Source organism: Zobellia uliginosa (genome assembly GCF_018860745.1).
GTDB classification, from domain to species: domain Bacteria; phylum Bacteroidota; class Bacteroidia; order Flavobacteriales; family Flavobacteriaceae; genus Zobellia; species Zobellia uliginosa_B.
Window position 1 is genome coordinate 461,373 of sequence record NZ_JAHKPY010000002.1, and the last position, 57,671, is coordinate 519,043.

Below are 57,671 nucleotides of genomic sequence, written 5' to 3' on the forward strand. Positions count from 1 at the left end.
CCCGGGGTAATGAAATTTCCTAGGGCATCAACAATTTTAGTGGATTCACTTTTAAATTTCATAACTTCTTTTAATGAACCAATAGCTAAAATAGAATCACCTTTAACAGCAATAGCTTCAGCCTTGGGGTTGTCAATATCTCCGGTCCAAATGTTAGCATTCGTAACTAAAAGGTCCGCAGAAGGCTTCTCTGTTGTACAGGAAGTTAATACAATGGTGATGAGAAATAATAAAAATTTATTCATTATGTTGAAGTTTAATATCCTTGGAGATTTTTTAGGTAGTTACTCTTTTTCATGTCCGTTTACGAATGTGGGTATAAAAATATCGTTCATTATTGCAAAAGCTAAATTAGCATCTTTTGAGTTGTATGCGCCTCCTGTGAATACAGCAACTAAATCCATTTCTGGAAGAATTATAATATACTGTCCTCCATTTCCGCTTGCAGTTTTAGAAGTTGTAAGCCTTTCACCTAATTTGAAAGGTATATTCCACCATAAATAGGCATAATCGTTTCCTGAAAGCTGTGTTTTGGTTGTAGTCGATTCTGTGACCCATTTCTCTGATATGATTTGCTTCCCGTTCCATGCTCCGTTATTTAGTATCAACTGGCCAATTTTAGCCATGTCGCGAGGTGTCATATATAATCTTTTGGCTGAGGGAATAACCTCTTTTTTTGATGTATGACCCCATCTTTTATTAGTGATTTTTAAAGGAACAAATAGGTATTTGTCAGCAAATTCATCAATTGTCATTCCTGATGCTTGACTAATTATTTCCGCTACCATGACCGTACCGATTGAACAGTAGTTTGATACCGTACCTGGCTCATAAACCATAGGTAAATCGATTGCATATTGCAGCCAGTCTTTTTGCCTGTATATTTTATCTTCTTGCCCTTCTGATTTTTTATCCCAGTCATTGCAATCAAGTCCACTAGACATGGTTAAAAGATTTTTTATGGTAATTCTCTTCTTCTTTAGGTCGAGGTTCTTTTGTGGGATAGGAGCTTTAAGGTATTTTGATATGGGGTCGTCAATGCTTTCAATAAAACCTTTATCAATAGCAATACCCATTAAAATAGACCTAATGCTTTTTGTTGAAGACCGAAGGTCATGAGGTTCATTTACAGAATATCCTTTAAAGTACTCCTCTATAATAAGTTCATTGTTCTTGATTAATAGAACGCTATGAATCTTGTTTTTTCTAGTTTTTATTTGATTGAATAATTTGTAAATCAATGTGGTGTCAACCTCTTGCGATTTAAGATTGATAGTTTTCCATCCATCACCTAAGACCTCTGGTTGGGAGTAGAGATAGCTTTCTTGAGCATAGCAAAGTGGACTTGCAAAAAGTACCAAAAGGATAAAAATCGCTATGTTTTTCATTATCAGGTATACATATTAAAATATGAAGGTACAGCGGATAAATTGGATGTTCAATTTCTATCTTAGATATTATCCATGTCTTTTTTGAGTAGCAGGTCTTATTCTTGTACTATATCCTTATTCTTAAAATTTAACCCGGAAGTCCTCTTAGTCTTATAAGTAAAGCGTAATAGTAAAATGTGCCAGTGGTTAAATGATTTATAAGTTGAGCTAAACCAGTACATCCCAATCAACTTATGTATCAATAGATTACCTTCAAACTTGTCTAAACAGCAAGGGGGGGGCATTTTATAGAATACTTGTTTTGGTTCCGAGGTAAATTCTACGCTATAATAACATACGTAGAAATATTATTGATTATTCCTCCTCATCGGCTTCTGCTTCACTTGCAGCTTCTTCTGCATCGTGCGCTCTTATAATGTCATTTTTAAGGATATTAAGTTTCTTTAATTTTGCCTTCCAGGTTTCAAGAGTTTCTTTATGGCTTTCAACACGTTTAATAACATCACGTACTAAAGGGTTGTCCTCTGAAGCATTAGAAAAGAATTGAAGGTTTGTTTCTAACTGGCGAATCTCTCCTTTGCTTTCTTCTATTTTCTTGCGTATAAAACTACGTTCGTTTTGAATAGCACGCTCATTATCGGCATTTGCCAGCTCCTGGATTTTATTGCCGTATTTTAGTAATTCTGACTCTTGCCTATCAATATCTAATTTCTTGAATATTCCATCAAGAATTTTATTGAATTTCTGGTCTATATTCTTCTTCTTAAATGGAACCCTGCCGTATGATTTCCACTCCGCAATAAATGCTTTTATCGTTTTTAAGTCATCATCTCGCTTACTGGATAATTTAAAAGCTGATAATTTTTCAAGGCAAGCGCTCTTCTTTTCAAAATTTTCTTGTTCTTCTTTAAGGCCTTCATTTTTTAAGGCATGTAGACGGTCAAAATAGTGGTTGCATGCAGTTTTGAACTCCTTCCATATCTTATCTGAGTATTTTCTAGGCACATGACCAATTTGCTTCCATTCGTTTTGGATGCGTTTCATTTCCGGAGTTGCAATGTCCCATTCTTCACTGTCCTTTAAGGAAACGGCACGATCTAATAAAGCTCTCTTTTTATCAAGATTTTCCTGCTGTTCCTTTTTTAAATTTTTATAGTAAGCATTTTTACTTCTATTAAATTTACGTACCGCCGTTTTAAAGGCGTCCCACGTTTTTTCATTTTGGTTTCTGGGTACTTTTCCAGCACTAAAAAAAGCATTTCTTTGTTCTTCTAATTTTTTAATTTGTTGCTGAAGGGCTTTATGGCTGGTGGCAACATTTTCGGACATAGCCTCAATTACTGAGATTATCTCGTTTTTTTTAACCAGATTCTTTTCATATTGAGCATCCAATTCCTTGTAATGATCTTGTCTTCTCTGGTGTAATACCTTTGTAGCATTGCTAAACCGTTCCCAGATTTCCTCCCGATGTTCCTGACCAACCGGACCAATATCTTCTTTCCAGATTTTGTGCAACGTTTGTAAATCTCTAAAAGCTATGGTTAAATCGGGTTCTTTTGCTAATGTTTCTGCCTGTACAACCAATTTTTCTTTCTCTTCTAAATTGTGCTTAAAGTCCAAATCCCGCAACTCACGGTTTAGGTGAAGAAAATCATAGAAAATTTCAATGTGGTGTTGGTATGTGCGCCAAACATTATTATACTCTGTTCTTGGTATAGGGCCTGCATTGCGCCAGTTTTCCTGTAGTTCCTTAAATGCCTTGTAGGTGGTATTCATGTCCTCATCAACATTTACCAAGCTTTTAAGTTCTTCAATGATTTCTAGTCGCCTACTTAAATTTTCTTTAAGATTTTTTTCGAGGGATTTATAGTATTGATTACGCTTTTCACGATAATCTCCGTATACCTCGTTAAATTGTCTTTTGGTAACAGAATTATACCTAAAGTCTATCTCGTTTCCGCCACTGGCAATAAAGTCTTCCTTTTTACTTTCTATAAACTCTTGGAATTTTAGATCAAATTCTGATTTAATTCCATCCACGTGTTTCTTAATGGCCTGTACTTTTTCTGTACGTACAAGTTTCTGCAATTCGCCAACCAAATTTTCCATAGACATAGAGTGGTAGTCCAAAAGTGGAATCGTATGCCGTTCTTGGTTATCTGTGTCTTCGGCATCTTCGGCGTTGTTCTCGTCTATCTCGTCAAGAACATCTTCTGCTTCATTAACTGTTTTATCACCTTTCTTAGGCGCAACAGCAGTAGGTTCTTCCATTGTAACTGCTTCAGACGAAATATCTTCTTGAGGTGTGCCCAATTTTTGTGCATCAGGCGTTTCTTTTACTACGTTCTCATTTTCGGAGCCGCTTTCCTCTAATATTCCGGATGGTTCATTTTTAGGAATTTCCACTGTTTCCGAAGTTTCCGTAGGAGTAGTGACCTCAGTGTTTTCAGTGATTTCTTGTTTGTTCTCTTCCCCTACGTTATGTTGTAGTTCCCGTTCCTTATCTTCCATCGTATATAAGATATTGATTTTGCAAATTGCTAGGGTAAGATACTAACAACCGCTCTAATGACAAAGAGGATAGGGGTATTTTAGCTTTTGATTAAAACCAAGGGAATACAGAAGAACCCTTTAAATACCAGTAAAGGTGGAAGTTGCTTTGGTTTAGGTAGTTACTGTTGGAAATTATAGAGGGTTACTATATTAACTTTCTTGCCATATCTCCCATGAACGGTCCGCCTGAAGTTCTAACATTCGCAAACCGTTGGAAATCTGAGCTCCTTTGGTCTCTCCAGCAGTCAGAAATGCAGATTTTTCAGGGTTGTAGATCAAATCGAATAGAAAATGTCGGTCACTTATAAATTCATAGGGTAGGGCAGGTCGTTCCTTTATATTAGGGTGTGTACCTAATGGAGTGCAGTTTACTAAAATGGTATGATCTTTTAAAATACCTTCTGTAACCTGTTCATAGCTAATTTTGTTATCCCCTACATTTCTTGAAACGAAAATATAAGAAATGCCTAGTTCTTCCAATACGTAAGCTACAGCCTTTGAAGCACCTCCAGTACCTAATATCAATGCTTTTTTATGATGAGGTTTTAGAAAAGGGGCCATTGCATTTTTAAAGCCGTATGCATCTGTATTGTAGCCTTTTAGTCCATTTTTGGTAAACTGTATGGTGTTTACGGCACCAATCTTTTCAGCTTCTGTATCAATTTCACTCAAATAAGGTATCACCTCTTGTTTGTAAGGTATGGTGACGTTCATTCCCTTAATGTCTGTGTTATTTTTTAGAACATCCGAAATTTCCTCAATAGCTTGAAAGTCAAAATTCTCGTAGGAATAGCTTTCTAAACCCAAATCTGCAAATTTTTTTGTAAAATATCCTCTGGAGAATGAATATGAAATATCTTTTCCTACTAATCCGAACCTTGTTCTTTTCATGTGTTTTTTTATTAAAAATCGAAAGCGTATTACATTGTTAGTTCCGTCTCTTTTCTAATCTTGCCATACCAATCCAATAATAGTAGAATAGCAATGCCCACTACCACAAAAAATAGGGCCCACCATGTTTCAGAACTTGTTAAATCAGGAAAAAATCGTTCGTAATTACTAATGATTTCTTTTCCGTTGCTATCCAGAAGCAGCTCACCTGAGGAATTAGTTTTAAAAATAGTACGTTTCCAAGGCCAAACCACGCCCAAGGAACCTGTAATAAAACCAATGATAACTGCTGTGGTAATGTGCTTGAAGTTTTTAAGAACGTATGTCAATAAATGAGACAAACTAACCAGGCCTGTTGCGGAACCTGCTGTAAATACTGCTAATATAGTTAATGTTCTTAAACGTTCTGGGTTGTCGGTAAAGCTATAATCACCTATTAGAACTTCGGCAAATGTATCGTATAATGCGTTTACGGAGTCTACCAATAATAATACGTAATTACCCAGCAGAATAAGGATGAACGAACCTGAAAGGCCGGGTAAGGTCATACCGGAAACACTAATAATACCACAGATAAAAATAAAAAACAAATTATCGTTTTCCTTCGCAGGATTTAAAAAGCTTATGGATATGCCTACAACAAATCCAATTAAACCAGCAATTATGGTCTTTTTGTTCCAATGTTCAAAATCTTTGGATATGTAGTAGATAGAGCCTAAGATCATACCAAAAAAAGCCGCCCAAACATAAAGTTCTTTCTGCTCTAAAAAATAGTCCAACAGTTTTGAAATACTAAAATAGCTAACAAGCATGCCAAAGATAAGGAGGGAAAGAAAGGTTCCATTAATATATCTATAAAAGCTGCTGAATCGTCCTCCTAGGAGAAGTTTAAAAGCTTTGCCGTTTACTTTTTGCAGGGAGTAGATAAATTCTTCGTAAAACCCGGCAACGAACGCAACGATACCGCCAGATACACCGGGTACTTTATTAGCAGCACCCATGCACAGACCTTTTATGACCAAAAAGAATTTGTCACTAAATGTTCTGGTGTTGTACATGAAAATGAACTTATTTTTTTGAAGCTGTTCTTTCAAGTATAAAAATAACCAAGAAGCCGGCTAATGCCGCTATAATCGCAACCATAAGTTGATTATCGCCATCAAAGTTAAATGGACTTACATTTTCATCTATGGTAATGATTTTTTCGCCTATCTGCTTCGTGTCCAAAACTCTTTTCCATGGCCAAATTTTATTCAGGGAGCCTACAATAAAGCCAGTAAGTAGGGCAAGGGTTAAGTTTTTCTGATGGTTGAACATCCATTTTAAAAGCTTAGCAAAGCTTAATAGACCAAAAATTGCACCAACACCTACAACGCCAATAATCTTCAAATCAAGATTATGAACGGCATCAATTATGGTTTTATACGACCCCAGAAGGACTAAAATAAAAGCTCCCGAGATACCTGGTAAGATCATGGCACAAATGGCCAATGCTCCGGACAAGAACAAATAGGGTAGGCTATCCGCACTTTCAGATGGCGGTAGTGTTGTAATGTAATAGGCAATAGCAGCTCCAAGAACAAGGGCTATTATAGACTTGGCCTCCCACTTTTGTACTTCTTTGCCCACAAGTAGGATACTGGCTATAACAAGACCAAAAAAGAAAGACCAGATAAGTATAGGTTTGTTTTCCAACAACCAGCTCACTAATTTAGCCAAGGAGAGTACACTAATGCCTATTCCTAAAAACAAGGCTAGTAAGAAATTTCCATTCAATTTTGTCCATGCAGCTTTAAGTCCATTTTCCTTTAGTTCTTTAAAGAGAGAAAGGTCTACATTATTAATAGAGGAGATAAGCTCTTCGTAAATTCCGGATATAAAAGCGATAGTACCGCCAGAGACACCTGGTACAACATCTGCGGCGCCCATGGCCATACCTTTTAAAGTAATAAAAGTATAGTCTAAAAAATTTCTATTTTCCATGTGGTTTGTTCGTTGAAAAGCAAAAATAGCTTTTAAAATTTGAACGTAGGAAAAAATGAATCAAGCGCTTATATTTTTTATAGATTAAAAATACAAGGACTTGATATTTAGTTGTTTATTTTGCAGATTTTTCTGCCTTTTCTACAGCTTTCAATACCCATTCTGATTTGGTGTATTGTGGAAACTCCTCAAAGAAAAGAGATAGTTTTTGAAGGTCTAGCTTTAAAGCATCCATTAAACTAATACGTCCATTGATTACATCTTTATTGCTTAAATGAAATCCTGCGGCCTTATATTTAAGTTCGGCACTTTCTGGATAGAATTCTTGACCTTGTGCTAAAATTTGTAATGCGCTTGCGGCATCTTCATTATTCAAAACAACATCTGCCCAATTTAGCCATGTTTTTAACTCGTAATTACCAAGGTCTACGGCTTGTTTAAAAGCAAAATCAGCTTGATCATACTTTTTCAAAGCTGCATTTATATAAGCACATTTTTTCCAGTATAGAGGATTTTCGCCATCTATGTTCAAGGCTTTGTTTACGTAGTAAAGTGCTTTTGTATAATTTTCTCTACGGAAATAAAAATCAGTAATCGCCAACCAACCCTTATCCAGTAAAGGGTCTTCATGAACGGTATGATAGTAATAATACTTGGCCATATCATCATTCTGAAGTTTTTCATGACATTTTCCAATTCGCAAATAGGCATGAGAAGTAGGGTCTTCCATTTTAATGGTAGTCTCATAGTTCTCTATTGCTTCATTGTATTTACCCATTTTTTCAAGGACTTTTCCTTTCTCGAAATAGGCGCCTATAAAAGTGTCATCGGAAATTATAGCAAAATCGTAAGCCGCTAGTGCTTCGGTATGCATCTTCTTGAACATGTACTGCTTTCCTAGTTGATGCCAAGCTACCTCGCAATAAGGATTTCGCTCTAAATAGTCGTTTAAGTAAACAATAGCACCATCATGGTCTTCTAAGAACTCAAAGCAATAAATGACATTATAGAGTGAGGAATAGTCTTGTTCATCAAAGGAAACACAACGCATAAAGCTCTCCTTGGCTAACTTAAAATCATCCATAAAGAGATATTCCATTCCCAATAAGGAATGAATATCAAAGCTATTCTCTGCCAAACTTAGTGCTTTGTTCAATAAAGCTACTGCTGCTTCGTGGTTGTCTTTTTTTGAATATATGTTGGCGCGCTGAATATAGATTTCTTCATTGGTAGCGTCTAGTATTTGAAGCTCATCTAAATATTGCTCAGCAACATCCAGTTGGTTTTCAAAAACTAAAACTTCTATATTCAACAACTTTAATTCTGTTGAATCAGGATGTTGCTGAAGACCAATTTTGATGGCTTTTTTTGCAAGTGCTATTTTACCATTGTTCAAATAGTGATGTATAATATCCTCAAAATCTTCCGCGTCAAAGAAGTAGACATCGTCAGTTTTAAGCATTGATTCAAACTTGGCAATTGGCCTGTTCGGCCTTTCGTTGGATTCTAACGCCATAGGAACGTTTTGGTTAAACTATGTTATTAAAAGTAGCGTTTTGAAGGGCTCTTTTGAACGAGATCCACCTATATTATTAACAAATTAGTTAACATCTTATTGCTCGTAACCTTCTAAAACTTCAAGTATTATGCCACAACCGCTTTCAATTTCATCTGTGGAAATGGTTAATGGAGGAGAAATACGAACTGCTTTTGGTTCAAAAAGCAGCCAAAACAATACCAAACTTTTCTTGGCACATGTCAGCACCAGGTAATTGGCAATCTCGGCATTTTCTAGAATTAAAGCTAACATAAGCCCTTTTCCCCTAATTTCCTTGATTAGTCGGTGTTGAAGCAGTTTTCTAACAAGAGCTTCTTTCAAAAGGGTTTCTGGAATAAGTTGTGTCTCGCTAATTTCTTTTAAAGTAGCCATACAAGCAGCGGCAATGACAGGATTCCCCCCAAAAGTAGTAATGTGGCCCAATTTAGGATTATCCTGCAAAGTGGCCATAAGTTTGTTTGAAGCGGTAAATGCTCCAACGGGCAGTCCGGAAGCCATTCCTTTCCCAATGACTAAAATATCCGGAATACAATCATAATGCTCAAAAGCGAATAATTTGCCGGTACGCCCAAAACCAGGCTGAATCTCGTCTAAAATTAACAATGTACCAGTTTCATTACAGCGCTGGCGTACCTTTTTTAGGTAATCATTGCTGGGCTCTATAAAGCCAGCGCCCCCTTGGATGGTCTCTAAAATAACTCCGGCGGTCTTTTCTGTAATGTTCCTTAAATCGTCCTCATTATTAAAACCTATAAAACCTACATCTGGTAAAAGTGGTCTAAAGGCGCCTTTTCTTTCTTCATACCCCATAAGGCTCAAACTACCCATAGTATTGCCATGATAGGCATTGCGTGCGGCTAAAAGCTGACTTCTGCCTGTGGCTCTTCGTGCTAATTTAAGTGCGCCTTCAACAGCTTCTGTACCACTGTTTACCAGGTAAGTAGTTTCTAAGGATGGGGGTAGAAGGGAGGCGAGTAATTTTGTATAGGCTACGGCAGGTTCTTGAATGTATTCACCATATACCATTACATGCATATAGGTTTCTGCTTGCTTTTGAACTGCGGCTACAACTTTAGGGTGACAATGACCAAGGCTACAAGCGGAAACACCGGCAACAAAATCTAAATGGGTATTTCCATTTGAATCATATATATAACTGCCCTTGGCATGCGAAACTTCTAAGGCCAATGGGTATGGCGAAGTTTGCGCTTGGTATTTTATAAAATCTTGTTTCATTGAACGGAACTGGAAGTCACTTTTTTAAGCTTAGGTCTAAGTATAGGACTAGAGGCTTTATCATTTGCGGGTGGAATCTTGTTTACAGGGTCACTGGAGTTTCCCGTTCGTTCAGCTTCCTCAGCATCAATATCAATAGGGTTTTCTATACCTCTAATTATGGGAAGGACAATGTTATTGTCATCATCATCAAAAATATCTTCCTTGGTCACAATACGTTCATCACCACGCCAAATAAATCCTTTCAATTTCCTACTTTCTATGGGAAGTTCCGTTTCGGGGAAAATGTCGCCATCTGGCTCTATAAAGAACGAGAGGTCTTCAACATCATTATTGGCCATTACAATATTAATTTTACTGCAGATGGTTTTATCAATTCCTATGAGTTCATCATCATCATTGTACATGTAATATATAACCTCGGTATTTTTGACCAAGTCTATGTATTTTAACTCATTTTCAATAAATTTTCCAAACAGGTCTTTTCCCTTGGCTTGGTTGTAACCGGTCATGCTAATACTATCCAGAGAAATAATGAAGGCATTTTCCAATACTTTTAGCGAATCTAGCTTTTCTGTTATAAGGTTGGAGATAAGGTGAATGCTATCTCCCGTCATTTGATTATCGCCGTTCCACAATACGGGGTTACGTATTAATTGAGTGATTCCTGACTTTTCAGATGAATGAATGGAATCGCACTTTCCGCTTAAGTCAGTTTTGTAGAATTTAGCGTTTCTAAAAGCTCGTAGCACTCGGTTTTCAGGTTTTCCGGTAATCATCAAAGTATCACCATGCATATATAATGAATCCTGTTCAACAAGACTGATGGATACTGCTCTCTTAGTAGCGAAAACGGAATCTTTGGCTTTAAAGACTTCCGCATAATGTGCACGTATAATACCATTGTTGACCGTATCTGTAACTATGATATTATTAGTTGCGGATGCAAACTCAGAGGCTTTATCAAAATATACGCTATCACCCTCTATAATACGGTTGTTGTAGTCAATACGGGTGTTTTTTATGCCGTATCCACTTTCAATCTTAGTATCGTAAAAACCGCGTTCGCAGTAAATTTTGTATGCATCTCCAGTAATAGTTGAAGGTCCGTACATATAAGCGTTTTTAGACGTGGTGTAATAATCAAGTTGTTCAGAATCAAGTATGTATTGCGGGTTGTCTATATGAACGCTGTCTAGGAATTGATATTTGTCTAGCTCCATAAAATAACGCCCAATTTCACTGGTCAGTGTATTTGTTGAATCTATTATAGTACCTGAACTGTTGTAATAGGATTCCTGTTTTTCCCTATCAAAATATAACGTATCTGTTCGCAATGTCATCTTTCCACTCTGCTGATCTGTTTCTAAGAGTACGCTCTCAAAAGCTTTGGCCAGTTTTGTTTCGCCATCATAATTGATTTTACCACTTGTCATCTCTATGGAGTCCCCTTGTTGTAAACGAACATTTCCCAAAGCGCGTAACCTATTCTCCTTTTGATAATATATGGCGATGTCACACCAGAGGTCTGCTCCTTGGTGTTCAAATTGAACTTGTTTATCGTCTTTACTAAAAATGGAAGCTCCTGGAAACTTAACTTCGTTCTTAGTAAAGTTGGCACCGTAAACAATGTTGATTTGTTTGCTTTGGGTAGTATCCTTAGAGGAAGTCTTTTCTTCTTGTGCGTGACCAATGGTAATAGCGCCAAGGAAAAACAAAAAAATGCGGAGTAGATTCAATGCTATCTGAATTTTGGCCAAAAATAGGTTTTTTTCAAGGAAGCAATATAGTTTAGGATAGATTTAGGAGGATTATAGATTGCCCTGAAATCTGATGTATTCCGCACTATCCTAAACTACATATCGGAATTTGTATTCCGAAGTTCTTTAGTAGCTTTACTATTACCTGTGTATGGTTTGTGTACGGTCAGGCCCTACAGAAACTATTTTAATTGGCACTTCAAGTTCTTTTTCCAAGAAATCAATGTATGCCTGTAGCGTATCAGGTAACTGGTCTGCGCTGCTCATTTTTGTAAGGTCTTCTTTCCAACCTTTCATTTCTGAATATATAGGCGTTACGTTTTCTGCTTCAATATTAAAAGGAAGGTGTTCTATTTTATCACCTTTGTAATTGTAAGCTGTACAGATTTTTAAGGTGTCAAATCCACTTAATACATCGGCTTTCATCATCATCAATTCGGTTACCCCGTTAATGATAACGGCATATTTTAAAGCAACAAGGTCTAACCAACCACATCTTCTGGGACGGCCGGTAGTAGCACCAAACTCATTACCAACACGAGCCATAGTTTCACCATCTTCATCAAAAAGTTCTGTTGGGAAAGGACCGCTACCTACTCTAGTTGTGTAAGCTTTAAAAATACCTTTTACGTCACCTATTTGGTTTGGGGCAACCCCAAGACCTGTACAGGCTCCTGCAGCAGTAGTATTACTAGAGGTAACAAAAGGGTAGGTTCCAAAATCAATATCCAATAAAGAACCTTGTGCACCTTCTGCCAATATTTTCTTTCCGCTTTTTTGAGCTTGGTAAAGATATTCCTCGCTGTCAATAAAGCTTAATTGTTTTAATTCTTCAATAGATTCAAAGAAATCTTTTTCCAACTCCGCTAAATCATACTGAATATCTACATTATAATAAGCAATCATGGCTTCGTGCTTATTGGCCAAGTTGCGGTATTTTTCTTTCCAATCAGACATTTCAAGGTCACCTATACGCATTCCGTTGCGCCCTGTTTTGTCCATATAGGTTGGTCCAATACCTTTAAGGGTAGAACCGATCTTAGCCTTGCCTTTGCTGGCCTCGGATGCGGCATCTAACAAACGGTGCGTAGGCAGGATAAGATGTGCCTTTCTTGATATGAGCAATTTAGACTTTACGTCTAAATTGAATTTTTTTAATGCGTCTAACTCTTTTTTGAAGATTACCGGATCTATTACCACTCCGTTACCAACAATGTTTAAAGCGTTTTTGTGGAAAATGCCCGAAGGTATGGTGTGCAATACATGTTTAATACCGTCAAATTCCAAGGTGTGTCCTGCATTTGGACCCCCTTGAAATCTTGCAATGATGTCATAACCTGTTGTAAGTACATCAACGATTTTTCCTTTTCCTTCGTCTCCCCACTGTAATCCTAACAATAAATCTACTGCCATTTAAAATTTTGGTTAGCTGTTCGTGTTTTCTTTTTTATTTCGAGTACCATAAAAATAAAGGGAGTGTGTATTGATTTTAATATCAAAAACTTCCTCAATGGTTTTCTTTATAGATTGAATACGAGGGTCGCAGAACTCCATAACCTCACCTGTATCGGTTAAAATAACATGGTCATGTTGACGGTCAAAATATGATTTCTCGTATTGAGCCTGATTTTTACCAAATTGATGCTTGCGAACCAGTTTACACTCTAATAAAAGTTCAATGGTGTTGTAGAGTGTAGCGCGACTAACCCTGTAATTCTTATTCTTCATATTTATGTACAGCGACTCAATGTCAAAATGCTCTTCGCTGTCATAAATTTCTTGAAGTATGGCATAGCGTTCGGGTGTTTTTCTATGCCCGTTCTCTTCTAAAAAAGTAGTGAAAACGTTTTTTACGATTTCTTGATTTTTGTTGGCTGCCATCACTAGGGTTATATTCGTCAATCCGCAAAGGTACGGTTATATTTTAATTAGAATTCTAAATTCTTGTGACTTTATCTATTCCGTTTATTTTCTTGAGATTCGCCATCAATTTTTTCAGAATACCATTGTTCTTGACAACCACGGTAATCGCGCCTTTAAAAGTTCCCCCATCCGTACTAAAGTTAAGGTTCCTTATGTTTACATGCATATCATCTGAAATAACTTCTGTAATCTCACTTACCAGACCAAGATTATCTATACCCGTTAAACGAATTTCAGACAAGAACTCTTCTTGGCTGGAATCAATCCACTTGGCACTAATGATACGATACGCGTAATTGGACTGAAGCTGTATGGCATTGGGGCAATTTTTCTTATGGACTTTAATTCCTTCGTTTACACTAACAAAACCAAAAACAGGATCTCCGGGAATAGGGTTACAGCAAGGGGCAAGTTTATATTCCAACTTTTCTTCTTCCTTACCAAAAACAAGTACATCGTATTTAGCCGTAATCTCCTCTTTTTGAATCTCTAAAGGATTGGGATTTCTTCGTATTTTATTCTTGAAGAAACTAATGAAAGCGTTGGAGTAAGACGATGAAAAGTCTTTTAGCATCTGGTTGTCAATAGAACCAATACCCACTCTATAAAAAAGGTCTAAGCTGGTTTTTAATTTAAAGTAAGTGACCATCTTATTAATGGAATCTTCATTAAGTGCAACCTTCTGAGATTTTAATTTTCTTCTCAAAATTTCTTTGCCTTCTTCGGCAACCGACTTTTTCTCTTCTCTTAAAGAGGATTTTATTTTGGCTCTTGCTCTAGCCGTAGTGGCATAATCCAACCAGTTTTGATTAGGTTTGGCCTGAGCGGAAGTTATGATTTCTACTTGGTCTCCGCTATTTAAAGTTGTATTTAAAGGTACTAGTTTACCGTTTACCTTTGAGCCTCTGGTTCGCATACCTACTTCTGTGTGTATGTTGAAGGCAAAGTCTAAAGGCGTGGCACCTTTGGGTAAGGATTTAAGTTCCCCCTTGGGTGTAAATACAAAAATTTCTTTGGCGTAAAGGTTCAGTTTAAACTCTTCAACAAAATCTACTGCATTGGTATTGGCATTTTCAAGCGCTTCTTGTAATCGATTGAGCCATACCTCAATACCTTGTTCTTTTTGGTCGCCATGTTTATACTTAAAGTGCGCAGCATATCCTTTTTCAGCAATTTCATGCATACGCTCACTACGTATCTGTACTTCAACCCATCTGCCTTTTGGCCCCATTACCGTAATGTGCAATGCTTCGTAGCCCGTGGATTTAGGCGACGATATCCAGTCACGAAGCCTTACAGGATTAGGAGTAAAGTGATCGGTTACAATAGAATAGATTTTCCAAGCCAAGAATTTTTCATTCTGCCGATCTGACTTATAAATTATGCGAATGGCAAATTTGTCATATATCTCATCAAAAGAAACATGCTGTGCCTTCATCTTTTTTCGGATAGAGAAAATAGATTTCATCCGTCCTTTTATGTAATAATTTAAACCCTCTTCTTTGAGTGATCTATCGATTACGCCAGAAAAAGCATCTATGTACGCCTGTTGGTCTTCTTTTGAATCTTCAATTTTACTCTTAATACCATTGTAGACATGGGGTTCTGTATACTTTAAACTAAGGTCTTCTAGCTCGGTCTTTATATTGTAAAGACCGATGCGGTGAGCTAATGGAGCATAGATATACAGAGTTTCTGACGCCATTTGTACCTGCTTGTGCTCGGGCATGGCATCCATGGTAAGCATGTTATGATAACGGTCTGCAATTTTAATGATTATAACCCTAACATCATCATGTAGGGTGAGTAGCATTTTTCGGAAGTTTTCTGCTTGTTGAGAGGTGCTGGTGTCCTTTTTAAGATGAGCAATTTTGGTAAGTCCGTCTACAATGCGGGCTATAGTCTCACCAAACATACGTTCTATGTCATCTAGCGTATATTCAGAGTCCTCTACAACATCGTGAAGCAAGGCAGAGGCTATGGATGTAGCATCCAAACCAATTTCCGAAGCTACTATCGTTGCAACGGCAATAGGATGAAAAATATAGGCTTCACCTGATTTTCTACGTTGGGTTTTGTGTGCATCAACCGCAATCTCAAATGCAGAACGTATAAGCACTTTGTCATCATCAGAAAGATGTTGATAGCTAATACGCAGCAATTCTTTGTATTGCCTTGCAATCTCTTTGTTTTCCTTTTCTATAGCTTCCTGCGTCATATTCAAATAAAAATAGAACAATCTTAGCAGTCGTACAACAAAAATTATTCCTCTTTTTAGGCTATGACAGAAGTGTCCCTAATTCAAAATAAGTAGGTTGTCGCTATCTTTTTAAATTTTGAATCCTGTCTAGAAGAGTGGGGTGAGAGTAGTGCATGAAAACAAACGCCGGATGTGGCGTAAGATTACTTAAGCTGTTCTTTGATAATTTTTTCAACGAAGTTATTAGTGGTAATGCGGCGTAAGTATCTTTTGCATAGTCATCTGCTTGGTATTCGAACTTTCTTGAAAAATGATTCATAATCAGCCCCGTGATTTCAGAGATAGGGCTGTACAGAATACCAAAACCAATTAGTGCTGCATGAAAACTGGGTTGGGATACCCCAATTGCCGTAGATACTGCAGGATTATTTATGAAAAGTGACAGGACAAATAAAGTAATACCAGTTAACACTAAGGAAGCTATGAGGTTAAAGATGATATGTTTCTTTTTGTAATGCCCTACTTCATGGGCCAAAACAGCAACAATTTCTTCTTCATCTAAATCATTGATAAGGGTATCGTAAAGCGTTACACGTTTTTCTTTACCAAAACCTGAGAAATAGGCATTCGCCTTAGTTGATCGTTTAGAGCCATCTATTACGAAAATATTGTCCAGCTCAAAACCAACGTTTTTGGCAAAGGCTTTAATTTTGGTTTTAAGACTTCCGTTTTCAAGCGGAGTTTGTTTATTAAAAAGTGGCACGATTAATTTGCTGTAAAAAAGATTCATGAAAATTGTAAAAACCGCTACAAGTCCCCAGGCATAAATCCAGAAAAAGGAACCTGCAAATTGAAAGAACCAAATTATCAAAGACAATATAATCCCGCCAATTACCACCATCATAAGCCATCCTTTTATTTTGTCTAAAAAGAAAGTACTTTTTGTAGTCTTGTTAAAACCATATTTTTCTTCCACAACAAAAGTTGAGTAGTATGAGAATGGAAGGATTGCAATATCACTTCCTATCATTATGATACCAAAAAACAGCAAGGCCATGGGAATGGGGGCTGTAGTAACACTGCGTACCATTTGGTCTACCCATTCAAAACCACCAAAAATTAGAAAACCTAAAGTAAGAATTAGCGAAAAGGAAGATGTTAGCAATCCAAAACGATAGTTGGTTTTCTTGTAAGCTTGGGATTTCTTGTACTCCGCTTCGTCAAAAACATCGTTAAGTTCTTCTGGTATAGGGGCATTATAACGTTGGGCGTTCAGATAATCAAGAACAGTTTCCAATATAAATTGCAGCAAAAGAATTGCAATAATGATATAAAAAAGCTGGCTCATTAGATAACTGTTTTAGAAATGTTGGGGTTGGTATGGTGAAAAAAACAAAATTTATTGGAAATTCCTTTGTCTTTTAGCCTCAAAGATAAGAATAGCTGCTGACACAGATACGTTCATGGAATCTATCTCACCTTGCATAGGTATGATTAGATTTTGTTTTGAGTTATTGAGCCAATCTTCTGAAAGTCCGTCTGCTTCTGTTCCAACCACGATAGCAGAGCCGGGGTTGAAATCGGTTTTAATATAACTCTCGGAAGCAGAAAGGGCTGCACAATAGATATTTATATTCTTTCTTTTTAGGAACTGAATAACTTCAGAGGTGCTGCCCATGGCTATATTATTGGTAAAAACACAACCCACACTAGACCGTATAATATTAGGGTTGTATAGGTCTGTTTTAGGGTTAGCTATGATAACCGCATCAAGATTTGCAGCATCAGCCGTGCGTAGAAGAGCGCCAATGTTACCCGGTTTTTCTGGGGCCTCAGCCACTAGTATAAGCGGATTGTTGGTTCTTAAAGATAATTCGCTCAACAATGTGGGTTTCTCTTTTGCAATGGCCAAAACACCTTCCGTAGTTTGTCTGTATGCTAGTTTTTGATAAATATCCTTGGTTATTTCTATATAATCGGGAGCGGATTTGCTGTTTTGTAAAAGAGAAAAGATGGCATCTTCATTGATTAACTCTGAATAAAAAAAAACCATTTCAAAATTATAACCTCCTTTTATGGCCAATTGAATTTCTCGGATACCTTCAATAATGAAAAGTCCGGTTTTCTTACGTTCTCTGGATTTCTCCTTTAAAAGTAGTACTTTCTTTACCAGTGAATTTTGTAAGCTAGAGATTTGCTTGGTGCTGTGCATATCGCAAATGTAAATAAAAGTGGAATTGTTCGACCCATGTACCTAAAACTAAAAACAAACGCATGAAATTATTTATTACGATTTTATTGGCCTTGGCATTAACGAAATGTAAAGAAGCACCAAAGCAAAGTGCATCTCTAAAAAACGAATCAGAAACAGAAATTATTAAAGAAAGCAGCCCGTACCCTGAAGCACTGAATAAAATTTTTGATGCACATGGAGGCCTAAAGAACTGGAGAACAAAAAGAACTTTAAGTTTTGATTTGGTAAAGCCAAAGGGAAATGAAATACATACGGTAGATTTATATTCAAGAAAAGATAAAATCAAAATAGCACCTGCCACCATTGGCTTTGATGGAAATAATGTTTGGCTATTGGATGAGCAAAAGGCTTATAAAGGGAATGCTTCATTGTACCATAACCTAATGTTTTACTTTTATGCTATGCCATTTGTTTTAGCAGATTCGGGAATAAACTATACCACTACGGAAGACTTAGAGTATGAAGGTAAAGGCTACCCAGGAGTTAAAATATCCTATAATAACGGGGTTGGGGCATCATCTAAGGATGACTACTATTTATACTATGACCCAAAAACCTACGAAATGGCATGGTTGGCCTATACATTTACGTATGGATCGAATGAGAAATCAGACAAACTGAGCTTTATTCGTTATAATGATTGGGAAGATGTTAATGGCGTAAAGTTGCCAAAATCCATTACTTGGTACGTAAATGACGGTAAATCAATAAAAGAGGTGAAAAATACCGCTAATTTTGAGAATAGTACACTAGTGGAAACCTCAAAACCGGCGAGTTTTTATGCTGTTCCTAAAAATGCAAAAGTCATCATAAACCCATAAAGGTTCCTAATTTTTTAAGTACCTTGTATCTTTAAATTTTATTTGAATATGGAGATTTTATTATTTGGTATAGCTAAAGATATAGTAGGTAGGTCATCCTTTCGTTTTGAGGAAGGTGATGAGGTACCCAAATCGGTTTTGGAATTAAAGCAAAAACTAAATAATAGCTTTCCGGATTTCGGGAAGCTTTCTTCTTTAGCAATAGCTGTAAACAGTGAGTATGCTCAAGATGGTAAAAGCTTGCAAAGAGGTGACGAAATAGCTGTCATTCCCCCAGTTAGCGGTGGGTAATATAAACAAGAAATTAGTTGTATAAATATACAAAATAGAGTTAGCCAGGATGTTCTGGATAAATAGAAGTCGAGAAAAAAATAATAGTGTTTTCGCCAAATCAAATACTTCAATTGTAGTATAAATTCATGGAAAAAAAGCTCTCACATATAGATGCCTCTGGAAACGCGGCAATGGTAGATGTGTCCGATAAGAAAGTAACAGCTAGAACAGCTAGGGCTTTTGGCCGGGTTGAATTTCCTAAGGACGTTTTTGAAACGTTGGCTGGTCAAGATTTTTTGGGTAAAAAAGGAAGTATAATTCAAACGGCGGTTATTGCGGGTATTCAAGCGGTAAAAAAAACATCGGAACTTATTCCGCTTTGCCATCAAATAAATCTGTCAAAAGTACATGTTAATATAGAACCTAAAGGTCAGGCTCTGGAGATTAGTTGCACCGTTAAATGTACTGAAAAAACAGGGGTTGAGATGGAAGCACTAACAGGGGTGTCCGTTAGCGCATTAACTATCTATGACATGTGCAAGGCACTTTCCCATGATATAAAGATTACGAATATTCAGTTAAAGGAAAAAACAGGAGGAAAGAATGATTATAGGTCCTAAAATATATGGCTTAGTGCTTGCTGGTGGTAAAAGCACTCGCATGGGAAAAGATAAAGGGTTGATTCCGTATCACGGTATGCCACAACGGGATTATTTATATAATCTATTAGGTCGTGTATGTGATAAAACATTTATGAGCATTAGACCAGAGCAGCAGAATGAAATTGAAGATAATATAGAGGTGATTATAGATGAGGATAAATTTAGAGGACCCTACAACGGACTTTTATCTGCACACGCAAAACATCCTGATGCTGCGTGGTTGGTTTTGGCCTGTGACCTGCCTCTAATGGACCTATTAGCTTTGCAAGAGTTAATAGCTGCTCGAGACCCAAATAAGGTAGCAACTTCATTTGCCCAAAAGGAAGATCCATTACCTGAACCTCTTTGTGCTATATGGGAGCCAAAGGCTTTTGAAGAAAGCCTTTCTTATCTGGCAAACGGGAACGGTACCTGTCCTAGAAAATATTTAATAAATAGTGAAGTGAAATTAGTTTTCCCTACGAATCCTAACGTGCTTTTGAATGCCAATTCCGAAGAGGAATATAAAGAAGCCGTATTGAAACTAGCTGTGGAATGAATATAGAACGCTACGACCGACAAACGATTCTTAAAGAATTTGGTATGGAGGCGCAACTAAAATTGCAGGCCGCCAAGGTACTCGTTGTAGGTGCTGGCGGACTTGGAGTTCCCGTGCTAACGTATCTTAACGCCATGGGTGTGGGAACCTTGGGTATTGTAGATAATGATATGGTTTCCTTATCTAACCTGCACCGGCAGGTATTGTATTCTGAAACCGATGTAAATAAATCAAAAGTAGTTACCGCAGCTCAAAAATTAAAAGAACAGAATTCGGAAACGGATATCATTTCTTTAGAAACGTATCTGACTCCAGAAAATGCCCTTCGTATTATAGCGGATTATGACATGGTTATTGATGCATCCGATAATTTTCCTACACGGTATTTGGTAAACGATGCTTGTGTAATTTTAAACAAACCTTTTGTTTATGGGGCTTTACACAGTTTTGAGGGTCAGGTAAGTGTTTTTAATTTTGAAGGAGGGCCAACCTATCGCTGTCTTTTTCCAGAAATGCCAAAGGCTGATGAGGTACCTAATTGCAATGAGAACGGGGTTCTGGGAATCGTACCTGGGATTATAGGTAATTTCCAAGCTTTGGAAGCTGTTAAGATGATTACGGGAATAGGAGAGGTACTCAATGGAAAATTATTGCTTTTTGATGGCTTGTTCAATAGTTTTCAGAAAATCAGATTTTCTTTGAACCCGGAAAACTCAAAAATAAAAGCGCTTCAGGATAGTTACGATTTTAATTGCGAAGTGTCTGTGAATTCTATTACATCAGATGATTTTCTTCAGCTTTTAGCAGAAAATGAAATACAATTGATTGATGTTCGCACGCCTAAAGAATTCGAAAAAAACAGTATGTCATTTGCCAAGAACATACCCCTTTCGCAGCTTGAGGAACGACAAGATGAGATTATATTTGAAGTTCCGGTATACCTGGTATGCCAGTCAGGAGTGCGCAGCAAAAAAGCTGTTAATAAGTTGAAAGAGGCACGGGCTAATGCTGAGTTGATTAATGTTGATGGGGGGATGAACGAAATTTTAAAACATGCTATTAAGTACTGAGAACCTGGTGCTATTGTGTTTGGGTTTCTTTATTGTGGCCACTTTGTATTCTTCCGTAGGTTTTGGTGGCGGTTCTAGTTATTTGGCGTTATTGACTCTTTTTTTAGGAGGTTTTTTTGCTATTCGTTCTATTGCTTTGATATGTAATTTGGTGGTAGTTTCGGGCAGTACATTTTTATATTTCAGGAACGGACATGCCAAGTTAAAGGATTTTCTACCCTTTGTACTAACAAGTATACCATTGGCTTTTCTAGGAGCCTCGTTTCGGTTGGAAGAATATGTTTTCTTCCTGTTATTGGGTATGTCATTGGTAACTTCCTCTATTTTTTTGGCATCGCAAACGGTGACAAAAATAGATGTATCTGAAAAAGTGGCTACTTACCCTAGATTCTTAACCTATGTGTTAGGAGGGGGCATTGGCCTTTTGTCAGGACTGGTAGGTATTGGTGGAGGTATCTTCTTAGCACCTATCTTAAATCATTTAAAATGGGATAAATCTATTAAAATAGCGGCATTGGCCAGTTTTTTCATATTAGTAAACTCCGTTTCCGGTCTAGCTGGATTAATCCAAGGAGGAATGTTGGATTTACCTTGGAAAGAGACACTGGCCCTGGTTGTTTCCGTATTAATTGGTGGCCAGTTGGGAATACGCATCAGCTTAAAAAGATTTACACCCAAAGGAATCAAAAGGGTCACGGCCTTATTGGTTTTTGTGGTTGGGGTTCGTATTTTGGTAAAATATATCCCAGAATTATTTTAAAGAACAGTTTTAAAACCATAACATTGAAAACTCTTTTAAACCCGGCCTATGTACCGGATATAGCAACATTCTCTGTAATAGCCCAACATGAAGTTTGTTGGGAGGTACAAGATAATTTCCAAAAACAAACATATCGCAATAGAGCTTATGTCTGTAATGACCGTGGTAGACATATGCTAAGTATACCTATTCAACATGTAGGTAATAAGCAAGGTAGGCTTAATAAGGATGTAAAACTGGAGAATTCGTATGAATGGCAACGTCAGCATTGGCGGACCTTAAAAACGGCTTATAGAACCTCACCTTTTTTTGAATTTTATGAAGATGAGATAGCTCCGCTTTATGAGAAACGATATGATTTTTTATTAGATTACAACTTGCTGACGATTCATACGATTTGCGATTGTCTTCAGATAGATATGCCATTAGAAAAGACTATAATTTATGAGAAAAATCCTAGTAATATTTATGACGGTAGGTTTCTTGTGAATCCTAAAGGTAAACTAGCATTTGATCAGCAAGAGTATAATCAAGTTTTTTCCGATAGAAATGAGTTCTCTCAAAATACCAGTATATTGGATTTGCTTTTTAATGAAGGAACTAACGCGCTAAGTTATTTAAAGAATCAAAAACTAGATTTCTTGAATGCTTAGATTTATCATGCATTATGGTATTCATTTTCTAGTACCCATATTTGTGGGCTGGTATTGCTATAAAGAATATCGTCTAAAGGCGATACTCATATTATTGCTGGGTATTGTAATTGATATAGACCACTTGCTTGCGAATCCTGTTTTTGACCCAGACCGTTGTAGTATAGGCTTTCACCCGTTACATAGCTACTGGGCCATTGCAATTTATTTTGGACTGTTCTTTTACAAAAAAACTAGGATTTACGGGTTGGCTCTGTTGATCCATATTTTAGCGGATGTTACGGATTGTTTCTTTCTATTTCAATCTAAATGATGCCATTACGGGAAAATGGTCTGAATACTTTTCATCGTAGTTTTTATGTGTCATTACTTCAAAATTAGAATCGGCCATAATGAAGTCTATCCGAATTGGAATTTTCAGGAAGTTGTAAGAACGCCCGTAACCTGAGCCTTTTTCAATAAAAGTATCTTGCATATCTCCTTTAATGGTGTGGTAGACCGAGGAAAATTGAGTATTGTTGAAATCACCGCAAACCAGATTTTTATAAGGGCTACTAGCTTTGTGTTCCTCTATAATTTGAGCTTGTTCTTGCTGCTTTTTAAATTTATTGGTCATTCGTCTCAGAAGCCTTTCCGAAGACTGTGACCGCAGAACTCCCGTGCCAGGAGTAATTCCAAGCGATTGCATATGTAGATTGTATAGTCGTAACGTATCGCCTTTATACAGAATATCGGCATAAGAACCATTGTTTATGCTGCTGGGAAAGTCTATGATTTCCGCATGTACAATTGGATATTTAGAGAAAATACCCAGATGCACCTTATCTCCGGTAGGTATTTTTTTTAAAAAGTGATATGGGAAATCCAAGTAGTCTTCCTGCATATCGTAACCAACTTCTTGCAAACAGAGTATATCAGGATTCTCCTTTCTGATTAAGCGTTCAATTTGCTGAGGAATACTATCATTGTCTAAGAACTTATACCTGTTAAAACCACGCACATTAAAGGTCATCAACTTTAATTCATCCTTTTGAAAGTCAATAGATTTTGGTGTGAACTTTAAAAAAGTACCTAGAATAAAATAGCCTAATATTAGAACAAATAAAGAAGTGAATGCTTGTTTTTTAAGCCCTAATAACCAATAGAGAAAAAATAGGGTATTTGCTAAAACTAACGCAGGGACACCTAAGCTTAAAATGGAAAGAAAAGGAAAGGTTTCTAGGGAAAGATAGGGTACGGCACAGGCTATAAGGAGCACTGCGGCAAAGATAATATTAAAGAAAAAAATAATTTTATTAAAAAACGACAATTCTCTCATACGCTAGTCCTCCTTGCCCGCCTTAAACAAAAAGTCTTTTTCCGCTTTGGAGAGACTTTCATATCCGGATTTGCTGATTTTATCTAGAATAGCATCTATCTTTTTCTGGTGTGTTTGCTTGTCGTAGGTGGCTTGTTTTGCAGCAGTTTTTTTCTGGTTTTTATAAACTGTTTTCATTGGAGCTTTCTTTTCGGTTCTCTTGAATAGATTCAAAATACCATCAACAAAATTTGAAAATCCTTCCCCAATATCACGTCCGTTATACAGTTGTCTAACATACATATATCCTAAAAGGGCACCTCCTAAGTGCGCAATTCTACCTCCTATATTTCCTCCTAACGGGATTTGAACTAAATCCATCAAAACAACAAAAAGTCCTATTTGCCAAAGCTTCACATTAAAAAAGAAAAGGCGTACTTCTTGATTTGGAATGTAAGTACATACAAAAATAAGCACAGCCATAACTCCTGCTGAAGCACCTATGAGGGAGGCATTTACGCCAATCAAGGTTGGAAAAATATTATAGCTCAAAAGGAATAACAATCCGCCTAAAATAACACCTAGAAAATAGATATTCAAAAATCTTCTGCCATCAAAAAGGTTTAACAGAATACGTCCTGCCACATAAAGTACATACATATTCCAAAGAATATGGAATATGCCCCCATGTAAAAAGGAGTAGGTTATGATGGACCAAGGTTGCATTAAAAAATCGAAAAAATCTTTGGGCAAGGCAAACCAATTTTCAACGCTTGGACTAATAAGTGCCGTAATGAGGCCCATGACGATAAAAACGATAACGTTAATGGCTATGAGCTTTTCTGAAACGCTCAATCGTGCATATTGATATTTTAAGTCTCCGTTTGCCATATTAGTTCCAGCGGTTGTTGTTAAACTGATTTTTTTTCCAATACCACATCATCAAAAAGCCAAATAATGCACCGCCAATATGAGCAAAATGAGCAATACCTTGACCGAAAATAGCATAACCTGTTACCCCTGAAAATAAATCCAATCCTATCAGAACAGGAATGAAATATTTTGCTTTTATGGGAATAGGAAGGAAAATTAAGAATAATTCGCTATTAGGGAACATCATGCCAAAAGCTACTAGAACTCCATAAATAGCCCCTGATGCTCCTACTGCCGGAGTATTGTAAGCGGACAGGAAGTTGTCTATGGTGCTCTTAGATGCGATATTATACCAATCCGGACTGTATTGCCCAGAAGATATTATTTCCATAACATTACTCTCGGTCATTCCACTACTTACCAAAGCTTGCATTCCTTCATTAAAGTAGTAGTAGTTAACGCCCGTATGGAGTAGTGCCGAACCTAGGCCTGCTGAGAAGTAGAAAAACAAAAATTTATTTCTACCCCACATTTGTTCTAATGGTGTTCCAAATGCCCATAGTGCATACATGTTAAAAGCAATATGCATAAAGCCACCATGCATGAACATATGCGTTATAATCTGATAGAAAGCAAAATTTTCATTTTTGGGAAACCATAAAGAAAACCATTCATACATCTGATCACCGTACAAGGACGTAGCCACAAAGAACAGAATATTGATTATGAGCAGGTGTTTTATGGCTTCGGTCAGTTTTCCCATCTAAATAAATTTTTTATCAATGTCATTTTCGGTAATGGTGATGTATACCGGTTTATTAAACGGACTTACCATTGCTTCCTTACAAGCAAACAAATCGTTTACAAGGGCGATTTGAGAAACATTGTCCAGTGTTTCTCCAGTTTTGACCGCCAGAGTCTTGGCTAACGTTTTCGAAAGGATATCTGTATGCGAAAAGCTTTCTTCTGTGAGTTCTTGCTGGTAGTCTGATATTAATTGATCTAATATCATGCCAACTTCGCTTTCTGCCACTAATAAGGGAACACCGGTAACTGTAATAGACTCGCCTTTTATTTCTTCGAATATAAATCCAATAGAAACTAAAATATCTTCGATTTCCTGAAGCGCATTGATTTCCGATTTTGAAAAAGATAAATTCAAAGGAAATAACAGTTGTTGGCTAACTGCTTGTTTTACCGTGCTGTTCTTTAAGAATTTTTCATAAAGTACCCTTTGGTGCGCTCGGCTTTGGTCTATGACGACCATGCCGGACTTAATAGTGGTTACAATATATTTTCTTCTGATCTGAAAGGTGGTAGTTACGGCTTCTGTTGTTTCTTTTTCACCTTCAAAAATAGAGCCTGTAATAATATCGGATTCAAAACTAATGCTTTCAGAATCGTCATTAGCACCCATTTTAGATTCCATGCCCACATAAAGACTCTCCCAACTTTTTGTATTTGGCTTTTGATAGCTACGCGAAGGGGAAGGTCTGGTTTTGGCCTCCTGAAAAGGATTGAATCCAGAATCTACCGTTACCTTAGGCTGAACGACTGATTTATTTTTGAACTCATAAGGTGTCTGTAAATTAGGGTCGTGCTCAAAATCTAGTGCAGGAGCAACGTTAAACTGCCCCAAACTATGTTTTACGGTAGACCTTAAAATAGCATACAGACTATGCTCATCATCAAACTTAACCTCTGTTTTGGTAGGGTGAATGTTAATATCAATAGATGCTGGGTCTACTTCCAAGTAAAGAAAATAACCAGGATAACTATCAGATTTTATTAGTCCCTCAAACGCAGCAACTATGGCATGGTGTAAATACGGACTTTTTATAAATCGATTATTGATAAAGAAAAACTGTTCTCCACGGCTTTTCTTTGCAAATTCAGGTTTGGTAATAAAACCCTTTATGCCCACAATAGGTGTTTCTTCTTCTACGGGAACCAGTTTTTGATTGGTTCTGGCGCCAAAAATGTTTACGATCCGCTTACGGTAATTGTCAGATGGCAGGTTAAAAAGCTCATTTCCGTTGTTGTAAAAGTGAAAAGTAATAGCCGGGTGTGCCAAAGCTACCCTATGAAATTCATCTGTAATATGTCTAAGTTCAACTTGATTGCTTTTTAGGAAATTACGGCGTGCAGGAATATTAAAGAATAAATTCTTTACCGCCATAGAGGTTCCTTTTGGCGTGACAGTGGCTTCTTGAAATATAACTTTACTGCCCTCAATTTTTAAATGAGTACCCAACTCTTCCTTTTCGGGTTTGGTTTGCATCTCTACGTGGGCAATGGCTGCAATAGACGCCAAAGCTTCGCCACGGAAACCTTTTGTGTTTAAATTAAAAAGGTCTTCCGCCTTTTGAATTTTAGATGTTGCATGGCGCTCAAAACTTAATCTGGCATCTGTAGCACTCATGCCAAGACCGTCATCAACAACTTGGATAAGAACTTTACCACCGTCTTTGATAATTAGTTTTATGGTTGTAGCACCTGCATCTATAGCGTTCTCGAGCAATTCCTTTACAACAGAGGCAGGACGTTGAACCACTTCACCAGCTGCAATTTGGTTTGCAACATGGTCCGGTAAAAGTTTTATGATATCTGCCATTAGTTAGGGAAGAATATAGAGATGTCAAAATCGATGATAAAAAGTACAATCAATATTAAAATAGCCAAAATGATTGCCATTCGTTTTTTAATGTTGGTGTCACCTTGCCGCTTCATATCGGACATGGCGCTACCCACTTTACCTTTTAAACCTCTTGCGGGATTTAACGTGGTTCTGTACTGATCGAATTTTGGTTCAATTTTGAACGGATTGCCTTTGCCCTTATCGTCATAATAACGAGGGGTGTATTCAAACTTCTTACTACGCTTTAAGCGTGTGAATTTACTTAGCATTCCCATGAACGTCAAAGTTACTTAAAATCGAAAAATATGGCGTGTTACTGCTGCTAAAATTTGTTAACACTACCTAAGAAGTGAAAATGTAGGAGTGAAAATCGCAGGCTATTCTGTATAATAACAGGCTAAGAATTGTTTTGCGTAATAAATTTGAAATACGCCTTATCTAATTCGTAAGATTTTTAAATGTAGTTTGTGGGCGTTTAAAGCAATTATTTGCCTAAACATGCCATTTGAATAGCGGCAATAGCTGCTTCTGTACCTTTGTTGCCATGTTTACCACCACTGCGCTCTCGAGATTGCTGAATGTTATTATCAGTTAATACACAAAAAATGATAGGTGTATCCAACAATACATTAAGGTCTTTTATTCCTTGTGCCGTAGCGCTACAGACAAAATCAAAATGTTTGGTTTCACCTTGTATCACACTGCCAATGGCAATAATGGCATCCACCTCTTGTGTAGTTGCTAATTTTTTGCAACCGTAAGTTAGTTCAAAACTCCCGGGAACATCCCAGCGTAAAATATTGGATTCTAACGCTCCACAGTCTAAAAGTGCCTCAATAGCACCTGAATATAGGCCTTCGGTAATTTCCGTGTTCCATTCAGAAACAACAATCCCAAACCGAAGATTCTTCGCATTTGGGATTGTTGTTTTATCGTAAACCGATAGATTTTTATTTGCCGTAGCCATTAATTGCTGGTTTTAGCCATTCCAATAAAAGCATCTACTGTGCGCGCTTCATCAGAAGATGAGTATTCATCTTTTATTTTCTGAAAATACGTTAGTGCTTTATCGTTTTGATTTAATTCTAGTGCCGTAACACCTGCTTTATATAAAAACTTTGGAGCTGTGTAATTGTTGCTACTGTGAGCAATTGCTTTGTCATAATACCCTAATGCATCTTCTGGTTGACCTAGTTGCATGAAAGCATCTCCAAGACCACCTTTGGCCAATGCGCCAAGAATATCATCTTCTGAACTAAAATTTTCAAGATGTGAAATCGCTTCTTGATATTTTTGCATGTTCAAATATGCCATACCAGCAGAGTAATTCGCTAGGTTAGCTGCTTTGGTACCACTGTATTCGTCTATGATATCCAGAAAACCATATTTTCCTTCAGCACCGTTCAAAGCAAGGTTGTATAAAGAATCTTTTGCAGTTGTACTATTAAGTGCTTGGTCAAAATACTGTTGAGGATAATACATTTCATTTGCAGCACTTGCCTCTTTTGGCTTAACAACAAACTGGGCATATGCCAAATATCCAAGAACGGCAACCGCAACAACACCGATTATACCCAGAATATAATTCTGGTTACTGGCCACCCAAGCTTCGGTTTTAGAAGCACTTTCATCTAACGTACTAAAGACTTCCGCAGTTGCGCTTTCTTGTTCTGTAAACTCTTGCTCTTCAACCTTATCTTTTGGTTTAAAACCCCGTTTCTTGTATGTTGCCATTTTCTAATTTTATTGGTCGCGCAAAAATAAAGGTTTTATCCAAAACCGAAAGGGTATTTATTCGTTATTTTTGAGGTTTATGAACCAAGCACCGTCAAAACTGGAATTATAACGTATGTTTTTAAAGAAATTATCCCTTATCAACTACAAAAACTTTGACTCAAAGGATATTGAACTCGATAAAAAAATCAATTGTATGGTAGGGCCCAATGGAGTAGGGAAGACCAATGTTTTGGATGCGGTGTATCATCTTTCGTTTGGTAAAAGTTATTTTAATCCAGTTTCCACACAGAACATAAAACACGACGAGGATTTTTTTGTAATAGAAGGGGAATTTGAAAAAGATGGCCGTGAAGAAAAGGTAGTTTGTAGCTTAAAAAGAGGAGCTAAAAAAATCATTAAACGTAACGGGAAAGCATATGACCGCTTGTCTGATCACATAGGTTTGTTGCCGTTGGTAATAATTTCGCCAGCAGACCGGGATTTGATTATAGAAGGTAGTGATACCAGGAGGAAGTTTATTGACGGGGTCATATCCCAATCGGATAAAAGCTATCTACAGGACCTATTAAAATATAATAAGGTTTTGGCCCAACGAAATTCACTTTTAAAATATTTTGCGGCCAACCACACATTTAATAAGGATACCCTAGCGGTTTATAATGAACAGCTAAGTGATTATGGAACTAGAATTTTTGATAAACGGGTTTCTTTTCTAGAGGCTTTTATCCCTATTTTCAAAGAGCAATATATAGCTATATCCGGAGGAAGGGAAGAGGTATCCCTAAGTTATGACAGCAAGTTGCTCAATGATGATTTGCTGACACTTTTAGAAAGGTCTATAGAAAAAGATAGGGCTTTGCAATATACCTCCGTTGGAGTTCATAAAGATGATTTAGGTTTTGAGATTGCTGGGCACCCCATTAAAAAATTCGGAAGTCAAGGGCAGCAGAAATCGTTTCTTATTGCCTTGAAATTTGCGCAATTCCAATTTATAAAAGCGCGTTCTAAAACCACACCTATTTTATTGTTGGATGATATTTTTGACAAATTAGACGAGCATCGGGTGTCGCAAATCGTAGCTTTGGTGAACAATGAGAATTTCGGTCAGATTTTCATTAGTGACACCCACGCGGAACGTACCGAAGAAGTTGTAAAACAAATACACCAAACCTATAAATTATTTAACTTATAGGAGCAGATATAAATATGATGAAGAAGATATTTTTAATAGGATTTATAGGGTTGTTCTTCGGATGTACTTCTGGCATTTCGGAACAGGATTTAAATAAGCTTGATGGGTATTGGGAAATAACTGAAGTTACCTTGCCCGATGGTCAAAAAAAGGAATATAAGTTGAATACAACTGTAGATTATATTTCTACCGATGGAAAAAAAGGTTTTAGAAAAAAAATGCAACCTCGGCTGGATGGCACTTATGAAACCTCTGATGATGCCGAAGCATTTGTGATTACCAAAAACGATGAAGATTTTTCAATCAATTATAAAACGGAGCTAAGTGAGTGGTCAGAGAAGTTGGTTGATTTGGATGATGTTACTTTTTCCGTAGTAAACAAAGAAGGTATTCGGTACGATTACAAAAGATTTGAACCTATTTCAATCAACTAGAATGGCAAAAAGAAGAAATGAAAACCTGAATATGAGCCAAGCCCTTAATGAATTTATCAAGGAGAATAGGCTTCAAAAAGGAATGGATAAGGTAGATGCTCGCGAAGCCTGGCGAAATCTTATGGGAAACGGTGTAAATAATTACACAACAGAGATAGAGCTTAGGGGAGACACCCTTTTTGTAGCATTGTCATCTTCTGTACTTAGGGAAGAATTGAGTTTGGGTAAATCTAAGATAGTAAAGATGCTCAATGAAGATTTGGGCAAGGAATTAGTTCGGAAACTTGTATTAAGATAAAAACCTGTAAGCCTCAAAAAAATGAAGCTTACAGGTTTTCTATAAACGCAAGAGCTGTTAGTAAATTTCTCTTCCAGAAAAATGGAAAGCACCTTCAATAGCTGCATTTTCATCACTATCTGAACCATGCACCGCATTCTCAGCGATATTAGTAGCGAATAATTTCCTAATAGTTCCTTCGGCTGCTTCTGCAGGGTTAGTTGCTCCGATCAATGCGCGAAAATCTTCAACAGCATTGTCTTTTTCCAAGATAGCGGCAACAATAGGGCCACGGCTCATGAATTCTACCAGTTCTCCGTAAAACGGACGCTCACTATGAACGGCATAAAATGCTTGTGCATCTCTTGTACTTAGTTGCGTATATTTCATGGCGACGATCTTGAAGCCAGCGGAAGTTATTTTTTCCAATATGCCACCAATGTGTCCGTTCTCGACTGCATCGGGTTTGATCATCGTAAATGTTCTATTTGTCATTGTAATAATTTTTTGCAAAAATACGCTTTATTCAACAATCGGCAACTTTTAATAGGTTTGATGTAGTTCGCCCATCACTTTTAAGTCGTTCCCGATCATTTGCATTTGCGCTTCTTTAGTTTTAAAATTGAATTTAATTAGTCCAAAACTTTTAGTGAAAACAACGTCGCCCACCCTAAACGGATTGGGCTCGCCATTGAATTTCGTATAGGTATGTGTTAGGCCACTGCTGGTAAAATCTATTAAGGGGTAGTCTACTCCGGCTATTTCGGTTTTAGAGAACTCAGAGATATGACGGTCTCCAGAGAGTATTATAACACCTTTTGCTTTGGAATCAACAATTAGTTTCTTCAGTTTATCTACTTCATGGGGGAAATTGCCCCAGGTTTCAAACCCATGTTCATTAGATAATATTTGAATACTACTTACTAGGACGTTAAAATCGGCAGTTGAATTTTTGAGTTCTTCGGTTAGCCAATTCCATTGCGTTGTGCCAAGAATAGTACCTACACCATAGTCGTTAGGAATGGTACGTTTTTTTGTTTCCGTATCTGGAGTAAGGTCAGTTCTAAAATACCTGGTGTCCAATACCAATATTTTTATACTTCCTTGTGGCGTGTTGTAGGTATGTGATGTATAAACCCCTTCTTGCACTCTTCTAGGGTCATTTATATCGACTCCCATAAAATCTAAGAATTCTTGCTGGCTTTCTTTCTTTTTGTTAAAATCAACCCCGCCATCATTTAATCCGTAATCATGATCGTCCCAAGTACCTATTACTGGCACCTTGGTTTTAAGGTTTTGGTATCCTTCTATAGCGTTCTGCTGGGCATACATAGCGCGTAATCGCCTCATATTATCAGTGTCCGCATAAATATTATCGCCTCCCCAAACCCAAACATCAGGTTTGGTTTTAAGAATATCGTCCCAGAGTAAGTTTACTTCATCTTGCTTGTTGCAAGAACCGAATGCCAATGTAAAATCAGCTTTAGGGGAGGTGGTTGCCACCGTTGTTTTTACCGTTAGTTCAGGCTGTTTTTGGGTTTTACAGGAAATGATAAGACCCAATAAGCAGATGGCAATGTATTTATTGAACATATATTGGTTTTAAAATCTTACTGCAAAAATAAGACTTTGCCTTAAAACACTACGTTATTAAATTGTATCTTTGCATGCATGAATTTGGAGTCTATAAAAGCGGTTCAGCAACTACTTTCCCAACCGCAAAAAATCGTAATCGTACCGCATAAAAACCCAGATGGTGATGCCATTGGTTCTACTTTGGCTTTATGCCATTACCTTATAAATAAAGGGCAGGAGGCTGTTGTAGTTGCACCTAATGACTATCCTAAATTTTTAAAATGGATACCCGGTAACGAGAATATATTAAATTTTGAAAAGCATAATTCGCAAGCAAAAGAGAAAATAGCTGAAGCAACGGTGGTTTTTACTTTAGATTTCAATCATTTGGGTAGGATAGGGCAGATGCAATCCGTTTTGGAAGACTTAACGGTTCCTTTTGTTATGATTGACCATCATCAAGCACCGTCGGACTACGCAGAGATTATGTACTCAGATGTAAAAATGAGCTCTACTTGCGAGATGGTTTACAACTTTATTGAATTTTTGGGTGATGAGGACAAAATAACGGCGGATATGGCAAATTGCCTTTACACTGGTATTATGACAGATACAGGATCATTCAAGTTTAGGTCTACAACCGGCAGAACACATCGTATAATTGCGGATTTAATAGATAAAGGAGCAGAGAATACTCAAATACACCATAGGGTTTATGATACCAATACACCTGGAAGGTTGCACCTGTTAGGATGCGCCCTTAAAAACATGGTTATTCATGACAAGTACAGGACAGCTTATATTACATTAAGTCAAGAAGAGTTAGATACATACAAGTACCAAAAAGGAGATACAGAAGGTTTCGTAAATTACGGACTTACTCTTGAAGGTATTATCTTTGCTGTTATTTTTATAGAAAACAAGGAAGAGGGAATTATAAAAATATCCTTTAGGTCAATAGGAGATTTTAATGTCAATGAATTTGCTAGAACCTATTTTGAGGGCGGTGGACATAATAACGCTGCAGGTGGAAAAAGCGACAGATCACTAGAGGATACTGCTGTTTATTTTGAATCACTTTTAGAAAATCATCAAGACCAATTACAAGCATGAGAATTTTAAGTCTTATTTTTTTAATAACATTGGTAGGTTGTGGCGGACCGGAAGCAAGAAGACCGGTTGAAGTTAAGTCGGGCAGTTTTTTTAAACAGTCCGTTAAACGCAGCAAAGAACTTTTGGCTAAAGAAGAAAAGCTAATGAAAGATGTAATGGCCAATGATTCGTTGCATGAGTATACTCATTCGGCCAGTGGGTCATGGTATTACTATGATGTTAAGAATGAAGAAGCTGCTTATACACCACAACCAGATGATCTAGTGGTAATGACCTATAATGTTGTTGGCCTAAAGAATGATACTATTTATAGTATGGATGATATTGGTACACTTACCTATAAGGTAGATAAGCAAGATTTGTTTCCTGGTTTAAGAAACAGCGTTAAGATGTTAAAAGAAGGCGAGACAGGCACTTTTCTTTTTCCGTCATCTTTAGGGTATGGTTATCATGGTGATAACGATAAGATTGGAATAAACGTACCGTTCAAAGTTACTTTATCGATTTTTAAAATTGAAAAAGAAGAAAAGTTAGCAGAGTAAGATTGCCTAATAAATAATAAAAGTAACATATAAAACAAAGGATTAAAACATGAAAAAAGTCTATTACTTATTGACCCTAGTAATTTTATTAGCTAGCTGTAAAAGTCAGTATGCAGAATTGGGTGATGGCATTTTTGCCGATATACATACCAGTAAAGGTGATATCATTATTCAGTTAGAGTATGAAAAAACACCCGTTACCGTAGCCAACTTTATTTCGTTGGCGGAAGGGGATAGTCCGTTTGTATCAGATAGTCTAAAAGGGAAGAAATTTTATGACGGTCTTATTTTTCACAGAGTCATTAAAGATTTTATGATTCAAGGTGGAGACCCTACAGGAACAGGTCGCGGTAATCCTGGGTATAAATTTAAGGATGAATTTAATGATTCATTGGTTCACGATAAAAAAGGGATTTTGTCTATGGCAAATTCTGGAGTGACTACAAATGGAAGCCAGTTTTTTATAACACACAAAGAAACCCCGTTTTTAAATGGAAGACATACCGTGTTCGGTCATGTAGTAGAAGGGATGGATGTTGTAGATTCAATTGCAACTGTAGAGACCTCAAAAGACGCGGCATCACAGGACAAACCTTTGGTAGATGTGGTAATGAATAGCGTAGAGATAGTTCGGAATGGAAAAGCGGCCAAGAAATTTGATGCCGTTCAGGTGATGACAGATTATTTTGCAGAGGAAGAAGCGAAAATCGCAGCCTTTGAAAAAATGAAAACAGATTTCGTAGCGGCGTTGGAAGGTGAAAAAGCAAAGGCAAAAGAATTGCCTAGCGGTCTTAAAATATTGACGTTAAAAGAAGGCGAAGGTAAGAAACCTTCTATTGGCGGTCAAGTGTTGGTGTATTATGCTGGGTACCTAGAAGATGGAACTTTATTTGATAGTAACTACGAGGATATAGCTACCAAATACCAGAAATTTGATGAAAGAAGAAAGCAAGGAGGGGGATATGAGCCAATTCCAATGATTTATAGCCCTGACGCTAGTTTAATAGCTGGTTTCAAAGAAGGTTTATTAAATATGAACGTTGGTGATAAAGCAAGAATTTTCATTCCTTCTCATTTAGGATACGGCCCGCAGGGTACAGGCCCAATACCGCCAAGTGCAGATTTGGTATTTGACCTTGAGATAACAGGAGAGGTGGAGTAATGACGATTTTAAAAAGTAAAAACCCGCTATATGCGGGTTTTTTTATACCTGATAGTTTTAAAATTTTATGATTATATTAAAAAAATCGATTAGGTTCTAGGTTGTATCTTCAGATATTTATTCAGTAACCCTAGATACCAATACCATAAAACATAAAAATATGAAGTTGGTTAAGTTCGTTTTTACACTTGTTTTTATTGTATTTATAGGATGTAGCTCTAAATCGGATGAGGTTTCTGAAGCTAAAGAAAAGATAGAATCTCAAAAAGAAGAAGTTGAGGTTCCTGAAGAAACAATAATCGGCACCGTCGTAGAAAAACATGGGCAGTTAAGTGTTGAGGGAAATCATATGGTGGATAAGGATAGAAATCCAGTACAATTGCGAGGTATGTCTTTGTTTTGGAGTCAATGGATGGGACAGTACTATACTAAAGAAACTGTAAAATGGTTAAAGGAAGATTGGAATGTTACCATTATTCGGGTTGCAATGGGTGTTGAGGATGATGGTGGTTATTTGACTAATGGAGCTTCTGAAAAAGCTAAAGTATTTGAGGTTATAGATGCGGCAATTGAAGAAGGGATTTATGTTCTGGTAGATTGGCATAGTCATCATGCGGAGGATTACGTGGGGGAAGCTAAGATCTTTTTTGCTGAAGTAGCAGAGAAATATGGGGAATATCCTAACCTGATTTACGAAACTTATAACGAGCCTTTAGATGTATCATGGGAAGGTGTTTTAAAACCGTATCACGAAGAGGTAGTTACAGAAATCAGAAAGTATGACCCGGACAATATAGTAGTTTGTGGTACGCGCAACTGGTCTCAAGGTGTGTCCGAGGTTATAGGAAACAAGCTTAATGACCCTAACATTATATATACATTACATTATTATGCATCAACTCATAAAGAGGATTTGCGTAATGCCGCACAAACAGCTTTAGACAATGATGTGCCTTTATTTGTTACCGAATATGGCGTTACTGAGTATACAGGAGATGGTGCGATAGATATAACCTCGGTAGAGGAGTGGTGGACATTTTTAGATGCTAATGACATCTCTTGGTGCAATTGGTCTGTGGCTGATAAAGAAGAGAATTCAGCTGCATTAAAACCAGGTGCCAGTGGACTAGGAGGATGGCAGGAAAGCGAAATTACACAGTCCGGACAGATGGTTAAAGATGAAATGTTAGAGAAAAACCAATCCTTTAAGTAAATTCAAACCATCTATATCTCAACCTGAGGGCCTACACGATTTTATGAATAATCTATTTTTATCGATTTTCATGTAGTTCATCTAAAAAATCATAATACATCAGGAGTATGCTCGTTTGTATCATTCATAAGTAGTTAACCCTAAATCTTAAATTATGAATTGGTACCTAAAAGTATTACAAAATTATGCCGGATTTGAAGGCCGCGCCAGAAGAAAAGAATATTGGATGTTTAGCCTTATCAATTTAGCAATTGCTTATGGTTTGCAAATTTTAGCCTTTGTTATGGAGGTTCCCGCCCTGTTGTTCTTGTCCGTAATCTATTTATTAGGTGTTTTGATTCCTACTATCGCGGTAGGTGTACGAAGAATGCATGATGTAGGTAAAAGTGGATGGTTTTTATTGGTGCCTATCTATAGTTTTATTTTGGCTTGTACGGATAGCGAACCAGGTGATAACCAATATGGGGCAAATCCAAAAGCTGAAGAAGAGCCAACTTTGCAAAAGGTCTAGTTTAAGTAAAAAATAAATTTAAAAGGGTTTACCAAACGGCAAACCCTTTTTTTATGCGTCATTTTTTAGGGATATCTTTTAAAATGCTCAGAAGAAACTTCCAGAATTTTTGAGTTGAAGATATACTAACACGCTCATCAGGGGAATGGGCTCCTAAAATTGTAGGTCCAAAACTGATCATATCCATTTCCGGATAGTTTTGACCTAGTATTCCACATTCCAGACCAGCATGACAAGCTGCTATTTTAGGATTTTCACCAAAAAGAGTCTTGTATTTTTCTTCCGCTACTTTAAGTATTTTAGAATTAGCGTTCGGTGTCCATCCAGGGTAGGTGCCACTAAACTCAACATCAAAACGAGCCAATTCAAAAGTCGATTTCAAAGCGTTGGCCAAATCCATTTTAGCAGAATCAACGGAGGAGCGCGTTAAACATCCAATTTTTGCCTCTCCATTTTTAACAAGAACACGGGCTACATTATTAGATGTTTCAACCAAATCCGGTATAGCGGCACTCATTGCATAAACACCGTTATGCGCGGCATAAATTCCTTGTATTAATCGTTCTTGCGCTCCCAGTCCCATTACGGCTTTAGGAAGTTTGGTTGTAGCAAAAGAGACCTTAAGATTTGGTTCTAAAACACTTAATTCTTTTTGAATGGTCAACTCATATTCTTTTACGCTCTTTTCAAACGCTTCGCTTTGCGTTTTAAGAATAACGATTTTTGCTACACTTTCTCTAGGGATAGCATTTCTAAGGCTACCACCATCAATTTCAGAAATTCGGAGCATAAATGAATTTGAAACGCCGTATAGAAGTCGGTTCATTATCTTATTGGCATTACCTAGGCCCTTGTGGATTTCAATACCACTATGTCCGCCGCACAAGCCGTTAACCGTAATCTCATAAGCTACAGTGGCTCTTGGCACGGATTTTTCGTTGTATTTTCTGGTGGCGGTAATATCAATTCCACCGGCACAGCCAATATCCAGCTCATCATCTTCCTCGGTATCTAAATTCAATAAAATTTCGCCTTGCAAAACACCACCTTCAAGACCCATGGCCCCGGTCATACCGGTTTCTTCATCAATGGTAAAAAGAGCCTCTAAAGGAGGGTGGCTTATTTCTGTACTTTGTAACAAGGCCATGATAGCGGCCACCCCCATACCATTGTCAGCACCAAGTGTTGTGCCTTTTGCTTTTACCCAGTCCTGCTCAACGAACATTTCAATACCTTGTGAATCAAAATCAAATACAGTATCATTATTTTTCTGATGTACCATATCTAAATGCGATTGCAAGGTTATGGCAACTCTGTTCTCCATGCCCTTACTGGCGGGTTTTCTTATGATAACATTGCCTACGGTATCTTTAAGGGTTTCAAGACCAAGTGATGCTCCAAAATCTAGCATAAATTGTATAACACGCTCCTCTTTTTTAGAAGGACGCGGTACTGCATTTAGGTCGGCAAATTTATTCCAGACCTCTTTGGGTTGCAATTCTCTTATAGCTTCGTTCATGTGATGTTATATTTTTGCAAAAATACGCAGTCAAAAATTGGTATGAATCATATTTGGTTATTTTTGACTTTATGTAGATTACAGGGCTATTACGGAGATGTTGCTTTGGTATGGTTTCGACGATAAAAATAAGGTATTGAAAAATAAATTTAGAAATGGTGTTGCGTTAAGTTTGATCCCACAAATTCTTTTGGTTTCGTGGCTTGGTGGTAACCCAGAGGTTGTAGAAACCTATTATAGTAATGGAATATACCCCGTCATAAGCCAATTTTTCAGGATAATTTTTGGATGGATTCCTTTTTCGGTAGGTGAGATATTGTACGTGTTACTTGGTGTATTTGGAATCAGATATACATATGTAAACCGATTGAAAATCAAAAAATTCCCTATTGAATTTTTTCGAAATATTGCAGTGGTGCTAGCTGTGTTCTATTTTACTTTCAATTTGGTTTGGGGGTTAAATTACTATCGAAAACCAATTGCTGAAAACTTTGCCATTAAGGATAGTGTACAAATCTCCGAGGTCATTGATTTAGCGGAAAGATTGATACTGAAAACCAATGAACTTCAATTTCAATTAGCCAAAGACAGCGCAAAAAGAGTGCAAGTACCTTATAGCCATAAGGAGATGTTCCATAAGACTTTAGAGGGTTATGAGCAATTACAAGAAGAGCTCCCTTTCTTGGGGTATACCCATAGTAGTCTTAAAAGTTCAATGTTCAGTTCCTTGGCCAGCTATATGGGTATAGGTGGTTATTTAAATCCGTTTACTAATGAGGCACAGGTAAATGAGCTTACTCCAGAATTCCGGTTTCCTGTAGTTAGTGGTCATGAGGTAGGGCATCAAGTTGGGTATGCCAAAGAAAATGAAACGAATTTTATCGGGTATTTGGTGACCGTTAAAAATAAGGACCGTTATTTTCAATATTCGGCTTTAGCATACGGTCTAAGTCATTGTTTGAGCGCTATACGACGTGCGGACAAAGACAAGTTTGATGAATTGTATGCCAAAGTTAATACTGGAGTGCAAGAAAACTACAAGGAACTTTACGAGCATAATATGGAATATTTAAATCCATTCGAGCCCATTTTTAAGTCAGCTTTTAATACATTTTTAAAAGCGAATCAGCAGAAAGACGGTATTAAAAGCTATAGTAAAATTGTAGAATTAATGGTAGGGTATCATCAAAAGTATCCTTTATAAGAAAATTACGAGGAGGATAAATTCATATTTTTGGTTCTGATCTTACGTAAATTTCTTAATATTTAATAGCAATAAATGTGATTTTATAAGGATTAGACTTGTAATTGTTACATTATTTCTTGATTCAAATCTCATTCCTTACTTTTAGAGAGACACATTTGAATTGAAAAACATGATAAAGAAATTACTGGTTACCACTGCTATGGTTTTCTGTGGATTCATAGCAATGGCACAAGATTACTTTCCTACAAACGAAGGTGTAAAAACCAAAAACACAAATTACACCGCTTTAACCAACGCAAAAATCTATGTTACCCCAACCCAAGTGGTAGAGTCGGGTACACTTTTGGTTCAGGACGGTAAAATCGTAGATGTGGGAAAAAGCGTAACACTACCTAAAAATACGGTGGTTGTAGATATTTCGGGGAAGTCTATATATCCTTCATTTATTGATTTGTACTCGGATTTCGGAGTCAAAAAACCAGAAAAAGTAAAAGAAAAAGGCAGATCAGCAGAATATGAAGCTTCAAGGTCAGGTTTTTATTGGAACGATCATATCATGCCTGAAAATGAAGCTATCACCAAATTTGAATATGATGACAAAGTTGCCGAGACTTTACGAAAGGTAGGTTTTGGAGTAGTCAATTCTCATATTCAAGACGGTGTTGCTCGTGGAACTGGGGTTTTAGTTACTTTAAATGGCAAAGGAGATAATAGCAATCGTATATTGGACGATAGGTCTGCTCAGTATTTTTCTTTTACTAAAAGTATAGCCAAGAAGCAGTCGTACCCAAGTTCATTAATGGGTTCAATGGCATTGTTAAGACAGATGTACCATGATGAAAATTGGTATGCCCAAGGAAAAATCAACACCAAAGACAGGTCCCTTGAGGCATTGGCACGTAATAAGAATCTTGTACAGATTTTTGCAGCAGGAGACAAAGGCAATGTAATAAGGGCCGATGGAATTGGCGATGCCTTTGGTATTCAATATGTTATTTTAGGTGGAGGTAATGAATATGAGCGAGTGGCGGATATAAAGGCCTCCAACGCAAAATTGATTTTACCTTTAAACTTTCCGGAAGCCTATGATGTTTCGGACCCATATGCCGCTGCATATGTTACTTTGGAAGATATGCGAAACTGGAACCAAGCTCCTGCAAACCCGAAAGTATTAGCGGAAAACGGAATTGCCTTTTCTTTTACACTGCACGATCTTAAGTCTCCGGCGGAATTTAAGCAGAAAATAACAAGAGCTATTGATTATGGTTTGGATAAAACCACTGCGTTAAAAGCATTAACAACTATTCCTGCGCAAATATTAGGCAAATCAAGTCAAATAGGATCCCTTAACAAAGGGAGCTATGCAAATTTCCTCATTACTTCAGGCGATGTCTTTGACAAGAATACCATTTTATATGAAAATTGGGTGCAGGGTACCAAGAATGTAATTTCAGATATGTCTTTAGTTGATATTAGAGGTGACTATGACCTTTCTGTTGGAAAAGAAAAATTTGAGATATCCATAAAGGGTACGCCGGAGAAACCAAAATTGACTGTAAAAAAAGATACGGTTATCTTAAAATCAAAATTAGCGTATACGGATAACTGGTTACAACTTTCATTTGCAGACGAAAAGAAAACCGGGAGTTATAGATTGATAGGTTATGTAAAAGAGAATGATAAATCAATAACTGGAAAAGCTGTACTTCCCTCAGGCGAACAGACTAATTTTTCAGCATCAAAAAATACTTCTTTTCAAGTGAAGAAAAAGAAGGATGAAAAGAAAATTCCTAAAGCTGTAGCCGTAACGTATCCTAATGTAGGATATGGCTATACAAACATTCCTAAACCAGAAAATATCCTTTTTAAAAATGCTACGGTTTGGACAAGTGAAGAAGCTGGTATTTTGGAAAATACGGATGTACTGGTAAAGAATGGCAAAATAATAAAGGTGGGGCAAGATCTTTCAGCAGGTAGTGCTAAAACCGTAGATGCCACGGGAAAACATTTAACGGCCGGTATTATTGATGAACACAGTCATATTGCTGCATTGGCGGTAAATGAATCCGGACAAAATTCTTCTGCAGAAGTAAAAATGGAAGATGTAGTGGATAATGAGGACAAAGGAATTTATCATGCTCTGGCTGGCGGGGTAACGTCCTTACAGCTCTTACATGGTTCTGCAAATCCTATAGGTGGCCGCTCTGCCATTTTAAAGTTAAAGTGGGGAGAGAGTGCGGAAAATATGATTTATGATAACTCTCCTAAGTTTATCAAGTTTGCTTTGGGTGAAAACGTAAAACAGAGTAATTGGGGTAGTTACAATCGTTTTCCTCAAACGCGTATGGGTGTGGAGCAGGTTTTTGATAATTACTTTCAACGAGCCAAGGAATATGAGGTTAAGAAAAAAAGTGGAGAACCTTTTAGGTATGATGAAGAAATGGAAACCTTGGTAGAGATAATGAACGGAGAACGGTTCATCAGTTGTCATAGTTATGTGCAGAGCGAAATTAATATGATGATGAAAGTGGCCGAAAAATTTGGTTTTAGGGTAAATACATTCACTCATATTCTTGAAGGGTATAAGGTAGCCGATAAAATGAAAGAACATGGTGCAGGTGGTGGAACCTTCAGTGATTGGTGGGCATACAAGTTTGAGGTAAATGACGCTATTCCTTATAATGCCGCAATAATGCATGATCAAGGTGTTACCGTAGCAATTAATAGTGATGACGCGGAAATGATCAGACGCTTAAACCAAGAAGCGGCTAAGACCATGAAATATGGAGGTATGACCGAGCTTGAAGCCTGGAAAATGGTAACCATAAATCCAGCAAAGTTATTGCACTTAGACGAGAGAACGGGTAGTATAAAAGAAGGTAAAGATGCAGATTTGGTTTTATGGAACGGAAATCCTTTGTCTATTTATGCCAAAGCGGAAAAAACAATGATTGATGGCGCTTTCTATTTTGATTTGGAAAAAGACATGGAATTAAGAACCAAGGTGGGGAAAGAAAGAAATGAACTTATCAATCAAATGTTGGGTGAAAAGGAAAAAGGAAAAAAAACTCAAGAGCCTAAACAAAGTAAAAAGCAATTGATGCATTGCGACACGCTTTCGGAATATTTGCATTAATATAAATCTAGACTTTATTAAAAGACATTATATGATTTCAAATAAAAAATACACGTTTCAAATATGCTTATGGCTTGCCTTATTCCTGTTTGGTTTAAATATTAGGGCGCAACAAACACCTGCAGCTAAACAAGCTGAAGCTTTTGTAATTGAAGGGGCTACCGCACACTTGGGGAATGGCAAGGTAATAGAGAATTCCCTAATTATGTTCGAGGATGGGAAGCTTACTTTTGTAGGAAGTGCAATGACTAAGATTGCAAGAAAAGGAATGAAGATAAAAGGGGAGGGCAAACATGTATATCCTGGTTTTATTGCTCCTAGCACCTCTCTGGGATTAATAGAAGTGGATGCAGTACGCGCTTCCAAAGATCAAGATGAGATTGGAGAGATGATTCCGCATGTCAGAAGTTTAATAGCTTATAATGCTGAATCTAAGGTGGTAGAAAGTATGCGGCCTAATGGTGTGCTTTTGGGTCAGATTGCACCTATAGGGGGGCGTATTTCGGGCACATCTTCCGTTGTTCAGTTTGATGCTTGGAATTGGGAAGATGCTGTTGTAAAACAAGATGATGCCATTCATTTACATTGGCCTACTACATTCCGTAAAGGAAAATGGTGGGAAGGTGAAGGACGTGGTTATCAAGCAAACAAAAAATATGGGGATGAGGTTAAAGAAACGCTTATATTTTTGAAAAATGCTGCCGTTTATGATTCTGAATCGGAGATAAAAAACCCTATTTTAAGCGCGATGTCAGGTCTTTACACTGGTAAACAGAAATTATTTGTTTATGCAGACGGTGAAAAGGAGATTATTGATGCCATCAGTCATATAAAGGACGTGGGGATTAAGGAGGTTGTTCTTGTTGGTGGTAACCATGCTCATAAAGTTGCTTCTTTTTTGAAAACAAGCGGCGTTCCTGTTTTAGTAGGAGCAACGCATAATTTACCTGTTTTTGATGAGGATGATTATGATTTGCCGTACAAACTCCCAAAACTTTTAGTAGACGCTGGGTTGCTGGTAGGTCTTCAAAACAGTACAGCATCTAACTTTCAAATTCGTAACCTTCCGTTTTACGCCGGTCAAACAGTATCTCAGGGAATGGAAAAAGAAAGAGCACTAGAGTTGATCACCGGTAATACGGCTAAAATCCTTGGTATTGATGATATGTATGGGTCTTTGGAAACAGGTAAAAGTGCTACGCTTATTATTTCGGAAGGTGATGCATTGGATATGAAGGGAAATAAATTAACACAGGCTTTTATTGATGGAAGAGAGATTTCGCTAGAAACACATCAAACAGAACTGTGGAAGCGTTACGAAGGAAAATATAAGGGTAAGTAACGGGTAATAATTAGATAAAAATGAGGTTATGAAGCCTCAGTGTATTCAAAAACCGCTCCTTGGACAATTTTATCATTGCCTTGAGGAACTCGGATAAATCCATCTGCAAGAGCCAAGCTAACTAAATCTCCCGACCCGTTACCTTTTATGGTTTTCGCAATAAGTTTACCTTGTTGCCACTGTGTTGAAACCTGTACAAATAAGGTTAAAGATGGATGAGGTTGTATAGCTTCACCTAAAATTACCGACTGTTTTTCCACTTCCTGGCCAAGAGATTTTTTTAGCCACGGTAAAAAGTAAACATGATAATTGGCAAAGGTGGAAACAGGATTACCGGGAAAGGAGAATACTACTTTTTGCTGCTCCTTCTGAATTCCGAACCAGAAAGGTTTACCAGGACGCTGGGCAACACGGTGAAATATCTTTTTTATCCCAAGGTTGGCTAAAGCATCGGGAATAAAGTCAAATTTCCCTTTAGATACGCCGCCGCTTAGCATCATTACATCAAACTCTAAAAAAGCTTTTTCAAGTTCTTTTTCTATTACGTCTTTATCATCGGCTATGTGCAGTGGCTTTGGTGTTATTTTTATTTTTTCCAGCGCAGCGGCTAAAGAAAGGGAATTAGATTTTCTAATCTGATGGGGTAGCGGTATTTGGTGTATTTCTACCAGTTCATTTCCTGTAGAAACAACACAGATTTTGGGAAGCTTTTTTACCGAGACTTCTTTTTTGCCAACAGATGCCAGTACACCAATAACTGCAGCGGTAATGGATGTTCCTTTTTTTAAGAGAATAGCGCCTTTTTGCTCGTCACTACCTTGCCGATGAATATTTTGACCTTTATTAGGTGTGCTTGTAATGGTGGCCCAACCATCTTTTATTTCGGTCTGTTCGTACATGACAATAGTATCCGCTTGTTCAGGAAGAACGGCACCTGTCATAATTTCAAAACAATTGGTATCTGTTGATAGTGATTGTTGGGGCATACCTGCACTTAGGATACCTTCAATTTTAAAACGGGTAATTCTTTTTTCGATTGCTGAAAAAGCTATGACAATACCATCTTTAGTAGAACGATTGAAAGGCGGAAAATCTCTATCGGCCTTTATGTCTTCACTAAGAATTCTACCGGTACTTTTTGAAAGCACTACGGTTTCATCTCCAAGATCTAGTGTATGTTGCAACACCTGTTCAAAAGCATCTTCAAAGACTATCATCCAATAATTTTATTTCAAGAAAAGATAAGTACAACTAACTATATTATCCTTTAGCTTTCTTTTTATTCCATAACCAACTCCCCACAAAATAGGCAGCTAAGGCTATCAAAAAGTATTTAAAGTATGATACCGGCTCTCCAGAGCCATTAACAGTCGTAAAAATACGGTCCCATCTTGGCCTCCAATTTAAGATACCATCATTAAAATTATCAACACTCAACCAAATGAATATAGGTGTTCCTACAATGTGGTTTTCCGGTACATATCCCCAAGCTCTACTATCTTCTGAATGATCACGGTTATCACCCATCATCCAATAGTAATCTTGCTTAAATGTATATGAATCGGCTATTTCTCCGTTTATCTTTATTTGGTTTCCTGCAACGCTAATGGTATTACCTTCGTATTCCCTTATAATTTTTTTATAAAGCGGTAGAACTTTTAAATTCAATGCTACCGTTGCTCCTTTTTGCGGAATGTAAATAGGTCCCATTTGATCATAGTTCCATGGATAATCAGCACTTTGAGGGAATATATTTCCGCCAGGCACTCCTTTTTTCTCTACTATTCTCACTATAGAATCTAAAGCCGATTCTCTCTTGAGTTCTGCTACCATTTCGTCTGTTAAAGGAGCAACACGCTCCAGACCGGTTTCTTCGGCCAGTGAAATAGCATTTTTGCGGGCTACGGCAACCGGAATTCCTCGTTCATTAGTATAAACTTCCAGTTTACCATCATTTCGTTGTCTGTAGCCCTTAACGTATTTCTGAATACCATTTAGCTGTTGTTGATTCAGCGAATTGATAATATATTTCCGTGACCATCCGGTAGCCTCAACTTTTTCTAATAGAGTAGAAGAAACTCCTTTGCTTGAGTAAAGAGTGTAATCATATTGAGGTTTAGCTCTATCTGATAGTTGTAGTTGTTTTCCGTTTATATAGACATAACCATCTATAACCGCCAATGAATCCCCAGGAATACCAACACAACGTTTTACGTAATTGGATTTCTTATCAATAGGTTTTATTACGCCTTTTTCTTTTTTGAAAAATTGGCGAACCGTATCCGCAGGCCAACTAAAAACAACAATGTCATTACGGTCTACTTTGGTAAAACCGGGCAATCTGAAATATGGGAGCTGAGGTTTTGTTAAATATGATTTTGTGTGAACAAGAGGTAAAGTATCGTGAACCATTGGTGCGGCAACGGTAGTCATAGGTGTTCTGGCGCCATAATGAAATTTGCTCACGAACAACAAATCACCAACACGCAAGGTCCTTTCTAAAGAGGGTGTTGGAATTACGTAAGGCTGAATAAAATACGTATGAACCAATGTTGCGGCAATAACGGCAAAGGCAATAGAACTTACCCATTCTCCCGTAGCCGTTTGGGGCTGAAGGCTCCGGTCTTCAATGTATTTTACGTCTAAAGCATAGTTTACATAATAGATGTAAAAACCTAATGTAAGTAATACTAACCATGTATCTGCTGTGCTGTTCCGCCCAAAGCTCCGTATGGTTTCAATCCATATGATAGGGAACATCAATAGATTAATGATAGGAATAAACAAAAGTATTGTCCACCATTTTGGGCGATTGATAATTTGCATTAAAACTATAGCATTGTATACGGGAATAGCAGCTTCCCAAGCTTTTCTACCCGCTTTTACATAAAGTTTCCAGGTTCCTGCAAAATGGATTATCTGAATAATCAGAATAAAAAGTAACCACTGTGTTGTGTCCATTTGTGTATTTTATATTGTAAAAATGCTCCTTTTTATAGGCTTAAGGCATTGAAATCTAGTGACTCTATTGCAAATAAGCTTAATTCTTGTTCAAATATTGTATTCGTTAACCAAGGTTTAACACATCTTTCATGGTGAAAATTCCGGTTTTACCTACAATCCATTCGGCTGCTATAACGGCACCAAGAGCAAAACCTTCCCTGTTATGGGCGGTATGCTTAATTTCTATGGAATCTACCTCGCTACTGTAATCAATGCTATGTGTACCAGGCGTTGTGCCAATTCTTTTTGATACGATCGGAATTTCCCCCGCAGGCGCATTTTCAAGTTTCCAAGCTTTATAATCCGTGTTTTTGATTATGCCTTCGGCCAGAGTAATTGCTGTACCACTTGGCTCGTCTAACTTTTGGGTGTGATGAATTTCTTCCATAGACACCTTATATTGGTCTAAATTCTCCATCATCTTGGCTAAATATTCATTAAGCTCAAAAAATACATTTACGCCTAAGCTAAAATTAGAGGCGTAGATAAAAGCACCTTTGTTTTCCTTACACAGGGCAGAGGCTTCATCATATTTATCCAACCAACCCGTAGTTCCTGAAATAACGGGAACACCATGTTCAAAACATTTGCTAAGGTTCCCAAAAGCGGCACTTGGCATACTGAAATCAATAGCGACATCCATTTCTGAGAAATCAATATCAACCGTATCAACATCAATCTTAGCAACGATAGTGTGCTTTCTGCTCTGGGCGATTTTCTCAATCATCTTACCCATTTTTCCGTATCCGAATAATGCTATTTTCAAGGTATGTATTTATTTAACAACTAAATTTAGTCTGCTTAAAATCAGTTGTTTGTGTTTAAAATTTTATAATCACGGCCATGCCGTAACTAGGGTTGTTGGTTATGGGGTCCAAATCTAGAAATGGCTCCATATCAAAACTTAGATCATCATCAATATTGAACTGTTTTAAATGTGCATCTACATTGGCATCTACAATATTTAAAGCATATAATGCAATGGATACAAGTAACAACAAATCTCGATCATTTTGAAAACGTTCTTGTTGACTCTGTAAATCGTCCAAACCTAACAGAGGAACGTTGCTTGGGTTGGTTGGATTTGCATAGAATTCATCATCCGTAAAACCAGCCTTTCTTCTTTTAAAGGCAGTACGTACTCGCTGATAATTATTATTGTTCCAGGTATAACCGTAAACTGCAGCTCCTATGGCTCCATAAACAATTGGTACTTTCCAATACCGCTTATTGTAAATCTGACCTAGACCAGGAAAAACAGCAGAATAAAAAGCAGCTTTGCTAGGGGCAAGCGGGTTGATCCTAACTTTTTTTTTCTTGAGTGTATCCACCACAACAATTCCCTCTTCAGCCAAACTGGTTTGAAGTGAATCTACCTCTTTGTCTTTAGTCACTTCTTCTTGAGCAGTGATGGTCAACGTAAATAAGGCAATAAAACTAAGGGTTAGGAGTGACTTACTCACCTAGAATTAATTTTTTGATTCGTTTAAACTCTTCCTGAGAATGAAACGGAATAGTTATTTTTCCATTCCCTTTTTCTGTAGCTGAAATATCTACTTTTACCGAAAGATGGTCAGTAAAGGGTTTAATATTTCCCTTTGCAAATTCAGGAGTTTTTGGAGCCTTTTTTACAGGTTTTTCAGGAGAACTACCTTCATGATAGGCTTTTACGGCACGCTCCGTGTCACGTACGGAAAGATTTTCACCTATAATTTTCTCGTATAAGTCTATCTGATCGCTTTTCTTTTCAATATTAACCAGTGCACGACCATGTCCCATACTTAAAAAGCCATCTCTAATACCCGTTTGGATAATAGGATCAAGACGTAAAAGACGCAGGTAATTGGTGATGGTAGAGCGTTTTTTACCTACGCGATCACTAAGTTTTTCTTGGGTAAGTTGAATTTCATCAAGTAACCTTTGATAAGAAAGTGCAATTTCAATAGGATCTAAATCTTGACGTTGGATATTCTCCACCAAGGCCATTTCCAATGATTCTTGATCATCGGCAATACGAATATATGCCGGTATAGTGGTGAGGCCTGCCAGTTTTGAAGCACGGCATCTTCGTTCACCAGAAACCAGTTGATATTTGTTAAAATCTAATTTACGGACCGTAATGGGTTGTATAACACCTAATTGACTAATTGAAGTGGCCAATTCTTTAAGCGCCTCGTCATTGAAATTAGAACGCGGCTGAAAAGGGTTCATTTCAATAGACTCAATATCCAGCTCTACAATATTACCAACCACTTTATCCGCATTCTTATCTGCAGCAGATTGAATATCGTTTTCAGGGTCTTTTAATAAAGCGGAGAGTCCGCGGCCTAGTGCTTGTTTTTTTGTTGCTTTCGCCATTAAGCTATCTCTTTGTTTTTCTTGACGACTTCATGGGCCAGGTTCAAGTAATTGGAAGCGCCTTTGCTGCTTGCGTCATATTTTATAATACTTTCCCCGTAACTAGGCGCTTCGCTTAACCTTACGTTACGCTGAATTATAGTATCAAAAACCATATCTGCAAAATGCTTGCGTACTTCTTCTACTACTTGGTTGGAAAGTCTTAAACGAGAATCGTACATCGTCAATAACATGCCCTCAATATCCAAATTGGCATTGTGTATTTTTTGTACACTTTTAATTGTGTTCAGTAATTTACCAAGACCTTCCAAAGCAAAATATTCACATTGTATCGGTATAATTACCGAGTCTGCCGCAGTAAGGGCGTTTAAAGTAAGTAGCCCCAAAGAAGGTGCGCAATCAATTAAAATATAATCATAGGTGTCCCTAAGGTCAGATATTGCTTTCTTCATCATATATTCCCGTTGGTCCTTGTCCACCAATTCAATTTCAATGGCGACCAGGTCAATGTGTGCGGGAATTAGATCTAAGTTAGGAGAATCCGTACTTATGATAGCTTCTTTGGCCGTTTTAGTATGTTCAAGAAGTTGATACGTACCATATTCAACACTTTCTACATCAATGCCTAAACCTGAGGTAGCATTCGCCTGTGGGTCCGCATCAATTAGCAATACCTTCTTTTCCAAAACACCTAGGGAAGCCGCTAAGTTTACTGTTGTAGTGGTTTTGCCCACTCCTCCCTTTTGATTCGCAATAGCAATAATCTTGCCCATTATCAGTCTGAGTTAGGAGGTAAAAATACGATTAATTACAATGCTATTGAAACCATTTTGTTAACACAAAGTGAATAAGTGTAGCCTTTTGCGTTAAAGTTCGTTAACTGAAGGTTTCTTTTTATTGAATATAAGGTTTTGAAGATGAAAGTATCTACTTTGAAAAGCAGGTCAAAATCAATTTGAAAATTAAAAACCTAAATAGATATTAATATTGATTAGTTGATTTTTTTTATTATAAATAAATGTGAAACAGTTGTTTATGTCGTTTAATGTTAACTTTTTATTTTTCGTTCCAATAGTTGTTTTTTTACTTTTTAAAGCACTGCTGGAAAATAAGATAGAGGTTGTCTATCAGTTTACTTTTGTTATTAACAATTTCGTCCCATAGAGTGTGAAAGCAAACTTCATTTTACTTTTTTTCTTTGATCTTCAGGCTATCTTCATACTCGATCAGATAAATTTCTTCGTTCTTTTTTTTGAGAAAATATTGCTCCCTAGCAAATTTTTCAAGCTCTTCGGGGTCTGACAATTTCTTTAAAATCTTCTTATCGTTAGCAATCTCATCCTTGAGGAATTCCTGCTGCTTTTCTAACTTTTGAATTTCTTTTTTAAGCTCTAGATGAATCAATAGGGAGTTGGTGTCAAAAAATAACATCCATATGACAAATACGGTTAATACCAAAACGTACATGTTGGTAAGTGCCCTAAACCATTTTTTCTTTTTAAAATCTTTAAACCCCATTTTACTATACTAGTTTCTCGTTGATGATTGTTCTTACAATATCAACTGCAACTGTATTATATTTATTGTTGGGTATAATTATATCTGCATATTCTTTGCTAGGTTCTATAAACTGAAGATGCATAGGTTTAATGTTAGATTGGTACTTGTCTAGGGTTTCGTCTAAATTCCAACCCCGTTCATTAACGTCTCTTTTTAATCTTCTAATCAATCTTTCATCAGAATCTGCATGAACAAAAATCTTGATATCCATCATTTTCCTAAGTAGGGAATTGGTAAGGATAAGAATACCTTCCACAATAAGTACTTTGGTAGGGTGTACGGGAACGGTTTTGTCCGTACGGTTACATTCTAAAAAAGAATATACGGGCTGCTTAATGGAGTGCCCCTCTTTTAAAAGTTTCAGATGCTCTTCAAGTAAATCAAAATCAATAGATTGTGGATGGTCAAAATTTGTTTTTCTTCTTTCCTCCAATGGCATTTCAGAGAGATCATTATAATATGAATCTTGAGAAATCACTCCAACTTCACCTTCTGGTAGCGAGTCTATAATCTGGTCTACAACTGTTGTTTTGCCACATCCTGTACCTCCCGCTATTCCAATTATCAACATGCTATTTAAATTTTTGTCAAAAATACATATTTGTAAACCAATTATAGGTTTATACCTAAAAGGAACTTTTGATAATACGCCTTCTTGGGCGAATACTTACTTTTGTGTCATGCAGAAGGATAATGTAAAACCTAATTTTGAATTTATAGCCTTAATGGCTTCTTTAATGTCTATCGTTGCTTTGGCAATAGATGCTTTATTGCCTGCCCTTTCAAGTATTGGAGAGACTATCAATAGTTTGGATCCTATAGAGAATCAGTTGTTGATCACCATGATATTTTTAGGTCTTGGTGTGGGGCAGCTATTTTTTGGTCCGTTATCCGATAGCTTTGGAAGAAAACCGGTAGTATACATTGGCTTTACTCTATTTACGGTGGCAAGTATCATTTGCGTATTAGCTCCTACTTTAGAAATTATGATTGTGGGTCGTATTTTACAAGGCATTGGCCTTTCGGCCCCTCGTACCATTGCTATCTCAATTATTAGAGATACGTATAAAGGTGATTATATGGCAAAGATTATGTCTTTTGTTACCGCCTTTTTTATTCTTGTTCCTGTAGTGGCACCAGCCATTGGAAAATGGATTATGGATGCTTTTGGATGGGAATATATATTTTACATCCAATTGTTTTTTGGACTTGTAGTAAGCATCTGGTTTTGGAAACGCCAACCTGAGACTTTAAAGCCTCAATTTAAAATACCATTTTCGTTATCTGTTTTTTTAAGAGGTTCCAAGGAATTTTTTAGACATCGCGAAACAGTTGCTTTTACTTTTGCATCCGGATTTATAACCGGTGCCTTTCTGGTGTATTTGAGTTCTTCACAACATGTGTTTGAGGATCAGTACGGTATGGTAGAAAATTTCCCGTACATCTTTGCGGGTTTAGCTTGCTCTGTTGGGCTTTCTACTTTTTTAAATGGCACCATGGTACTACGCTTTGGAATGAGACGGCTGGCACTTACCGCCATGAGCGCATTTTGCATAATTGCACTTTCGTACGTGGTAATGTTCTGGGGAAAACCAAACCCGAGTATGCCGGTATTAGTTGCATTTTTGTTCGTTCAATTTTTGTGCTTGGGCTTTTTATGGGGAAATTTCCGTTCTATTGCTATGGAGCCTATTGGGCACATTGCAGGAATAGGAGCGGCAATTAACGGTTTTATTTCCACACTTCTCTCTGTACCTATCGCAAATTATATTGGAGGCTTTGTGCAGGACACAGTTTGGCCCATGTTCGCAGGACTTGCCATATGCGGATTCTTGGCTTTAATTACGATACTTATGGTCACAAAAGGTAAAGTGCTTGCTGTAGCTGAACGTAGTAGATTATAAAGATTAGAGTAACTTGAAAAATTTACCGGCAAAAATTGAGTCTTGGGGATTCTTTTTTTTGCCGGTTCTTATATCAATTTAAAGTGCGTTCTCAATAATTTCTTCAACCACTTCCGGATTCAACAAAGTACTGGTATCTCCTAGATTAGAGGTGTCTTTTGAGGCTATTTTCCTCAAAATACGCCTCATGATTTTTCCGCTTCGTGTTTTAGGCAATCCGGTAACGAACTGAATTTTATCCAATTTAGCAATGGGTCCGATTTGTTCGGTAATTTGCTGATTGATTTCCCTTCGCACATTATCTCGATCTCTGGTTTCTCCGAATTCTTTTAAAATAACATAGCCATAAAGTGCATTTCCTTTTACATCATGAGGAAAACCAACAATGGCGCTTTCCGCTACTGCTGGGTGCTCATTTATAGAATCTTCAATTGGGGCAGTTCCCAAATTATGTCCGGAAACTATGATTACATCATCTACGCGGCCTGTTATTCTATAGTACCCCACGGCGTCGCGCAATGCTCCGTCCCCAGTAAAATACATGTCTTTGTAAGCTGAAAAATAAGTATCCCTATAGCGTTGGTGGTTTCCCCATATGGTTCGGGCTATAGAAGGCCACGGAAACTTTATACATAATCTTCCCGAAACTTGTTTACCTTTCATTTCTTCCCCATTTTCATCCATTAAAGCCGGTTGAATTCCAATAAAAGGGAGGGTTGCATACGTTGGTGTAGTGGGTGTTACATAAGGAATAGGGGTAATCATTATACCTCCCGTTTCGGTTTGCCACCAAGTGTCTACAATTGGACTGTTGTTTTTACCTACATTGTTGTTATACCAGTGCCAGGCCTCTTCATTTATAGGTTCACCCACGGAGCCCAATACTTTTAGAGAAGAAAGGTCGTGTTTTTCTATAAACTCCATATTCTCCTTTGCAAGGGCTCTAATTGCTGTTGGCGCAGTGTAAAACTGATTTACTTTGTGTTTTTCAACAACATCCCAAAATCTACCATAGTCAGGGTAGGAAGGAACCCCTTCAAACATTACTGTTGTTGCGCCGTTGGCCAATGGTCCATAAACAATGTACGAATGCCCGGTTATCCATCCAATATCTGCCGTGCACCAGTACACATCTTCCTCTCTGTACTGAAATACGTTTTTAAAGGTGTATGCGGAGTATACCATGTATCCCCCGGTAGTATGTACCATTCCTTTAGGTCTTCCAGTTGAACCGGACGTATAAAGAATGAACAAAGGGTCTTCAGCATCCATTATTTCCGCTACGCAATCCGCGTAGGCATCATCAAGTAAAGGCTGTAACCATTTATCGCGGCCTTCTTTCATGTGTATGTCACTATTGATGCGTTTGGCCACCAATACGTTTTTAACTCCAGGACAATCCTCCAGGGCTTTGTCTACAATGCCTTTTAGGTCTATGGATTTGGAACCGCGATAAGAACCGTCTGAAGTAAGTACAATTTCACAATCGGAATCATTTATGCGTGTGGCAAGAGCATTAGAAGAAAATCCGGCAAAAACAACAGAGTGAATAGCACCAATACGCGCACAGGCCAAAAGCGAAATTGCCAGCTCGGGAATCATGGGAAGATATATGCATACACGGTCTCCTTTTTTAATTCCGTGATCTTTTAAAACGTTCGCCATACGACAAACTCTTTCATGTAATTCCCTATACGTAATATGCTGGGCTTCCTCGTTAGGGTCATTAGGTTCAAAAAGAATTGCCGTCTTTTCTCCTCTAGTGGGCAAATGTCTATCTATGCAATTATCTGTAATATTTAGCTTAGCACCTTCAAACCATTTTATCTCCGGCTTTGCAAAATCCCAACTTAATACATTGTTCCATTTCTTGCGCCATACAAAGTGTTCTTCTGCGATTTCCTCCCAAAAGGCTTCCGGGTTTCTAACGGATTTACGATATACTTGGTAGTACTCTTCTAGATGCTTGATGTGATAATTACTCATTTTGCCTTGCTTGTTTTAATTGATATATAGTCCTATAAATAGGAGGGAATCCTATGAATAAGAGAATAAAAGGTTGTTTTATGTTTTGTTTCCGTTTGGTGAAAGTATATTCTTGGTACGAGGGTATTTACTGGAATTTAGATTGTGACGTTTAAATTAATAATTTTTGTTCAAATAGAGACACTCAAATCTTGCTAGGTAGAAATAAAACACCACTTGACGAATCTGTTTTTGCCCCTGTTACCGAGCTGAGGATATTTGTTTTCTTCTCTATTCTCAAAACACCCATTAAAGCAAAGACTAATGCTTCTTTGAACTCTATGAGTTGTTTAGAAGGTACTATTACTTTTGTATCGTCACCTAGCTTTTGCTGTAAAACCTCTATAAGAAAGTCATTTAAAGCCCCTCCGCCCGTTACAAATAAAGTGCTGACGGACTTTTTCTTATTAGCTTTAACTTGAATGGCAACTTGCTCGCAAATGTGGTGAATGGCTGTAGACAATAAATTCTCCATACTATCTTCTGTATTTTCAACAATGGGAACCACTTGCTCTATAAACCATTCATAACCTATTGATTTTGGGAACGGGAGTGTATAAAATTCCAATGCATTAAGCTGGTTGAGCATGCCGGAATTTACTTTGCCGTTTTTTGCCAGATTTCCACCGGCATCATAATCTAGTCCGTTTTCTCTAGTGATATGGTTTAAAATCATATTGGCCAGACCAATGTCGTAAGCAATACGGTTTCCATTATACTCAAATGAGATATTGCTGATTCCTCCAAGATTCAGGCAAAAATCGTATGTATGGAAAAAGAGTCTATCGCCAATAGGAACCAGGGGAGCTCCTTGTCCGCCCAACGCCACATCATTCGTTCTAAAATCGCAAATTACTTTATGTTTACTGGTATTTGCTAAATGTTGACCGTTACCAATTTGAAACGTTAATCCATTTTCTGGCTGGTGGTGTGTAGTGTGCCCATGACTTGCAATATAGTCCACTTCTAGTCCATTGTCTTTAATGAAAGTATGGCACTGCTCTCCCAAAAAAGTACCATAACTGTTGTGGAACTTCAAAAGGCTGTCTGCTGGTAGGTAAATGGCATCTTTAAGTTGGCTTTGCATTTCAGGGGAATAGGAAACGCTTTTTGTCTTTTTAATCCCAAATTTCCACAAATGACCCTCTTGCCAGATAGTGCAATATGCAAGGTCTAATCCATCTAGCGAAGTACCGGACATAAGACCCAGAATTTTATGTGTTTTCATAATTTAAAGAGATATTGGTAGTTTGCCTCGTACTTTTAAATTACCTAAAAAATGATTTGCTGCAACCTGTTGAAAAGACGTTTGGTTTTGATAGGCGATAACTACGGATTTTGCGTTTTTATAATCGATATGGTTTAACACATAGGGATTCCCGAAAACATAAATAATCACATTATTGGCATCAATAAGTTGATTGATTTCAGACAGTTCTTTATCCGTGAAACCAAAATTACCAGTAGGTTTTATTTGAGGTGGATACACTGCCAAAAGAATGTTTTTATTGGAGTTTTTTATTTTCTCTATATCAGATAAAATGTTGAATTCTTTATTTTTGTAAATCGATTTAAAAAATTGACTATCAGTATTTTGTTTTATTTTTACTCCAAAGAAATCAGTCTTCTTAAAACGCTCAATTATCTCTTGAGAACCTTTAATTAACGAGATACTTTGTTTTGCTATTTTTTCATTTAAAATAACCGGATCGGTTAAATCGGATCCTATCTTTTGAGTAGGGGGAATAGCTTTTTCTTTTAGCTTCCATATGCGATTAAAACTTTCTTCTATTTGCATTTCCGTAGCATTTTTCAGGATAGCTTCAATACCCTCTTTTACATGCTCCGCAAAACAAAGAACATCATTTCCGGCATCGAAGGCCAACCATTCCAGCTCACCTTTTACAGAGTGGTTTTTTGAAACGGCATGCATGTTCAAAGCATCTGAAATAACAACGCCTTCATAGCCCATTTCTGTTCTAAGAACCCCTTTGATAATATCTTTTGAAATGCTAGAAGGAGTGTCTTTTCCGTTGGCAAGGGCAGGAACGGATAGATGTCCCGCCATAATCGAATCTACACCCTCCTCTGCAATCAATTTTTGAAAAGGATAAAGTTCATTGTTTATTAGCTCCTTTTTTGATTTATTTATCAATGGAAGCCCTAAATGAGAATCCGTAGCGGTATCTCCATGCCCCGGAAAATGTTTAATGCTGGTCAATACACCTTCGGAACGGGTTCCATTAATATAGGCCAAAGCTTTTCTAGCAACGTTTACTTTGTGTTCTCCAAAAGAACGATAGCCAATAACAGGGTTGTTTGGGTTATTATTGATGTCCACACATGGGGAAAGGTTCCAATGTATTCCAGCGGCTTTGCAGTCTTTTGCAATATTTTTGCCAACATCGTAAATTAGATGGTCCATATCGTCAGGAATGGCTCCTAAAGTAATAGCATAAGGATATTGCGGAGTTTTTTCAATTCGCATCGCTAAACCCCATTCCGCATCTATCGCAATTAATAAAGG

The 57,671-nt window shown here is 37.3% G+C and carries 55 protein-coding genes (2 of these 55 cut by a window edge); 20 read left to right on the top strand and 35 right to left on the bottom strand.

Annotated elements, in window-relative coordinates:
- From KO521_RS02430 to KO521_RS02495, 14 genes are all read right to left on the bottom strand, one after another.
- Positions 1–245, bottom strand: the beginning of a protein-coding gene (locus KO521_RS02430) for an amidohydrolase (protein ID WP_215938313.1). The gene continues 1,396 nt to the left of window position 1, outside the view; only the first 245 of its 1,641 coding nucleotides appear in the window; the start codon lies at positions 243–245; its stop codon lies beyond the left edge, outside the window.
- Between the two features lie 39 nt (positions 246–284).
- Positions 285–1,388, bottom strand: coding sequence for a serine hydrolase domain-containing protein (locus KO521_RS02435; protein ID WP_215938314.1), 1,104 nt, complete (start codon positions 1,386–1,388; stop codon positions 285–287).
- 357 nt (positions 1,389–1,745) lie between these two features.
- Positions 1,746–3,902 carry a DUF349 domain-containing protein gene (locus tag KO521_RS02440; RefSeq protein ID WP_215938315.1) on the bottom strand — a complete coding sequence of 719 codons (2,157 nt, stop codon included), beginning with the start codon at positions 3,900–3,902 and terminating at the stop codon, positions 1,746–1,748.
- A gap of 192 nt (positions 3,903–4,094) precedes the next feature.
- Positions 4,095–4,835 (bottom strand): shikimate dehydrogenase family protein, encoded by a 741-nt coding sequence (locus KO521_RS02445; protein WP_215938316.1) that lies wholly within the window; start codon positions 4,833–4,835, stop codon positions 4,095–4,097.
- 29 nt (positions 4,836–4,864) lie between these two features.
- Positions 4,865–5,893, bottom strand: coding sequence for a DUF368 domain-containing protein (locus tag KO521_RS02450; protein ID WP_215938317.1), 1,029 nt, complete (start codon positions 5,891–5,893; stop codon positions 4,865–4,867).
- 10 nt (positions 5,894–5,903) lie between these two features.
- Positions 5,904–6,818 (bottom strand): DUF368 domain-containing protein, encoded by a 915-nt coding sequence (locus KO521_RS02455; RefSeq protein WP_215938318.1) that lies wholly within the window; start codon positions 6,816–6,818, stop codon positions 5,904–5,906.
- A 115-nt stretch (positions 6,819–6,933) separates the two neighbouring features.
- Positions 6,934–8,334 (bottom strand): tetratricopeptide repeat protein, encoded by a 1,401-nt coding sequence (locus KO521_RS02460; RefSeq protein ID WP_215938319.1) that lies wholly within the window; start codon positions 8,332–8,334, stop codon positions 6,934–6,936.
- A gap of 96 nt (positions 8,335–8,430) precedes the next feature.
- Positions 8,431–9,612: an aspartate aminotransferase family protein gene (locus KO521_RS02465; protein WP_215938320.1), complete on the bottom strand. Its 1,182-nt coding sequence runs from the start codon at positions 9,610–9,612 to the stop codon at positions 8,431–8,433.
- Entirely contained in the window at positions 9,609–11,312 is a 1,704-nt protein-coding gene (locus tag KO521_RS02470) for an OstA-like protein (RefSeq protein WP_436801483.1), read from the bottom strand. The genes KO521_RS02465 and KO521_RS02470 overlap by 4 nt, the downstream gene beginning before the upstream one ends.
- Before the next feature lie 201 nt (positions 11,313–11,513).
- Entirely contained in the window at positions 11,514–12,785 is a 1,272-nt protein-coding gene (locus tag KO521_RS02475) for an adenylosuccinate synthase (RefSeq protein WP_215938321.1), read from the bottom strand.
- Between the two features lie 12 nt (positions 12,786–12,797).
- Positions 12,798–13,253: a Fur family transcriptional regulator gene (locus KO521_RS02480; protein WP_215938322.1), complete on the bottom strand. Its 456-nt coding sequence runs from the start codon at positions 13,251–13,253 to the stop codon at positions 12,798–12,800.
- A 55-nt stretch (positions 13,254–13,308) separates the two neighbouring features.
- A complete protein-coding gene (locus KO521_RS02485; RefSeq protein WP_215938323.1) occupies positions 13,309–15,513 on the bottom strand; it encodes a RelA/SpoT family protein in 2,205 nt (734 codons plus the stop codon).
- A 103-nt stretch (positions 15,514–15,616) separates the two neighbouring features.
- Positions 15,617–16,843 carry a M48 family metallopeptidase gene (locus KO521_RS02490; protein WP_215938324.1) on the bottom strand — a complete coding sequence of 409 codons (1,227 nt, stop codon included), beginning with the start codon at positions 16,841–16,843 and terminating at the stop codon, positions 15,617–15,619.
- A 51-nt stretch (positions 16,844–16,894) separates the two neighbouring features.
- On the bottom strand, positions 16,895–17,707 hold the full coding sequence (locus KO521_RS02495; RefSeq protein WP_215938325.1) for a TrmH family RNA methyltransferase: 813 nt from the start codon (positions 17,705–17,707) through the stop codon (positions 16,895–16,897).
- Between the two features lie 62 nt (positions 17,708–17,769).
- On the opposite strand from KO521_RS02495, the gene KO521_RS02500 reads away from it, so the two are divergent.
- The 8 genes from KO521_RS02500 (at position 17,770) to KO521_RS02535 (ending at position 22,839) form a co-directional block, all read left to right on the top strand.
- Positions 17,770–18,570 carry a DUF6503 family protein gene (locus tag KO521_RS02500; protein WP_215938326.1) on the top strand — a complete coding sequence of 267 codons (801 nt, stop codon included), beginning with the start codon at positions 17,770–17,772 and terminating at the stop codon, positions 18,568–18,570.
- 48 nt (positions 18,571–18,618) lie between these two features.
- On the top strand, positions 18,619–18,861 hold the full coding sequence (locus KO521_RS02505; RefSeq protein WP_215938327.1) for a MoaD/ThiS family protein: 243 nt from the start codon (positions 18,619–18,621) through the stop codon (positions 18,859–18,861).
- Between the two features lie 128 nt (positions 18,862–18,989).
- A complete protein-coding gene (moaC, locus tag KO521_RS02510) occupies positions 18,990–19,463 on the top strand; it encodes a cyclic pyranopterin monophosphate synthase MoaC (RefSeq protein ID WP_215938328.1) in 474 nt (157 codons plus the stop codon).
- A complete protein-coding gene (locus tag KO521_RS02515) occupies positions 19,447–20,043 on the top strand; it encodes an NTP transferase domain-containing protein (RefSeq protein ID WP_215938329.1) in 597 nt (198 codons plus the stop codon). The genes moaC and KO521_RS02515 overlap by 17 nt, the downstream gene beginning before the upstream one ends.
- Complete coding sequence (gene moeB / locus KO521_RS02520) at positions 20,040–21,113, top strand: HesA/MoeB/ThiF family protein (RefSeq protein WP_215938330.1); 1,074 nt, start codon at positions 20,040–20,042, stop codon at positions 21,111–21,113. Before KO521_RS02515 ends, moeB begins: the two co-directional genes overlap by 4 nt.
- A complete protein-coding gene (locus tag KO521_RS02525; protein ID WP_215938331.1) occupies positions 21,097–21,873 on the top strand; it encodes a sulfite exporter TauE/SafE family protein in 777 nt (258 codons plus the stop codon). Before moeB ends, KO521_RS02525 begins: the two co-directional genes overlap by 17 nt.
- Before the next feature lie 23 nt (positions 21,874–21,896).
- Positions 21,897–22,526, top strand: coding sequence for a WbqC family protein (locus tag KO521_RS02530; protein ID WP_215938332.1), 630 nt, complete (start codon positions 21,897–21,899; stop codon positions 22,524–22,526).
- Positions 22,519–22,839, top strand: coding sequence for a DUF6122 family protein (locus tag KO521_RS02535; protein WP_215938333.1), 321 nt, complete (start codon positions 22,519–22,521; stop codon positions 22,837–22,839). Before KO521_RS02530 ends, KO521_RS02535 begins: the two co-directional genes overlap by 8 nt.
- Here the strand turns inward: KO521_RS02535 and KO521_RS02540 are convergent.
- From KO521_RS02540 to KO521_RS02570, 7 genes are all read right to left on the bottom strand, one after another.
- A complete protein-coding gene (locus KO521_RS02540) occupies positions 22,822–23,844 on the bottom strand; it encodes an endonuclease/exonuclease/phosphatase family protein (RefSeq protein ID WP_215938334.1) in 1,023 nt (340 codons plus the stop codon). The two genes, KO521_RS02535 and KO521_RS02540, sit on opposite strands and share 18 nt — an antisense overlap.
- A 3-nt stretch (positions 23,845–23,847) precedes the next feature.
- Positions 23,848–24,714 (bottom strand): rhomboid family protein, encoded by an 867-nt coding sequence (locus KO521_RS02545; RefSeq protein WP_215938335.1) that lies wholly within the window; start codon positions 24,712–24,714, stop codon positions 23,848–23,850.
- Position 24,715: 1 nt separating this feature from the next.
- Positions 24,716–25,459: a rhomboid family intramembrane serine protease gene (locus KO521_RS02550; RefSeq protein WP_215938336.1), complete on the bottom strand. Its 744-nt coding sequence runs from the start codon at positions 25,457–25,459 to the stop codon at positions 24,716–24,718.
- Entirely contained in the window at positions 25,460–27,310 is a 1,851-nt protein-coding gene (gene mutL / locus KO521_RS02555) for a DNA mismatch repair endonuclease MutL (RefSeq protein WP_215938337.1), read from the bottom strand.
- Positions 27,310–27,609 carry a riboflavin synthase subunit beta gene (locus KO521_RS02560; RefSeq protein WP_215938338.1) on the bottom strand — a complete coding sequence of 100 codons (300 nt, stop codon included), beginning with the start codon at positions 27,607–27,609 and terminating at the stop codon, positions 27,310–27,312. Before KO521_RS02560 ends, mutL begins: the two co-directional genes overlap by 1 nt.
- A gap of 209 nt (positions 27,610–27,818) precedes the next feature.
- Positions 27,819–28,301 (bottom strand): 6,7-dimethyl-8-ribityllumazine synthase, encoded by a 483-nt coding sequence (ribH, locus tag KO521_RS02565; protein ID WP_215938339.1) that lies wholly within the window; start codon positions 28,299–28,301, stop codon positions 27,819–27,821.
- The gene (locus KO521_RS02570) at positions 28,301–29,068 is read right to left on the bottom strand and encodes a tetratricopeptide repeat protein (RefSeq protein ID WP_215938340.1); all 768 of its coding nucleotides are present in this window, start codon (positions 29,066–29,068) and stop codon (positions 28,301–28,303) included. The genes ribH and KO521_RS02570 overlap by 1 nt, the downstream gene beginning before the upstream one ends.
- A gap of 115 nt (positions 29,069–29,183) precedes the next feature.
- Here KO521_RS02570 and recF point away from each other — a divergent pair, with 115 nt between their 5' ends.
- The 3 genes from recF to KO521_RS02585 are packed head-to-tail and all read left to right on the top strand — an operon-like array spanning position 29,184 to position 30,995.
- A complete protein-coding gene (recF, locus tag KO521_RS02575; protein WP_215938341.1) occupies positions 29,184–30,263 on the top strand; it encodes a DNA replication/repair protein RecF in 1,080 nt (359 codons plus the stop codon).
- 14 nt (positions 30,264–30,277) lie between these two features.
- A complete protein-coding gene (locus KO521_RS02580) occupies positions 30,278–30,697 on the top strand; it encodes a hypothetical protein (protein WP_252729826.1) in 420 nt (139 codons plus the stop codon).
- Position 30,698: 1 nt separating this feature from the next.
- Entirely contained in the window at positions 30,699–30,995 is a 297-nt protein-coding gene (locus KO521_RS02585) for a DUF721 domain-containing protein (RefSeq protein WP_215938342.1), read from the top strand.
- Positions 30,996–31,052: 57 nt separating this feature from the next.
- Here KO521_RS02585 and KO521_RS02590 read toward each other — a convergent pair whose 3' ends face one another.
- Together KO521_RS02590 and KO521_RS02595 are read right to left on the bottom strand one after the other, a co-directional pair.
- Positions 31,053–31,469: a nucleoside-diphosphate kinase gene (locus KO521_RS02590; RefSeq protein WP_215938343.1), complete on the bottom strand. Its 417-nt coding sequence runs from the start codon at positions 31,467–31,469 to the stop codon at positions 31,053–31,055.
- A 48-nt stretch (positions 31,470–31,517) separates the two neighbouring features.
- Complete coding sequence (locus KO521_RS02595; RefSeq protein WP_215938344.1) at positions 31,518–32,567, bottom strand: alkaline phosphatase D family protein; 1,050 nt, start codon at positions 32,565–32,567, stop codon at positions 31,518–31,520.
- A gap of 78 nt (positions 32,568–32,645) precedes the next feature.
- Between KO521_RS02595 and KO521_RS02600 the strand changes: the two genes are divergently transcribed.
- The 5 genes from KO521_RS02600 to KO521_RS02620 all read left to right on the top strand — a co-directional run bounded on the left by KO521_RS02600 (position 32,646) and on the right by KO521_RS02620 (position 37,090).
- Entirely contained in the window at positions 32,646–33,662 is a 1,017-nt protein-coding gene (locus KO521_RS02600; protein WP_215938345.1) for a DHH family phosphoesterase, read from the top strand.
- The gene (gene gldI / locus KO521_RS02605) at positions 33,659–34,204 is read left to right on the top strand and encodes a gliding motility-associated peptidyl-prolyl isomerase GldI (protein WP_215938346.1); all 546 of its coding nucleotides are present in this window, start codon (positions 33,659–33,661) and stop codon (positions 34,202–34,204) included. Before KO521_RS02600 ends, gldI begins: the two co-directional genes overlap by 4 nt.
- 49 nt (positions 34,205–34,253) lie before the next feature.
- Complete coding sequence (locus tag KO521_RS02610; protein ID WP_215938347.1) at positions 34,254–35,366, top strand: peptidylprolyl isomerase; 1,113 nt, start codon at positions 34,254–34,256, stop codon at positions 35,364–35,366.
- Between the two features lie 160 nt (positions 35,367–35,526).
- Complete coding sequence (locus KO521_RS02615) at positions 35,527–36,579, top strand: glycoside hydrolase family 5 protein (protein WP_215938348.1); 1,053 nt, start codon at positions 35,527–35,529, stop codon at positions 36,577–36,579.
- 154 nt (positions 36,580–36,733) lie between these two features.
- The gene (locus KO521_RS02620) at positions 36,734–37,090 is read left to right on the top strand and encodes a DUF805 domain-containing protein (protein ID WP_215938349.1); all 357 of its coding nucleotides are present in this window, start codon (positions 36,734–36,736) and stop codon (positions 37,088–37,090) included.
- Between the two features lie 58 nt (positions 37,091–37,148).
- Here KO521_RS02620 and KO521_RS02625 read toward each other — a convergent pair whose 3' ends face one another.
- Entirely contained in the window at positions 37,149–38,609 is a 1,461-nt protein-coding gene (locus KO521_RS02625) for an aminoacyl-histidine dipeptidase (protein WP_215938350.1), read from the bottom strand.
- Between the two features lie 136 nt (positions 38,610–38,745).
- On the opposite strand from KO521_RS02625, the gene KO521_RS02630 reads away from it, so the two are divergent.
- The 3 genes from KO521_RS02630 (at position 38,746) to KO521_RS02640 (ending at position 44,294) form a co-directional block, all read left to right on the top strand.
- Complete coding sequence (locus KO521_RS02630; protein ID WP_215938351.1) at positions 38,746–39,813, top strand: DUF3810 domain-containing protein; 1,068 nt, start codon at positions 38,746–38,748, stop codon at positions 39,811–39,813.
- Between the two features lie 172 nt (positions 39,814–39,985).
- Entirely contained in the window at positions 39,986–42,952 is a 2,967-nt protein-coding gene (locus tag KO521_RS02635; protein WP_252729827.1) for an amidohydrolase family protein, read from the top strand.
- A 31-nt stretch (positions 42,953–42,983) separates the two neighbouring features.
- Positions 42,984–44,294 (top strand): amidohydrolase family protein, encoded by a 1,311-nt coding sequence (locus KO521_RS02640; protein WP_215938352.1) that lies wholly within the window; start codon positions 42,984–42,986, stop codon positions 44,292–44,294.
- A gap of 26 nt (positions 44,295–44,320) precedes the next feature.
- Here KO521_RS02640 and KO521_RS02645 read toward each other — a convergent pair whose 3' ends face one another.
- The 8 genes from KO521_RS02645 to udk form a co-directional block, all read right to left on the bottom strand.
- Complete coding sequence (locus KO521_RS02645) at positions 44,321–45,511, bottom strand: molybdopterin molybdotransferase MoeA (RefSeq protein WP_215938353.1); 1,191 nt, start codon at positions 45,509–45,511, stop codon at positions 44,321–44,323.
- Between the two features lie 43 nt (positions 45,512–45,554).
- Positions 45,555–47,255 carry a signal peptidase I gene (gene lepB, locus KO521_RS02650; RefSeq protein ID WP_215938354.1) on the bottom strand — a complete coding sequence of 567 codons (1,701 nt, stop codon included), beginning with the start codon at positions 47,253–47,255 and terminating at the stop codon, positions 45,555–45,557.
- A gap of 106 nt (positions 47,256–47,361) precedes the next feature.
- Positions 47,362–48,063, bottom strand: a complete 702-nt coding sequence (gene dapB, locus KO521_RS02655) for a 4-hydroxy-tetrahydrodipicolinate reductase (protein ID WP_215938355.1) — start codon at positions 48,061–48,063, stop codon at positions 47,362–47,364.
- A 55-nt stretch (positions 48,064–48,118) separates the two neighbouring features.
- Positions 48,119–48,760 carry a DUF5683 domain-containing protein gene (locus tag KO521_RS02660; RefSeq protein WP_215938356.1) on the bottom strand — a complete coding sequence of 214 codons (642 nt, stop codon included), beginning with the start codon at positions 48,758–48,760 and terminating at the stop codon, positions 48,119–48,121.
- Positions 48,753–49,655, bottom strand: coding sequence for a ParB/RepB/Spo0J family partition protein (locus KO521_RS02665; RefSeq protein WP_215938357.1), 903 nt, complete (start codon positions 49,653–49,655; stop codon positions 48,753–48,755). Before KO521_RS02665 ends, KO521_RS02660 begins: the two co-directional genes overlap by 8 nt.
- Positions 49,655–50,428, bottom strand: coding sequence for a ParA family protein (locus KO521_RS02670; RefSeq protein WP_215938358.1), 774 nt, complete (start codon positions 50,426–50,428; stop codon positions 49,655–49,657). The genes KO521_RS02665 and KO521_RS02670 overlap by 1 nt, the downstream gene beginning before the upstream one ends.
- Before the next feature lie 412 nt (positions 50,429–50,840).
- The gene (locus KO521_RS02675; RefSeq protein WP_215938359.1) at positions 50,841–51,173 is read right to left on the bottom strand and encodes an FtsB family cell division protein; all 333 of its coding nucleotides are present in this window, start codon (positions 51,171–51,173) and stop codon (positions 50,841–50,843) included.
- Between the two features lie 4 nt (positions 51,174–51,177).
- Positions 51,178–51,786: a uridine kinase gene (gene udk / locus KO521_RS02680; RefSeq protein ID WP_215938360.1), complete on the bottom strand. Its 609-nt coding sequence runs from the start codon at positions 51,784–51,786 to the stop codon at positions 51,178–51,180.
- Between the two features lie 109 nt (positions 51,787–51,895).
- Here udk and KO521_RS02685 point away from each other — a divergent pair, with 109 nt between their 5' ends.
- Positions 51,896–53,119: a multidrug effflux MFS transporter gene (locus KO521_RS02685; protein ID WP_215938361.1), complete on the top strand. Its 1,224-nt coding sequence runs from the start codon at positions 51,896–51,898 to the stop codon at positions 53,117–53,119.
- A 78-nt stretch (positions 53,120–53,197) separates the two neighbouring features.
- Here KO521_RS02685 and acs read toward each other — a convergent pair whose 3' ends face one another.
- The 3 genes from acs to KO521_RS02700 all read right to left on the bottom strand — a co-directional run.
- A complete protein-coding gene (acs, locus tag KO521_RS02690) occupies positions 53,198–55,105 on the bottom strand; it encodes an acetate--CoA ligase (RefSeq protein ID WP_215938362.1) in 1,908 nt (635 codons plus the stop codon).
- A gap of 184 nt (positions 55,106–55,289) precedes the next feature.
- A complete protein-coding gene (locus KO521_RS02695) occupies positions 55,290–56,372 on the bottom strand; it encodes an anhydro-N-acetylmuramic acid kinase (protein ID WP_215938363.1) in 1,083 nt (360 codons plus the stop codon).
- Between the two features lie 3 nt (positions 56,373–56,375).
- A protein-coding gene (locus tag KO521_RS02700) for a glycoside hydrolase family 3 protein (protein ID WP_215938364.1) crosses the window boundary here: on the bottom strand, positions 56,376–57,671 show its 3' portion. It continues 282 nt past the right edge of the window; the window shows 1,296 of its 1,578 coding nt (coding positions 283–1,578); the start codon falls outside the window, past its right edge; it ends in the stop codon at positions 56,376–56,378.

Bases quoted from the DNA above. Each gene is read 5' to 3' on its own strand.
- KO521_RS02435 (WP_215938314.1), bottom strand. From the start codon at position 1,388: ATGAAAAACATAGCGATTTTTATCCTTTTGGTACTTTTTGCAAGTCCA.
- KO521_RS02440 (WP_215938315.1), bottom strand. From the start codon at position 3,902: ATGGAAGATAAGGAACGGGAACTACAACATAACGTAGGGGAAGAGAAC.
- KO521_RS02445 (WP_215938316.1), bottom strand. From the start codon at position 4,835: ATGAAAAGAACAAGGTTCGGATTAGTAGGAAAAGATATTTCATATTCA.
- KO521_RS02450 (WP_215938317.1), bottom strand. From the start codon at position 5,893: ATGTACAACACCAGAACATTTAGTGACAAATTCTTTTTGGTCATAAAA.
- KO521_RS02455 (WP_215938318.1), bottom strand. From the start codon at position 6,818: ATGGAAAATAGAAATTTTTTAGACTATACTTTTATTACTTTAAAAGGT.
- KO521_RS02460 (WP_215938319.1), bottom strand. From the start codon at position 8,334: ATGGCGTTAGAATCCAACGAAAGGCCGAACAGGCCAATTGCCAAGTTT.
- KO521_RS02465 (WP_215938320.1), bottom strand. From the start codon at position 9,612: ATGAAACAAGATTTTATAAAATACCAAGCGCAAACTTCGCCATACCCA.
- KO521_RS02475 (WP_215938321.1), bottom strand. From the start codon at position 12,785: ATGGCAGTAGATTTATTGTTAGGATTACAGTGGGGAGACGAAGGAAAA.
- KO521_RS02480 (WP_215938322.1), bottom strand. From the start codon at position 13,253: ATGGCAGCCAACAAAAATCAAGAAATCGTAAAAAACGTTTTCACTACT.
- KO521_RS02485 (WP_215938323.1), bottom strand. From the start codon at position 15,513: ATGACGCAGGAAGCTATAGAAAAGGAAAACAAAGAGATTGCAAGGCAA.
- KO521_RS02490 (WP_215938324.1), bottom strand. From the start codon at position 16,843: ATGAGCCAGCTTTTTTATATCATTATTGCAATTCTTTTGCTGCAATTT.
- KO521_RS02495 (WP_215938325.1), bottom strand. From the start codon at position 17,707: ATGCACAGCACCAAGCAAATCTCTAGCTTACAAAATTCACTGGTAAAG.
- KO521_RS02500 (WP_215938326.1), top strand. From the start codon at position 17,770: ATGAAATTATTTATTACGATTTTATTGGCCTTGGCATTAACGAAATGT.
- KO521_RS02505 (WP_215938327.1), top strand. From the start codon at position 18,619: ATGGAGATTTTATTATTTGGTATAGCTAAAGATATAGTAGGTAGGTCA.
- moaC (WP_215938328.1), top strand. From the start codon at position 18,990: ATGGAAAAAAAGCTCTCACATATAGATGCCTCTGGAAACGCGGCAATG.
- KO521_RS02515 (WP_215938329.1), top strand. From the start codon at position 19,447: ATGATTATAGGTCCTAAAATATATGGCTTAGTGCTTGCTGGTGGTAAA.
- moeB (WP_215938330.1), top strand. From the start codon at position 20,040: ATGAATATAGAACGCTACGACCGACAAACGATTCTTAAAGAATTTGGT.
- KO521_RS02525 (WP_215938331.1), top strand. From the start codon at position 21,097: ATGCTATTAAGTACTGAGAACCTGGTGCTATTGTGTTTGGGTTTCTTT.
- KO521_RS02535 (WP_215938333.1), top strand. From the start codon at position 22,519: ATGCTTAGATTTATCATGCATTATGGTATTCATTTTCTAGTACCCATA.
- KO521_RS02540 (WP_215938334.1), bottom strand. From the start codon at position 23,844: ATGAGAGAATTGTCGTTTTTTAATAAAATTATTTTTTTCTTTAATATT.
- KO521_RS02545 (WP_215938335.1), bottom strand. From the start codon at position 24,714: ATGGCAAACGGAGACTTAAAATATCAATATGCACGATTGAGCGTTTCA.
- KO521_RS02550 (WP_215938336.1), bottom strand. From the start codon at position 25,459: ATGGGAAAACTGACCGAAGCCATAAAACACCTGCTCATAATCAATATT.
- mutL (WP_215938337.1), bottom strand. From the start codon at position 27,310: ATGGCAGATATCATAAAACTTTTACCGGACCATGTTGCAAACCAAATT.
- KO521_RS02560 (WP_215938338.1), bottom strand. From the start codon at position 27,609: ATGGGAATGCTAAGTAAATTCACACGCTTAAAGCGTAGTAAGAAGTTT.
- ribH (WP_215938339.1), bottom strand. From the start codon at position 28,301: ATGGCTACGGCAAATAAAAATCTATCGGTTTACGATAAAACAACAATC.
- KO521_RS02570 (WP_215938340.1), bottom strand. From the start codon at position 29,068: ATGGCAACATACAAGAAACGGGGTTTTAAACCAAAAGATAAGGTTGAA.
- recF (WP_215938341.1), top strand. From the start codon at position 29,184: ATGTTTTTAAAGAAATTATCCCTTATCAACTACAAAAACTTTGACTCA.
- KO521_RS02580 (WP_252729826.1), top strand. From the start codon at position 30,278: ATGATGAAGAAGATATTTTTAATAGGATTTATAGGGTTGTTCTTCGGA.
- KO521_RS02585 (WP_215938342.1), top strand. From the start codon at position 30,699: ATGGCAAAAAGAAGAAATGAAAACCTGAATATGAGCCAAGCCCTTAAT.
- KO521_RS02590 (WP_215938343.1), bottom strand. From the start codon at position 31,469: ATGACAAATAGAACATTTACGATGATCAAACCCGATGCAGTCGAGAAC.
- KO521_RS02595 (WP_215938344.1), bottom strand. From the start codon at position 32,567: ATGTTCAATAAATACATTGCCATCTGCTTATTGGGTCTTATCATTTCC.
- KO521_RS02600 (WP_215938345.1), top strand. From the start codon at position 32,646: ATGAATTTGGAGTCTATAAAAGCGGTTCAGCAACTACTTTCCCAACCG.
- gldI (WP_215938346.1), top strand. From the start codon at position 33,659: ATGAGAATTTTAAGTCTTATTTTTTTAATAACATTGGTAGGTTGTGGC.
- KO521_RS02610 (WP_215938347.1), top strand. From the start codon at position 34,254: ATGAAAAAAGTCTATTACTTATTGACCCTAGTAATTTTATTAGCTAGC.
- KO521_RS02615 (WP_215938348.1), top strand. From the start codon at position 35,527: ATGAAGTTGGTTAAGTTCGTTTTTACACTTGTTTTTATTGTATTTATA.
- KO521_RS02620 (WP_215938349.1), top strand. From the start codon at position 36,734: ATGAATTGGTACCTAAAAGTATTACAAAATTATGCCGGATTTGAAGGC.
- KO521_RS02625 (WP_215938350.1), bottom strand. From the start codon at position 38,609: ATGAACGAAGCTATAAGAGAATTGCAACCCAAAGAGGTCTGGAATAAA.
- KO521_RS02635 (WP_252729827.1), top strand. From the start codon at position 39,986: ATGATAAAGAAATTACTGGTTACCACTGCTATGGTTTTCTGTGGATTC.
- KO521_RS02640 (WP_215938352.1), top strand. From the start codon at position 42,984: ATGATTTCAAATAAAAAATACACGTTTCAAATATGCTTATGGCTTGCC.
- KO521_RS02645 (WP_215938353.1), bottom strand. From the start codon at position 45,511: ATGATAGTCTTTGAAGATGCTTTTGAACAGGTGTTGCAACATACACTA.
- lepB (WP_215938354.1), bottom strand. From the start codon at position 47,255: ATGGACACAACACAGTGGTTACTTTTTATTCTGATTATTCAGATAATC.
- KO521_RS02665 (WP_215938357.1), bottom strand. From the start codon at position 49,655: ATGGCGAAAGCAACAAAAAAACAAGCACTAGGCCGCGGACTCTCCGCT.
- KO521_RS02670 (WP_215938358.1), bottom strand. From the start codon at position 50,428: ATGGGCAAGATTATTGCTATTGCGAATCAAAAGGGAGGAGTGGGCAAA.
- KO521_RS02675 (WP_215938359.1), bottom strand. From the start codon at position 51,173: ATGGGGTTTAAAGATTTTAAAAAGAAAAAATGGTTTAGGGCACTTACC.
- udk (WP_215938360.1), bottom strand. From the start codon at position 51,786: ATGTTGATAATTGGAATAGCGGGAGGTACAGGATGTGGCAAAACAACA.
- KO521_RS02685 (WP_215938361.1), top strand. From the start codon at position 51,896: ATGCAGAAGGATAATGTAAAACCTAATTTTGAATTTATAGCCTTAATG.
- acs (WP_215938362.1), bottom strand. From the start codon at position 55,105: ATGAGTAATTATCACATCAAGCATCTAGAAGAGTACTACCAAGTATAT.
- KO521_RS02695 (WP_215938363.1), bottom strand. From the start codon at position 56,372: ATGAAAACACATAAAATTCTGGGTCTTATGTCCGGTACTTCGCTAGAT.